This window comes from Paenibacillus sp. strain BS8-2 (assembly GCF_054483835.1).
In genome coordinates this window covers 4,464,202-4,521,315 of the sequence record NZ_CM137010.1, presented here as the reverse complement: position 1 = coordinate 4,521,315, position 57,114 = coordinate 4,464,202, and the positions used below count along the sequence as shown (strand labels likewise).

The 57,114-nt window shown below is 47.5% G+C and carries 59 protein-coding genes and 1 riboswitch (1 of these 60 only partly in view); of the genes, 14 read left to right on the top strand and 45 right to left on the bottom strand.

The annotated features are described in order from the left end of the window. Positions 1-702: 702 nt before the first annotated feature. The gene (locus ACX1C1_RS19525; protein WP_458953841.1) at positions 703-1,443 is read right to left on the bottom strand and encodes a hypothetical protein; all 741 of its coding nucleotides are present in this window, start codon (positions 1,441-1,443) and stop codon (positions 703-705) included. An 831-nt stretch (positions 1,444-2,274) separates the two neighbouring features. Then, a complete protein-coding gene (locus ACX1C1_RS19520; protein WP_458953840.1) occupies positions 2,275-3,384 on the bottom strand; it encodes a tyrosine-type recombinase/integrase in 1,110 nt (369 codons plus the stop codon). A gap of 242 nt (positions 3,385-3,626) precedes the next feature. Between ACX1C1_RS19520 and ACX1C1_RS19515 the strand changes: the two genes are divergently transcribed. After that, entirely contained in the window at positions 3,627-4,049 is a 423-nt protein-coding gene (locus tag ACX1C1_RS19515; RefSeq protein WP_458953839.1) for a VOC family protein, read from the top strand. Positions 4,050-4,134: 85 nt separating this feature from the next. Here ACX1C1_RS19515 and ACX1C1_RS19510 read toward each other — a convergent pair whose 3' ends face one another. The 8 genes from ACX1C1_RS19510 to pyk all read right to left on the bottom strand — a co-directional run bounded on the left by ACX1C1_RS19510 (position 4,135) and on the right by pyk (position 12,943). After that, positions 4,135-5,691 (bottom strand): ABC-F family ATP-binding cassette domain-containing protein, encoded by a 1,557-nt coding sequence (locus tag ACX1C1_RS19510; RefSeq protein ID WP_458953838.1) that lies wholly within the window; start codon positions 5,689-5,691, stop codon positions 4,135-4,137. Positions 5,692-5,831: 140 nt separating this feature from the next. Then, entirely contained in the window at positions 5,832-6,641 is an 810-nt protein-coding gene (locus ACX1C1_RS19505) for an alpha/beta fold hydrolase (RefSeq protein WP_458953837.1), read from the bottom strand. Positions 6,642-6,709: 68 nt separating this feature from the next. Continuing rightward, a complete protein-coding gene (locus ACX1C1_RS19500) occupies positions 6,710-8,305 on the bottom strand; it encodes an MDR family MFS transporter (protein ID WP_458953836.1) in 1,596 nt (531 codons plus the stop codon). Positions 8,306-8,413: 108 nt separating this feature from the next. After that, positions 8,414-8,854, bottom strand: a complete 441-nt coding sequence (locus tag ACX1C1_RS19495) for a MarR family winged helix-turn-helix transcriptional regulator (RefSeq protein ID WP_458953835.1) — start codon at positions 8,852-8,854, stop codon at positions 8,414-8,416. A 651-nt stretch (positions 8,855-9,505) separates the two neighbouring features. Beyond that, positions 9,506-9,772 carry a CD3324 family protein gene (locus ACX1C1_RS19490; RefSeq protein ID WP_458953834.1) on the bottom strand — a complete coding sequence of 89 codons (267 nt, stop codon included), beginning with the start codon at positions 9,770-9,772 and terminating at the stop codon, positions 9,506-9,508. Continuing rightward, the gene (locus ACX1C1_RS19485) at positions 9,735-9,887 is read right to left on the bottom strand and encodes a hypothetical protein (protein WP_458953833.1); all 153 of its coding nucleotides are present in this window, start codon (positions 9,885-9,887) and stop codon (positions 9,735-9,737) included. Before ACX1C1_RS19485 ends, ACX1C1_RS19490 begins: the two co-directional genes overlap by 38 nt. Positions 9,888-10,225: 338 nt before the next feature. Then, complete coding sequence (locus ACX1C1_RS19480) at positions 10,226-11,194, bottom strand: EamA family transporter (RefSeq protein ID WP_458953832.1); 969 nt, start codon at positions 11,192-11,194, stop codon at positions 10,226-10,228. A gap of 330 nt (positions 11,195-11,524) precedes the next feature. After that, entirely contained in the window at positions 11,525-12,943 is a 1,419-nt protein-coding gene (gene pyk, locus ACX1C1_RS19475; protein ID WP_458953831.1) for a pyruvate kinase, read from the bottom strand. 115 nt (positions 12,944-13,058) lie between these two features. On the opposite strand from pyk, the gene ACX1C1_RS19470 reads away from it, so the two are divergent. Further along, positions 13,059-13,844: a helix-turn-helix transcriptional regulator gene (locus ACX1C1_RS19470; RefSeq protein WP_458957732.1), complete on the top strand. Its 786-nt coding sequence runs from the start codon at positions 13,059-13,061 to the stop codon at positions 13,842-13,844. Positions 13,845-13,926: 82 nt separating this feature from the next. Here ACX1C1_RS19470 and ACX1C1_RS19465 read toward each other — a convergent pair whose 3' ends face one another. Next, positions 13,927-14,898, bottom strand: a complete 972-nt coding sequence (locus tag ACX1C1_RS19465; protein WP_458957731.1) for a 2-hydroxyacid dehydrogenase — start codon at positions 14,896-14,898, stop codon at positions 13,927-13,929. Between the two features lie 83 nt (positions 14,899-14,981). On the opposite strand from ACX1C1_RS19465, the gene ACX1C1_RS19460 reads away from it, so the two are divergent. After that, positions 14,982-15,134 (top strand): hypothetical protein, encoded by a 153-nt coding sequence (locus tag ACX1C1_RS19460; RefSeq protein WP_458953830.1) that lies wholly within the window; start codon positions 14,982-14,984, stop codon positions 15,132-15,134. Positions 15,135-15,280: 146 nt separating this feature from the next. Here ACX1C1_RS19460 and ACX1C1_RS19455 read toward each other — a convergent pair whose 3' ends face one another. Next, positions 15,281-15,706 carry a GNAT family N-acetyltransferase gene (locus ACX1C1_RS19455; protein ID WP_458953829.1) on the bottom strand — a complete coding sequence of 142 codons (426 nt, stop codon included), beginning with the start codon at positions 15,704-15,706 and terminating at the stop codon, positions 15,281-15,283. A 179-nt stretch (positions 15,707-15,885) separates the two neighbouring features. Here ACX1C1_RS19455 and ACX1C1_RS19450 point away from each other — a divergent pair, with 179 nt between their 5' ends. The 3 genes from ACX1C1_RS19450 (at position 15,886) to ACX1C1_RS19440 (ending at position 19,034) form a co-directional block, all read left to right on the top strand. Further along, on the top strand, positions 15,886-16,860 hold the full coding sequence (locus ACX1C1_RS19450) for a cation diffusion facilitator family transporter (RefSeq protein WP_458953828.1): 975 nt from the start codon (positions 15,886-15,888) through the stop codon (positions 16,858-16,860). A gap of 84 nt (positions 16,861-16,944) precedes the next feature. Further along, a complete protein-coding gene (locus tag ACX1C1_RS19445; RefSeq protein ID WP_458953827.1) occupies positions 16,945-17,748 on the top strand; it encodes a (2Fe-2S)-binding protein in 804 nt (267 codons plus the stop codon). A 62-nt stretch (positions 17,749-17,810) separates the two neighbouring features. Next, a complete protein-coding gene (locus ACX1C1_RS19440) occupies positions 17,811-19,034 on the top strand; it encodes a chloride channel protein (protein ID WP_458953826.1) in 1,224 nt (407 codons plus the stop codon). Here the strand turns inward: ACX1C1_RS19440 and ACX1C1_RS19435 are convergent. Together ACX1C1_RS19435 and ACX1C1_RS19430 are read right to left on the bottom strand one after the other, a co-directional pair. Continuing rightward, the gene (locus tag ACX1C1_RS19435) at positions 19,016-19,894 is read right to left on the bottom strand and encodes a radical SAM/SPASM domain-containing protein (RefSeq protein ID WP_458953825.1); all 879 of its coding nucleotides are present in this window, start codon (positions 19,892-19,894) and stop codon (positions 19,016-19,018) included. The genes ACX1C1_RS19440 and ACX1C1_RS19435 overlap by 19 nt on opposite strands. Before the next feature lie 43 nt (positions 19,895-19,937). Continuing rightward, on the bottom strand, positions 19,938-20,393 hold the full coding sequence (locus ACX1C1_RS19430; RefSeq protein WP_458953824.1) for a thiol-disulfide oxidoreductase DCC family protein: 456 nt from the start codon (positions 20,391-20,393) through the stop codon (positions 19,938-19,940). A gap of 113 nt (positions 20,394-20,506) precedes the next feature. Continuing rightward, positions 20,507-20,615: riboswitch (guanidine-I (ykkC/yxkD leader) on the top strand. Between the two features lie 120 nt (positions 20,616-20,735). Between ACX1C1_RS19430 and ACX1C1_RS19425 the strand changes: the two genes are divergently transcribed. Beyond that, entirely contained in the window at positions 20,736-21,128 is a 393-nt protein-coding gene (locus ACX1C1_RS19425) for a DMT family transporter (RefSeq protein WP_458953823.1), read from the top strand. After that, positions 21,125-21,439, top strand: coding sequence for a DMT family transporter (locus tag ACX1C1_RS19420; protein WP_458953822.1), 315 nt, complete (start codon positions 21,125-21,127; stop codon positions 21,437-21,439). Before ACX1C1_RS19425 ends, ACX1C1_RS19420 begins: the two co-directional genes overlap by 4 nt. Before the next feature lie 91 nt (positions 21,440-21,530). On the opposite strand, the gene ACX1C1_RS19415 is transcribed toward ACX1C1_RS19420, so the two are convergent. From ACX1C1_RS19415 to ACX1C1_RS19400, 4 genes are all read right to left on the bottom strand, one after another. Then, positions 21,531-21,749: a cold-inducible protein YdjO-related protein gene (locus ACX1C1_RS19415; protein WP_458953821.1), complete on the bottom strand. Its 219-nt coding sequence runs from the start codon at positions 21,747-21,749 to the stop codon at positions 21,531-21,533. Positions 21,750-21,869: 120 nt separating this feature from the next. After that, positions 21,870-22,955 carry a lactonase family protein gene (locus ACX1C1_RS19410; RefSeq protein ID WP_458953820.1) on the bottom strand — a complete coding sequence of 362 codons (1,086 nt, stop codon included), beginning with the start codon at positions 22,953-22,955 and terminating at the stop codon, positions 21,870-21,872. Positions 22,956-23,042: 87 nt separating this feature from the next. Continuing rightward, on the bottom strand, positions 23,043-23,681 hold the full coding sequence (locus ACX1C1_RS19405) for a DsbA family oxidoreductase (RefSeq protein WP_458953819.1): 639 nt from the start codon (positions 23,679-23,681) through the stop codon (positions 23,043-23,045). 148 nt (positions 23,682-23,829) lie between these two features. Next, positions 23,830-24,483, bottom strand: a complete 654-nt coding sequence (locus tag ACX1C1_RS19400) for a cell wall hydrolase (RefSeq protein ID WP_458953818.1) — start codon at positions 24,481-24,483, stop codon at positions 23,830-23,832. 258 nt (positions 24,484-24,741) lie between these two features. Here ACX1C1_RS19400 and xerS point away from each other — a divergent pair, with 258 nt between their 5' ends. Next, complete coding sequence (gene xerS / locus ACX1C1_RS19395; RefSeq protein ID WP_458953817.1) at positions 24,742-25,836, top strand: tyrosine recombinase XerS; 1,095 nt, start codon at positions 24,742-24,744, stop codon at positions 25,834-25,836. 43 nt (positions 25,837-25,879) lie between these two features. Here xerS and ACX1C1_RS19390 read toward each other — a convergent pair whose 3' ends face one another. Beyond that, positions 25,880-26,401 (bottom strand): ADP-heptose synthase, encoded by a 522-nt coding sequence (locus ACX1C1_RS19390; RefSeq protein WP_458953816.1) that lies wholly within the window; start codon positions 26,399-26,401, stop codon positions 25,880-25,882. A 164-nt stretch (positions 26,402-26,565) separates the two neighbouring features. On the opposite strand from ACX1C1_RS19390, the gene ACX1C1_RS19385 reads away from it, so the two are divergent. Next, entirely contained in the window at positions 26,566-27,546 is a 981-nt protein-coding gene (locus ACX1C1_RS19385; RefSeq protein WP_458953815.1) for a YpdA family putative bacillithiol disulfide reductase, read from the top strand. A gap of 86 nt (positions 27,547-27,632) precedes the next feature. Here the strand turns inward: ACX1C1_RS19385 and ACX1C1_RS19380 are convergent, their stop codons facing one another. From ACX1C1_RS19380 to ACX1C1_RS19340, 9 genes are all read right to left on the bottom strand, one after another. After that, positions 27,633-29,006, bottom strand: coding sequence for a DUF4129 domain-containing protein (locus tag ACX1C1_RS19380; protein WP_458953814.1), 1,374 nt, complete (start codon positions 29,004-29,006; stop codon positions 27,633-27,635). Further along, positions 29,003-30,127, bottom strand: coding sequence for a DUF58 domain-containing protein (locus tag ACX1C1_RS19375; RefSeq protein WP_458953813.1), 1,125 nt, complete (start codon positions 30,125-30,127; stop codon positions 29,003-29,005). Before ACX1C1_RS19375 ends, ACX1C1_RS19380 begins: the two co-directional genes overlap by 4 nt. Before the next feature lie 4 nt (positions 30,128-30,131). Next, a complete protein-coding gene (locus tag ACX1C1_RS19370) occupies positions 30,132-31,109 on the bottom strand; it encodes an AAA family ATPase (RefSeq protein WP_458953812.1) in 978 nt (325 codons plus the stop codon). 23 nt (positions 31,110-31,132) lie between these two features. Next, entirely contained in the window at positions 31,133-32,056 is a 924-nt protein-coding gene (locus ACX1C1_RS19365; protein ID WP_458953811.1) for a polysaccharide deacetylase family protein, read from the bottom strand. Positions 32,057-32,068: 12 nt separating this feature from the next. Beyond that, positions 32,069-33,055, bottom strand: coding sequence for a phosphotransferase (locus ACX1C1_RS19360; RefSeq protein ID WP_458953810.1), 987 nt, complete (start codon positions 33,053-33,055; stop codon positions 32,069-32,071). A gap of 34 nt (positions 33,056-33,089) precedes the next feature. After that, positions 33,090-33,755: an MOSC domain-containing protein gene (locus ACX1C1_RS19355; RefSeq protein WP_458953809.1), complete on the bottom strand. Its 666-nt coding sequence runs from the start codon at positions 33,753-33,755 to the stop codon at positions 33,090-33,092. A 432-nt stretch (positions 33,756-34,187) separates the two neighbouring features. Next, the gene (locus ACX1C1_RS19350) at positions 34,188-35,879 is read right to left on the bottom strand and encodes an APC family permease (RefSeq protein WP_458953808.1); all 1,692 of its coding nucleotides are present in this window, start codon (positions 35,877-35,879) and stop codon (positions 34,188-34,190) included. A gap of 120 nt (positions 35,880-35,999) precedes the next feature. Next, positions 36,000-36,608 (bottom strand): DUF3298 and DUF4163 domain-containing protein, encoded by a 609-nt coding sequence (locus ACX1C1_RS19345; RefSeq protein WP_458953807.1) that lies wholly within the window; start codon positions 36,606-36,608, stop codon positions 36,000-36,002. Between the two features lie 82 nt (positions 36,609-36,690). Continuing rightward, positions 36,691-37,416 (bottom strand): phosphonate ABC transporter ATP-binding protein, encoded by a 726-nt coding sequence (locus ACX1C1_RS19340; RefSeq protein ID WP_458953806.1) that lies wholly within the window; start codon positions 37,414-37,416, stop codon positions 36,691-36,693. Between the two features lie 151 nt (positions 37,417-37,567). Here ACX1C1_RS19340 and ACX1C1_RS19335 point away from each other — a divergent pair, with 151 nt between their 5' ends. Continuing rightward, on the top strand, positions 37,568-37,792 hold the full coding sequence (locus ACX1C1_RS19335) for a hypothetical protein (RefSeq protein WP_458953805.1): 225 nt from the start codon (positions 37,568-37,570) through the stop codon (positions 37,790-37,792). Positions 37,793-37,849: 57 nt separating this feature from the next. Here the strand turns inward: ACX1C1_RS19335 and ACX1C1_RS19330 are convergent, their stop codons facing one another. The 3 genes from ACX1C1_RS19330 to ACX1C1_RS19320 all read right to left on the bottom strand — a co-directional run bounded on the left by ACX1C1_RS19330 (position 37,850) and on the right by ACX1C1_RS19320 (position 39,305). Further along, on the bottom strand, positions 37,850-38,620 hold the full coding sequence (locus ACX1C1_RS19330; protein ID WP_458953804.1) for an N-acetylmuramoyl-L-alanine amidase family protein: 771 nt from the start codon (positions 38,618-38,620) through the stop codon (positions 37,850-37,852). Positions 38,621-38,874: 254 nt separating this feature from the next. Continuing rightward, positions 38,875-39,084 (bottom strand): hypothetical protein, encoded by a 210-nt coding sequence (locus tag ACX1C1_RS19325; RefSeq protein ID WP_458953803.1) that lies wholly within the window; start codon positions 39,082-39,084, stop codon positions 38,875-38,877. An 86-nt stretch (positions 39,085-39,170) separates the two neighbouring features. Beyond that, positions 39,171-39,305 carry a hypothetical protein gene (locus ACX1C1_RS19320; protein WP_458953802.1) on the bottom strand — a complete coding sequence of 45 codons (135 nt, stop codon included), beginning with the start codon at positions 39,303-39,305 and terminating at the stop codon, positions 39,171-39,173. Between the two features lie 146 nt (positions 39,306-39,451). On the opposite strand from ACX1C1_RS19320, the gene ACX1C1_RS19315 reads away from it, so the two are divergent. Further along, entirely contained in the window at positions 39,452-40,189 is a 738-nt protein-coding gene (locus ACX1C1_RS19315; protein WP_458953801.1) for an HAD family hydrolase, read from the top strand. On the opposite strand, the gene ACX1C1_RS19310 is transcribed toward ACX1C1_RS19315, so the two are convergent. From ACX1C1_RS19310 to pdhA, 11 genes are all read right to left on the bottom strand, one after another. After that, positions 40,190-42,547: a type IA DNA topoisomerase gene (locus ACX1C1_RS19310; protein WP_458953800.1), complete on the bottom strand. Its 2,358-nt coding sequence runs from the start codon at positions 42,545-42,547 to the stop codon at positions 40,190-40,192. It lies immediately after the preceding gene. A 42-nt stretch (positions 42,548-42,589) separates the two neighbouring features. Beyond that, complete coding sequence (locus tag ACX1C1_RS19305) at positions 42,590-43,633, bottom strand: hypothetical protein (protein WP_458953799.1); 1,044 nt, start codon at positions 43,631-43,633, stop codon at positions 42,590-42,592. A 54-nt stretch (positions 43,634-43,687) separates the two neighbouring features. Then, positions 43,688-44,005: a hypothetical protein gene (locus tag ACX1C1_RS19300; RefSeq protein ID WP_458953798.1), complete on the bottom strand. Its 318-nt coding sequence runs from the start codon at positions 44,003-44,005 to the stop codon at positions 43,688-43,690. 133 nt (positions 44,006-44,138) lie between these two features. Further along, positions 44,139-45,626, bottom strand: coding sequence for a glutamate synthase subunit beta (locus ACX1C1_RS19295; protein WP_458953797.1), 1,488 nt, complete (start codon positions 45,624-45,626; stop codon positions 44,139-44,141). 238 nt (positions 45,627-45,864) lie between these two features. Continuing rightward, entirely contained in the window at positions 45,865-46,362 is a 498-nt protein-coding gene (locus ACX1C1_RS19290; RefSeq protein WP_458953796.1) for a dihydrofolate reductase, read from the bottom strand. Positions 46,363-46,383: 21 nt separating this feature from the next. Further along, a complete protein-coding gene (locus tag ACX1C1_RS19285; RefSeq protein WP_458953795.1) occupies positions 46,384-47,337 on the bottom strand; it encodes a thymidylate synthase in 954 nt (317 codons plus the stop codon). A gap of 38 nt (positions 47,338-47,375) precedes the next feature. Further along, on the bottom strand, positions 47,376-47,894 hold the full coding sequence (locus tag ACX1C1_RS19280; protein WP_458953794.1) for an acyl-CoA thioesterase: 519 nt from the start codon (positions 47,892-47,894) through the stop codon (positions 47,376-47,378). 149 nt (positions 47,895-48,043) lie between these two features. Then, positions 48,044-49,459, bottom strand: coding sequence for a dihydrolipoyl dehydrogenase (lpdA, locus tag ACX1C1_RS19275; protein ID WP_458953793.1), 1,416 nt, complete (start codon positions 49,457-49,459; stop codon positions 48,044-48,046). 3 nt (positions 49,460-49,462) lie between these two features. Then, positions 49,463-50,764, bottom strand: a complete 1,302-nt coding sequence (locus tag ACX1C1_RS19270; protein WP_458953792.1) for a dihydrolipoamide acetyltransferase family protein — start codon at positions 50,762-50,764, stop codon at positions 49,463-49,465. 66 nt (positions 50,765-50,830) lie between these two features. Then, positions 50,831-51,808 (bottom strand): alpha-ketoacid dehydrogenase subunit beta, encoded by a 978-nt coding sequence (locus ACX1C1_RS19265; protein ID WP_458953791.1) that lies wholly within the window; start codon positions 51,806-51,808, stop codon positions 50,831-50,833. A gap of 19 nt (positions 51,809-51,827) precedes the next feature. Beyond that, complete coding sequence (gene pdhA / locus ACX1C1_RS19260) at positions 51,828-52,895, bottom strand: pyruvate dehydrogenase (acetyl-transferring) E1 component subunit alpha (protein ID WP_458953790.1); 1,068 nt, start codon at positions 52,893-52,895, stop codon at positions 51,828-51,830. A gap of 281 nt (positions 52,896-53,176) precedes the next feature. Between pdhA and ACX1C1_RS19255 the strand changes: the two genes are divergently transcribed. Then, positions 53,177-53,917: an alpha/beta hydrolase gene (locus tag ACX1C1_RS19255; RefSeq protein WP_458953789.1), complete on the top strand. Its 741-nt coding sequence runs from the start codon at positions 53,177-53,179 to the stop codon at positions 53,915-53,917. Between the two features lie 120 nt (positions 53,918-54,037). On the opposite strand, the gene ACX1C1_RS19250 is transcribed toward ACX1C1_RS19255, so the two are convergent. Further along, on the bottom strand, positions 54,038-54,541 hold the full coding sequence (locus tag ACX1C1_RS19250) for a low molecular weight protein-tyrosine-phosphatase (RefSeq protein ID WP_458953788.1): 504 nt from the start codon (positions 54,539-54,541) through the stop codon (positions 54,038-54,040). 2 nt (positions 54,542-54,543) lie between these two features. Further along, on the bottom strand, positions 54,544-55,212 hold the full coding sequence (locus tag ACX1C1_RS19245; protein WP_458957730.1) for a trimeric intracellular cation channel family protein: 669 nt from the start codon (positions 55,210-55,212) through the stop codon (positions 54,544-54,546). A 183-nt stretch (positions 55,213-55,395) separates the two neighbouring features. Here ACX1C1_RS19245 and ACX1C1_RS19240 point away from each other — a divergent pair, with 183 nt between their 5' ends. Further along, positions 55,396-56,043 carry a thiamine diphosphokinase gene (locus tag ACX1C1_RS19240; protein ID WP_458953787.1) on the top strand — a complete coding sequence of 216 codons (648 nt, stop codon included), beginning with the start codon at positions 55,396-55,398 and terminating at the stop codon, positions 56,041-56,043. On the opposite strand, the gene ACX1C1_RS19235 is transcribed toward ACX1C1_RS19240, so the two are convergent. Continuing rightward, a protein-coding gene (locus ACX1C1_RS19235) for an endonuclease MutS2 (RefSeq protein WP_458953786.1) crosses the window boundary here: on the bottom strand, positions 56,040-57,114 show its 3' portion. It continues 914 nt past the right edge of the window; 1,075 of the gene's 1,989 nt are visible here — the last part of the coding sequence; the start codon falls outside the window, past its right edge — the gene reads right to left on this strand; its stop codon occupies positions 56,040-56,042. The two genes, ACX1C1_RS19240 and ACX1C1_RS19235, sit on opposite strands and share 4 nt — an antisense overlap.

Here is a 57,114-nt window from a genome sequence, read left to right as displayed (position 1 = left end):
AGCGAAGCGACCAGATTGCCGGGTGGCTCCGCCACTTAGCCTTGCAGGGTTGTCCGGCTGACTATGCTTCCCTGTTAATGAATCCACTTCTTCGAAACCACTTCTTCCTACTTCGGCCGGACCAAGGAGCGACAGCGACGCAGCGTGAATACGGTGTTAAGTGATGTTCCCGCCTCCACTGCGATACTTTCAAATACTCTTGATTATTAATTCGGGTTTGTTCTTCAAATACTCACTTAATATTCAATTCGATTTTGATCTTCCAATATGATCTTAAACAGATGAACTTGATCTTCAATATGCTTTCGATTTTCAATATGCTCGTAAATATATGCTCTAATATCCAATACGCATTTAGTCTTCAATTATGATCTTAAACAAGTGACCTTCATCTTCAATATGCCTTTAAACATCTATACATCTTTTACCATATGCCCTTGAACTTTATCACGCTTTTGATTTTCAATTATACTTTTGAATTTCAAATTCGATAATGATGAGTAAATAGGACGATGATAAAAATAAGCTCTGGAACTTAAATGCACTTGCGGGAATTTCACTTAACGTTTCGTATATTCACGACGCCCGACGAAGTCGGGTGTGTCCACAGCAACTACTTCTTCGAAGCCGCTTCTGGGACCGAGGGCGACAGCCCGATGCGTGAATATGGTGTTATATGAAGTCTGAGCCTGCCCGAGTCACTTACAAAATTATTTTTCTCTTTTTTAAATATATATTTTGTGTTGATATATCTTTTAAATAGTTATCATCACTTATCGGAATTAGTAAAATACATCCCATTTCCTTTAACATGTTTATGTACTCTAGATTTACTCTTGCTAATATATATTTTAAGTAATGAGGTTCTAACCATGGGAAGCAAAATAGTTTCTTTTTATAAGCTACTCCAATTGCCATTGATGCACGCCAAACTTCACCACTCTGGAACTCTAATGGTCTATAAATTCTTCCATTACGTTCATTCCTTTCGTTAAGACCAGATAAATCAAATATTTCAGATATTTCTTCGATTGTCATGGTATTGTTTGTCAACAATATTCCTAGTCTTATTTGCTCTGCAACTGTTTTTAAGTTCAAAATTTTCCTCTTCAATCTTCCTGGATAGTTTTTCAATTTTCTATATGGGCTTTCTATTACCCCTTCGCCAACATAACATGAAATGTTTCTTAATGTTTGATTTCCAATCACTTGCCCATTCAATAATATTGCACTTGATTCCGTAAGATCATTAATCCTTCCAGCTAATAAAAAGGAAACTAACCAGCCTCCAGATCCCAATTCACCAACAAGTCCATTAATGCTACCAGCTGTTAGAGTAGCAGAGAAATCAGTAATTGTATCCAGAATTCTATAATTATGAAACAATGAAACATGATGAACATAATTCAAATTATTGATTTGAAGTTCTTTCATAAGCATCATGCCTCAACTCTCATTTTCATTTAGATTTGCTCAGATTTCATATAACGTTTGTGTATTCACGAACCTTCACTGCCTTAAGTGACCGAAGGGAACGGCCGCGACGCGGTTAGGCAGTGCAAGGTTGTCCGGCTGAATTGGCTTCCCTGCTACTGAATCAACTTCTTCGAAACCACTTCTTCTTGCTTCGGCCGGACCAAGGAGCGATAGCGACGCAGCGTGAATACGGTGTTATGAGATGTCGGCTCTTCTTCGAGTTACTCCCAAATACTCCCTTCATTCAATTTAAATTTGTTCTAATTGTCCTTAAACATCTCTTAATATCTCTTAATATCTCTTAATATCTCTTGCCATCTTTAATTATCTCTTAACATCTCTCAATGTTTTTATAGCTTCTGATACGACTTTGATATTGAATGATCTTACATGTTTGATATATGTACTTAACTGATTTAACGTTTTCTATTCAATTGTAAATTTGTGGAGAGAATCTGTCCATAATTTGTTGAATAGGTCATTCGTGGTCTGCTTATTCATAATCCGTATACATTATCTAGATGCGTTGGAAGTGACTTGAGTTGCAGACTAATCAAAACACGTAAGAGTAACCAATTTTCTTTTCATATGTTTTAAAATGTTTTTTATCAAAAATGGCAATCACAAAGCCAATAATTCTAAAATTCAGTTAATTCTCTTGCTTTAAATGCTCTTAGCCGATTTCTCATAACACCCTATTTACGCCTGTCGTTTAGGTCAAAGGGGTTGGTGGGTTTCGGTTTGGCGTAAAAGTAATAAGTGGTGGTGGGATTGCTGTATTCGATCCTATTCCACTCCCTAGTCGAGTGGGCTTTTGATGCGGCTGATGTCCTTGATGCTCACGTGGGTGTAACGCTCCGTCGTTTTACTGCTCCTATGGCCCAGCAGCTCCTGAATGTAACGGATGTCGATTCCGCTTTCCAGTAGATGTGTCGCGAACGAGTGGCGCAAGCTATGGATACTCGCTTTTTTGTTTATACCCGAAGCGGTCAGTGCCTGCTCGAATATTTTCTGGGCCGTTCTCTCCGTTAGATGTTTCCCAACATATTGCCCTTGGAACAACCATTCCTTCCCGCCATATTCAGTGGATTCGCTCGCATATCGCTGTAACATCAAGTACGCCTGCTCCGAAAGCAGCGTTTGTCTATCCTTTCTTCCTTTACCCTGCCTAACAATCAATGTTCTACGTTCCGCATCCAAATCCTCATAACGCAGCCTAACAACCTCGCTCACCCGAAGGCCTGATGAATAGGTTAACATAAGTAATGTTTTATGTTTGAGGTTGTTAATCGATTCGAGCACTTTCTTAATCTCGTTAAGCGATAATACATGCGGGAGTTTGGATTCTTTTTTCGGCCTGACAAATGAAGATTCATCTCGTATGAGCTGGACCCGCTCGCGGTAAAATTTGATCGCACTGATTGCCTGATTGACATACGCATGTGAGTAGCCACTATCGATCAAATATAAAGAATAATGATGAAGATCTTTTCCTGTTTCGGAGGAGGAACGCTGCTGCAGAACATAAGCGGTATATCGTTCTAGATGACTCAAGTAAACTCGAATCGTCTTCGGGCTATAACCTCGCAGCTTCAGCGCTTCCAGCATTTTCTTCCGGTCAGACTCATCTGCGATTCTTTTTTTCCTTTGTACCGGTTCACCTCCGCTGCCGGACTGCAACAAGTAACACTCCGCTTTTAATTCTTGTCCTGCTTGAATTCGTTCGATCCCAACCCCAGTTACAATCTGTTCGACATGATGTAATGTGTAAGGAACGGTCCAAGCCCGTTCTTCCGGTTTCCAGCGACTTCCTTTAAGCGATTTGAGGAGCTTTACATAAGCTGGATCAAAAGGTTCAAACCTAATCTTGAGGTTATAATCATCAACTTTTTCGATACGCATCGTCATGAAATCATCCTCCATTATATCACTTATTCTAAATACTGGAAACAAAAAAGAGGAACCAAGTCCGTCGACTTGAGCTCCTCTGGTTCTTCCAGACTAGAATTCTCACAACAATATGCTAACATACGTTCGTAGAAATGACAACTTTGACAACAAGTTCTTTCCGCATAAAGATTTCTTTGATATTTTTTTGATATACTACAGGTAGTTATGTATCTCTTTACAAAAGGAGTGTTCATCCACCTATGTCTATTAAGTTTGTGCCATATGTCGTAATGGAAGGCGGTCGTACTCTAGAAGCTGTGGCGTTTTATCGTGAGATATTTCAAGCAGAAATCGTGATGCTGCAGAAGGCGAGTGACATACCTGGCTTTACTTCTGAACAATTAAAGGATTATGTTCTTCATGCTCATCTTCAACTTCCCGATGGTGCAGAGTTATATCTTTGTGATTCATTCCCGCAGACTCCTTATAAGCAGGGCAATAATGTAACGATCTGTATCAACACCGAGGATACAGAAATTACACGGGGATTGTTCAACACTTTACTGGATGGAGGTACAGTCAGACATCCATTGGAAGAGACGTTTTTTAGTCCGGCATTCGGCACGGTTGTGGATAAATTCGGCGTTACCTTTACGATTTCAACAATTTCAACTAAGAATTGATCATCTAGTACGTGTATATGCGCATACATCGAGAAAAACCTGTCTCTTCCATTTCGGAATAGACAGGTTTTTTTGGGGGTACCGTTTAGAATACTTTTGTTGTCCAGGACTCGCAGTTCCACGTTTCTGTTACGACATCGCGGTAGAACTCCGGTTCATGAGAGATCAGCAGGACGCTGCCCTTGTAAGCTTTAAGCGCACGTTTAAGCTCTTCTTTGGCGTCGACATCCAAGTGGTTGGTAGGCTCGTCAAGTACAAGCAGATTGGATTCACGATTGATAAGTTTGCATAGACGAACCTTTGCTTTCTCGCCACCGCTTAATACCGTAATCTTGCTTTCAATATGTTTGGTTGTCAGACCACACTTGGCGAGTGCGGCACGAACCTCGAATTGTGTGAAGGAAGGGAACTCCTTCCAGATCTCTTCGATACAGGTGTTGTAGTTGGCATCCTTCGCCTCTTGTACGAAGTAACCAATTTCCAAATTTTCTCCAAGCTGCACATGACCAGACACTGCAGGAATTTCACCGAGAATGCTGCGGAGCAAGGTCGTTTTGCCGATACCGTTAGCGCCAACAAGCGCGATCTTCTGTCCCCGTTCCATACGCAGGTCAAGCGGTCTGGAAAGCGGCTCGGAGTAGCCGATAACAAGGTCTTTCGTTTCAAAGATAACGCGGCCAGCCGTCCGTCCATCTTTGAAGTTGAACTGCGGCTTCGGTTTCTCTTTGGCCAGCTCAATAACGTCCATCTTATCTAGCTTTTTCTGGCGAGACATCGCCATGTTGCGCGTCGCTACACTTGCTTTGTTACGCGCGACAAAGTCCTTCAAGTCCGCAATTTCCTGCTGCTGACGTTTGTAAGCAGACTCCAGCTGCGACTTCCTCATCTCATGAACTTCTTGGAAGTGATTGTAGTCGCCGACATAACGGTTCAGCTCCTGATTCTCCATATGGTAGATCAGGTTAATGACACTGTTGAGGAAAGGAATATCGTGTGAAATGAGAATAAATGCATTTTCGTATTCCTGGAGGTAACGTTTCAACCACTCGATATGAACCTCGTCCAAGTAGTTCGTAGGCTCATCGAGGAGCAAGATGTCAGGTTTCTCAAGCAGCAACTTTGCTAGTAAAACCTTTGTACGTTGACCACCGCTGAGATCGTTGACGTCTTTATCAAGTCCGATATCCGTTAGCCCCAAGCCGCGCGCTGTCTCCTCGACCTTTGCGTCAATCATGTAGAAATCTTGGTTGGTCAACATGTCCTGAATCGTGCCAACATCCTCAAGCAACTTCTCAAGCTCGTCTGGCGTAACATCGCCCATACGGCCGTACATGTCATTCATTTCGTTTTCCATATCAAACAAATATTGAAACGCGCTCTTAAGCACGTCGCGAATCGTCATTCCCTTAGTTAAAACTGCATGTTGATCTAGGTAACCAACACGCATCCGTTTGGACCATTCGACTTTGCCGTCATCCGGCTGGAGCTTGCCCGTAATGATGTTCATGAAAGTGGACTTGCCTTCGCCATTGGCGCCGATTAAACCAATATGTTCGCCCTTTAGCAATCGGAACGAAACGTCGTTGAAGATCGCACGATCGCCGAAGCCGTGGCTGAGTCGTTCTACGTTTAATATGCTCATCTATGACACCTTTTCTGTAAGAAATTCATACATGCTATATTATAATCGTTATCGCCCCTACAACTCAACCACTTCATGACGTTTCCCGCCAATATATCGACAATTTCCGCTTTTCCCCTTCAGTCATGCTGCTCGGACTCCTATCCCTTCAGAAACTCCAGCAGCTTCATATTCAATTCCTCCGACTGACAGATCGGTGCGCCATGACCGCTGTTGGCCATCGGTATTAAGGTAGAACCAGCAATTCTCTGATGCACAAGCTGTGCGTTCTTAAACGGGACAAGCTCATCATGTATCCCATGGAAAATAGCGGTTGGCACCTTGATCACGCTCAAATCGCGATTAACATTATCTTTTGCTGACTCTGTCAGCAGCTGAATACTCGCGTAAGAAGCGGATTGTAAGCCCATGTTGACGAACCATTGCTGCATGGCTGGACCTAAATTACGGTTAAAGAACATGAGCGATACATCATTAAAGAATTTGGGGCGATTACTTAATAGCGGCTTAAGCAACGCATCAAATGCCGCTTGGGGCAGAGCGTCTGGCGCATCCGGTCCTTGAACAAGCGCAGGGGCAACCGCGTCTATCAGCGCCAGTCGGTTAAACCCGCTTCCTTGGTGGCGTGCCATATATCGGATGGAGACTGCGCCTCCCATCGAAAATCCGACGAGTGTAGCTTCGCGAATTGCCAATGCCTGCACGACTGCGGCAATATCATCGGCTAGTCGGTCGTAAGAATATCCTTGCCAAGGCTTATCCGATTGTCCGAAGCCTCGCATATCCATCCCGATACAACGATATCCGTGCATGGGCAGGATATTGTATTGATATTCGAACATGGCGTGACTGAGCGGCCAGCCATGCATAAAGAAGACTGTGCGGCTTCCTGCTCCGGGATCGATATCCTGGACATATACATGAACGTCCTTCTCGACTTCAACGTACATAAACAATCACCCCATATCCAATGTATCCAATTCGATACATGTATATGGGGTGAACAAACCTCAATATGTTAGACAGCTTCGGCTTTCGTTTCTTGCTCTGTCATATTGTTCGAAGTACGAAGTGGAATCTCCCGCAAGAACAACGAAAGGATCATAGCCAGCACAACTAATGAAGTGCCAGCAAGGAATACGACTGTCAAAGAATGACTGAGAGCGTCCCTTAGCGTGTCGATCATTTGTGTAATGAGCGGCTGAACGTCCGCAGGCAATGTCGACTGCAGCTCCTCAAGCTTAGGCTGATCGAGCAGCATCTCTGGATTCTGGAAAGCTGCCAATTCTTTTGCAAGCGCAGGATCTAGATCTTCGAAGTGGAAACTTGTATTGGAAGAAGCAGCTTCTTTCATATTACGTACAAGCGCAGATTGCATAATCGTTCCCATGATCGCGATGCCAATCGTACCGCCAAGGTTCCGGAACAATTGCGAAGAGGACGTAGCTACACCAAGCTCGGTTGGCTTTACGGCATTCTGAACACTAAGTGAGAATACCGGCATGCCCACGCCTAGTCCGACACCAAATACGATCATAGCGATAACCGCCAGCCATACGCTGTTCATAAAGGCCATAATCAACATCCCTGCGACCATAATCGGCATGCCAGCAACCGCAAAACGTTTGTATTTGCCAGTCTTCGTAATCTGGCGACCGATAATGGTACTCATAATAACCATCGCGATCGACATCGGCATCGTAACATATCCAGAATAGGTTGGCGAGATGCCTTCGACGCCTTGCACGAAGAATGGCAGATAAATGAGTGCGCCCATCATACCGGCGTTCATCAGGAAACCAATTACATTAGAGATTGTAACGATATCATTACGGAACAACGACAACGGCAATACCGGGCTCTTGGCCTTACGTTCCACAAGGATAAAGATGATCAAGGACACAAGAGATGCTCCGAACAGCCCAATAATTTGCCAGGAGCCCCAATCGTATTTGCTGCCTGCCCACGTAAAACCAAGCAACAAAGCAATGATTGTGATGCTGAGGAATAACGACCCCACATAATCGATGCTCTCCGATTGCTTACGATCAACTTTCGGGAACAAGAACAGAATCATGAAGAAAGCAACAACACCAAGCGGTAAGAAAATCCAGAACAACCACTTCCACTCCATGTTGTCGACTAACCAGCCGCCTAATGTTGGTCCGATCACGCTAGAGAAGCCGAACACAGCCATCATTACGCCGGTCCACTTGCCGCGTTCACGAGGCGAGAACAGATCTCCAACTGCTGTAAACACGGTGGCCATGATAATACCTGCGCCCACACCTTGTACACCGCGATAAATAATTAATTGAAAAATATCTTGAGAAAAACCTGTTAATAATGCGCCAATCATAAAGATAACGATACCTGATAAGATAAATGGTTTGCGACCATAAATATCGGACAGCTTACCAACCAATACGGTCGCAAGCGTTGATGTTAACATATAAATTGTGATGACCCAGCTATAATACTCCATGCCGCTTAGGACGGCAATAATGCGCGGCATCGCCGTGCTTACAATGGTCTGATTGATAGCCGAGAAAAACATGGCCGCGATAATGGCGAACATAATCGTCATCTTTCGTTTGTGTGATAAATGTTCCATACTGATTTCTCCCTCATTCTGTTTAAATAATCGACTGTCTTACGGGACAAACTTGTTCGTGCTCAGAACTGCTCAGAAGCAGATATCGTTTTCGTTACTTAATGTCTCCTACTGAAAGCTTTCTGAGTCTGGGCTAGCGGCTGCAACCAGTTTCTCCATTAAAATGGTCACCATTTCTACTTCTTCCGGAGTCAAGCTCTCCATATACTTCGCAACGATCTCCTTCCTGCATGCATGAGAATGAAGGATAACTTCCTCCCCCAAAGCCGTAAGCCGAACCATGATTGCTCTCCGATCCGACTCATCACTTTCACGAGTAACATAACCGGACTTCGCAAGCCGCTCGATCATGGCTGTTACCGCACTGGGCTTTACGTCAAGCTTGTCGGCAAGCTTCGTTAACCTGCAACTTCCACTCTTCTGGATGTAATGAAGCATGAACATTTGGGTGCTGGTTACTTGACCGTCCAATTGCTTCATCATTTCCGACGTAAAGTTACGATTGAGGATAACCAGCGATCGTTGAAATCTATCCACTAGTGTCTCCATCTGTTGCCTCCCGCAAATTGATTAAGAACTATATATTTCAACTATTGAAATATTAACTTCTAAAATACTTTTTGTCAACGCTCCTTTAACTCACAAAAAAGGACAGCTTTTCTAATGAAGACGAATAGCTGATCGGGCCATTGGATGATTCTCTTGCTTTGTCGATATCTATTACACTTGGACAGCCAAGTTACGACAAACATTTCGTGTATCGTCTGTTACGATAAAGCATGTCGCTTATCTATTACAGAGGAGAGTTGCAAATGAAGCTAATATCGAACCAACATTTCAAGAACGAAACGATCACCTTCGACGGATTTACATTCACGAACTGTACATTCTCAAATTGTGTCATTATAATAACCTCTCTTGATTTTCACTTTGAAGGCTGTTCTTTCTATGGCTCTAACCTGCATGTCAATCCAGACTTGCCTATATTTGATGTCTCTCACCGCTTATCTCAATCGGATTACGATTCGGATACCTGCTGCTACAGAGATGATTATAAATATCCCCAAACAAAAGTCGCTCTCCCTTCTGCTACTCATTAATTCGAAAAAAGTGAACAAAAAAACCTCCGCTTCTGTATCGATTTCTCGATTCAGAAACGGGGGTTCTTTTAATCCGGACGATAGGTTGTTGTACATTTCATTAACGGGCTTTCACGATGATCTTGCGAATGCTCTCGCTGGACAAATGATATTTGCGCTCCAGCTCGGCAACGGTCGCTCCGTTGACGTAACATTGTACAATCTCACTGTTGCGCTCCGCAAGCAGCTTTCGGGTTCCGCTAACCTCGCCCCAGCTCGCGCGCTGATTCGCCGGCTTCGGGATATAGATCAGGTCCCCCTGGATATATTTCTGGAGCTCTAATAATAGGCTAGGGGGAAGCACGTCTCTTCCATTTTTGTAGTTCACTTTCAAAGTCCTCCTCGAACTGGTTTAAACGATTATAATGCGTCACTTCAGATACAGATGGCACTACGGCAATATCGGACAAGCTTGCAACATTCCATGCTTTCCATGCATTCATTGTTAACATCCTCCCTTTCGTCAATTTTGGGTCTGGCTGGCTTCACCGAGTGAAACCGCTCTTTTATTATAATGAAAAATGATCATACGTACAACGCGTTTACTTCCATGAAATTGAAGAAGAGGCCCTTGGGCCTCTTCCGATATCGCTGTGCTCTCCGATTACTCGGAGATCACCTCTGCGTTGTGATTCAATTCGATCATCTCCCTTCGCAAGTATTTCGTCGGCCCCGACTCCTTCATTATAATTCCAGCAATGGAGCTTGCGAAAGCGAAAGAACGATTTATAATGAAACTTTACCAAATAAGCTGAGTCGGCTTGCTTTATCCTTCGGCATGTTATGAGGTGGAGCTGGCTGCAGTACGGCTACGCTTCAACAGCTCCGGCATCGCCACACCCATAAGTACAATAGCGACACCTATCCATCGCACTGAACTTACTTCTTCGTGTAGAACGATCGCTGACAATAAGACTGCCACAGGCAGCTCGGCTGCACCTAGAATAGCTGCCAGCCCTTCGCCAATATGAGGAATTCCGTAAGCGAACAATAGAGGTGGAATAAACGCACCAAACAAACCGAGAAGTAAACCAAATATCATCAGATCGCTAAACAATCCGCCGTTCCATAGAAATTCTGGCGGGAACAATACGAATACGAGAGACATCGCGCCAAACATCATCCACTTGCTTCTTTCGACCGGCTCCGCATGTTGGACGACCTTTCCATTAAACAACATAAATAACGTATAGCTAACAGCAGCTAGCAAGCCTAATCCAATTCCCCCTAGATGGAAGATATCTGAGCCTTGTTGTGTAATGCCTGCTGCAAGAAGTGTTCCACCGATCAAGATTACAAGCGTAATATAAGTTCTGCGCTCTGGTCGCTTGCGCTGTCGTACAGCCTGAATCAGAACGCCCATCCATGTAAACTGGAATAATAACAAGATGGCAACCGATGCCGGGATATACCGAAGCGATTCATAGTACAGCAGCCCTGTAATCGCTGTTGGCATCCCTGCTAACAAGAGCAGCAGTTTTTGCTTGTTTGTAATCTTATTGGATATCGTTTTTCGGACGACAACATTACCGTGTACAATTGTCGTTGTTGGAGATTTCGCGCGTGACTTCTGATTTTTGCGATACCGAATAAAGACAGATAAGGCCCATGTGAGCAAAAATCCGATCATCATTTGGCTCCCTACAACCTCGCCCAGCGAGTACCCTTGTCCATATGCCAATACAACAAACGTGGACAAGATGCCATAACTAGCCGCTCCAAGAAAAACGGAAACGATATGTTTTGTCATGATTCAACCACTCTCCTAATGAACAGAGTCGCAATGACATGTCTGTCACTTTCGTATGCGGCGTCAAGAAGCATGTTTCATACATACCAATGAACGCACAAAAAAAAGCTACGGACAACGGGCCGGCGCCAAATATAAACGCCATACCGCTATTCGTAGCAAGGAAGTTAGGCTTCCCGTAGAACCCCCGCCCTGTGTCATGAACCGTTATGCGGAGTTATACGAATGTATGATTGCACTACTGTTAGGTTATTTTGCACAATGATTTGGTGACCAGAGCCATTGTCGCATCAATCACCTTGTCCTGTCAATAGTCAGATACCTTGTACCTTATTCCATCTGATGGATTCGGATCAAGTTAGTTGCTCCAGCTTTCCCGCTAGGAACACCTGCGGTGATCACAACAAAATCCCCTCGCTCGAGAAGCTGTGTACGTGCGGCATTACGCACGGATGATCTGAACATTTCGTCAGTAGATGGCGTCGACTCGCCTTTAATCGGCACGACACCTCGCACTAGAGTCAGCCGCTTAAGTACATGATCATGTGAGCTAATCGCAATAATCGGTGAGGACGGGCGGTACTTCGACACCATCCTTGCAGTAAACCCGCTTTCAGTTGGCGTCAGAATCGCTTTAGCGTTTAATTGTAGCGACGAGCTGACGACTGCCTGACTGATCACCTCAGTAATAGAGCCCGTTGGTGTTGTGATCCGTGATTTGAATTGCTCGGCGTGATTAATCGTCGACTCCGCACGTTCAGCAATCGAGGTCATCATGCGCACCGATTCCAACGGATATTTGCCAGCTGCGGTCTCACCGGACAACATAATTGCGTCTGCGCCTTGCAATACCGCGTTCGCTACGTCGCTGACCTCTGCCCGAGTAGGACGTGGATTCACTTGCATCGAATCAAGCATTTGCGTCGCGACAATGACTGGTTTGCCGGCAACGTTACATTTATCAATCATCGTCTTCTGAATCATCGGCACATCTTCGGCCGGAATTTCGACACCGAGATCGCCGCGAGCAACCATGATTGCATCCGAAACTTCGATAATCGCATCCAGATTATCGACACCTTCTTCATTCTCGATTTTGGAGATGATCTGAATATGCGATGCATTGGCATCCTCTAGCAGCTGACGAACTTGCAACACATCCTCCGCTTTGCGAACGAACGACATCGCAATCATGTCAACGCCTTGCTCAATGCCGAACGCGATGTGGCGCACATCCCGCTCCGTTACGCCAGGCAGTGTCGTGCTAATGCCTGGCAGATTTACGCCTTTACGCGGTTTAAGCGGACCGCCGTTCATGACGGTGCAGACGATCTCGGTTTCGTTCACTTCCTTCGCGATCAACTCGATCAAACCGTCGTCAATGAGAATCCGATTGCCTGGCTGGATCACCTTCGGCATATCCGGGTAGTTCACGGCGACCACATCGCCATTGCCTGTTATCGGACGGCTTGTCAGAGTCAGTGTATCTCCGGCTTTCAGCTCATAACTGCCTTCTTCCAATGTTCCGATACGAATTTCCGGTCCCTTTATATCCATCATAACCGCTACGATGGCGGATGCTTCAGACGCCGCCTCGCGGATCAGTTCAATTCGTTTGCTATGGTCTTCAAGTTCGCCGTGTGCCATGTTCAGTCTGGCAACATTCATGCCTGCTTTCATCATTTCCTTCAAAATGGATATGGAGTTGCTGGATGGACCCATCGTGCATACAATCTTCGTCTGACTCATCTTCTTCATCCCTCCGTAATTATCTTCGTTCATTGTAGTAGAATGAGCGGATATCGTACATGAAATATAGTATGATGGATGAAGTATAGTACGGGAGTTGTTGAATGTGATCGAAATGATCGACTGCAATCAGAACAAAGGTTTAAATTGGTACGACGAATCGACGGGCAATGATGGTTATGCGCGATTGGTAATCGTAACATATGGCAGATGTCTTTATTTCGTGGGAGGCGTCAAACATATCGCAGAGCGTGGTGATTTTATTTATTTGCCTCCTGGCATTTCTTATTATGGCAAAAGCGTGCCAACCGTTTTTCACGAAAAGTTGGTATTCACCTTCTCCATTTTCCCGAAATCAAATATCGAATCTAGGGGTGCAGCCGATCATTTGCCATTGTTTGAAGCGAATCAGATCGTCCAAGCAAAGGCGGGGTGCTACGAGCTGACGTTAGAGCGAATTCGAGTAGCCTGCGCCGAATGGGAGGACCAAGTCCCTTATTCTCGTATCCGAATGAGCGCAGCCGTCATTGAAGCCCTAGCGCTTTGGAGCCGGGAACTCGATCGAGGACAAGAAACCGACGTTTCGTTGCAGCATGCCGACAAGATGAAAAGTTATATTCAAACTCATTATCGTGACAAAATAACAAAAGAAACGCTTGGCGATCATATCGGACGCAGCCCCAACCATGCCGCCGCCCTCTTCCGCCGTGTTACCGGTCAGACGATCAGCGACTACGTCCACGGCGCAAGGATGCGAACAGCTGCCTATATGTTAAGTGAATCTCTGCTTACGATCGCGGAAATATCTGATTATTTGGGATATGCCGATGTTTCCTATTTTCAACGGGTATTCAAACGTACGTGGGGATGCTCACCTTCCCGATATTTATCCAAGCGCTAACAACATAACAACAATAAGGACCATGATTGATGCCGGCCGAGTCGGCTTCACCATCATGGTCCTTTGTCTGCGATAGGCGTAATTATGTACGGAATTCAGGTACCAAGCAAGGCGGCGTCTCACCCTTTAAAGCTGCGATCAGATTTTGTGCGGCAACGTGAGCCATTTCGATACGCGTTTTCGTTGTAGCTGAGCCTATATGCGGGAGTGCCAGCACATTCGGATATTGTAATAGTGGATGCGCGGCATCGATCGGTTCCTGCTTGTACACATCAAGACCTGCTCCTCGTATGAAACCTTGCTCTAATGCTTCCTCAAGAGCATCTTCATCAATAGTTGCTCCTCGCGACACATTAATAAAGATGCCCGAACGTTTCATCCGCGAAAACTGCTCTCGTCCCATCATATTTTTTGTCGCATCAGTTAGCGGAGCCAACATGACAACAAAATCCGATTTCTCCAGCAGCTCATTTAGTTCTGAATAAACCGCTCCGAATTGCTGTTCAGCTTCTGGTTTACGCGTCCGATTATAATAGAGCACATTCATGTCAAATCCGAACCGCGCTCGTTTCGCTACCGCTTCCCCTATTCGTCCCATGCCGATGATGCCGATCGTCGCATGATGTACATCGACGCCAAATAAGTTCTCGCCATCTCCGCGCTTCCAACTCCCGTCACGCACATAACGATCGAGCTCAGCGACTCTTCGTGCTGTTCCCAGCATAAGCGCAAGGGTCAGATCGGCTACAGTATCGTCGAGCACATAAGGGGTATGCGTACCGATGACGCCATGACGTTTCATTGCGTCGATATCGAAATGATTGTATCCGACTGAGATCGTGCTCACGACTTTAAGATGCGGTGCAGCATCCAACAAATCGTCGTCGATTCTGCGGCCTGCAGTCAAGAAGCCATGAGCATTCGATAATCGCTGACGTAATTCGTCACTCGTAATCGTATCTCCTTCACTCCACATATCCAGCTCGCAATGATCTAACAGCCAATTTTCTACTTCCGGCACTAGCCAACGGTCAACGAACACATGTGGTTTCAACATTCAACACTCCTTAGCTGCATCAAGAATAACTTACCTGATCGTGCTCTCTATAGAAAAACGAAGTAACGGAAAAGATAATCATGTTTCGCGATTATCCCTATCTAATGGATGGAGGTTATCAGACATGGCTCGTCATCGACAACATCGACACCCATCAATGGCTGGCAAGAACTTCGCGTATTCAGTCCGCTCTCAACATGCAGAGAACCAAACGGCAGCTTCAACGACCATGAATCGAAATCAAAAGGGACATACGCCAAACAGTCCTTCCACTGGTTAGAACAGGATAGGTCGGCTGCCGGCTAACAATCATGCAACTTTCACAAGATGCTTCTTTGTTGTCGGCAGCTGTTTCTTGTTGGTCATGCAGCATGAAGCGCTATAACGACTTAATCATTCTTACATGAGGTATATTTTCTTCCATAAAGGTATCCGAATCGACTGTATATCCAACTCGTTCATAGAACGGAGCTGCTTGGGTTTGTGCATGCAGCTTGGCGCGTGTCAATCCTTGTTCGCGAGCGATGGACTCAAGACCATTCATAATCGCGACGCCAATCCCGCACTTACGAAACTTTTCTTTTACACAAATTCGTTCAAGTTTAGCCATACCGCCGAGCTCACGAACTCTTCCTGTACCAGCCGGTTCTCCGTCATATTTCACAAGAACATGGCGTGAAACTTGCTCATATTCATCAATCTCAGCCTCTACAGGAACGCCTTGTTCTTCTACGAACACTTCGGTGCGAATGGCATACGCTTCTTGCAATTGTTGGTCATCCAGTACTCTCTCTGTTGTGATCATATCATTGACTCCTTTCCATTACTTATTATTATAGATGGTTTGTCCTCGATTGCCAAAAGAATCATGACTAACTTTTATGAAAGATAGCCTTGTTTTTTACATGAATTTGGATTGATCTATGGAAGGAATAGGCATATAATTACTTGTAAATTTACGGTAGATGGAGGAGAAGACGTTAGATGAGCAATTTTATGAAATTAATCAAGCGAGGGAATACATCCTCCGGTATTGCCGCTCTCGGCAATACGGGGCTCGCGATTGTAAAGGCGATCGCCGCATCGATAAGCGGCAGCGGTACGATGTTTGCTTCAGCTATGCATACGGTGGCAGATGCAGTGAACCAAGGCTTTGTATTCTTTGGCAGTGTTCTCGCTGAGAAAAAACCGACAAAACGATTCCCGACAGGCTTCGGGCGCGTCGTAAACCTCTTCTGTATGGTGGCCGTCATCGTGGTGACCATCATGGCCTACGAAACCTTCCATAAAGGAATTAAGCTTCTCAAGCATCCGGAAGATGCTACCAACTTCTGGCTTAACTTTGTCGTCTTAATAATTGCGATCGTCATCGACGGTTCTATCCTAATCAAGGCGATGAAAGAAATTATTAAGGAAACCAAATCCGATGCCAAAGGCTTCGCCATCTTTGCAACGGCCTTCCGTAATGCGGGACGCGCCGCGCCGCCTACAAGACTTGTCTTCTACGAAGATATCGTTGCCACATTCGGACAAGTTCTTGCTCTTATAGCTGTTATGTTCGCCGAATTTACGGACTTTAAACTGCTTGATGGTATCGCAACTATCCTCATCTCATTCCTTATGATCGGTGTTGCGTTCAAAGTGGGTTACGACAACATGGTCGGTTTAATTGGGGTTGCCGCGCCCAAGGATGTTGAAGATCGAATCAGCGGCATGATTCTTTCTGTACCGGATGTAACGGACATTGGCAAAATGCGCATTGTACAAGAGGGTCGTGCTTACCACGTCGAAGCCTATATTGAGCTTCGCAAAGGACTTTCGCTTGCCGAAGCGACAGAGATCAAGAATCGTGTCATCAATCATCTGTTACGCGATACGGATATTGCCGACGTAACGATAGGTATTATGGATGACGACGGTATTATTAATTGGACGAAACCTGCACGGACGCTTGCATAATGATTGACAGAACATCCAGCCGCACCTATAATGAGGTCGAACTTGAGAATGGATTTCATATAGCTGCAGGCTGGGAGGCTTATTATGACAAGCAAGTTAGATTTCACGATTATAGATAGCTTCTACCATATATCGCCGCATGGGTTCTCTGAACCACATGCAGAATGGCCGGCTAAGGATCTTCTTGATCCAGATGTGGCCAAAGACGTGCTGAATCGCACAGGCATGCTTTGGAAAGCTTGCGGATATGAGCTCCCTGTCTCCTATGTCGGTATTACCATGTTTAATTTTTGCGTAACTTCCTTATTTTTCAGCGCAAAAGATAACGTCTGGGTCAATTTCAAGCTAGAGGATATGACGTTCCAGCTCGAGCAGCACGACGATCATGCACATATCGGATATCGATTGGATAAGCTTGATATCGTGCCATTACCTGCTGACGAGAACGAGCGGCAAACCTTCTTAAATTCCGCTTGGCCGCAATGGATCGCTGAAATGATTAAACCTTTTGTTGAAGGTATTGCACGCGCAGGCGGACTGAAAGCAGAGATGATATGGGGCCAATTCGGCGCTCAGCTGTTGTCCACGTTGGAATATGTGAGCAGCAATCTCGGCGTGCCAGCTCTAGTGGCGCGTATCGAAGCTGATCTGCCGCTCCTTCAAGCTTTGGATCCTGAGTGCTTCGGACGTAGACGCAATCCTTTCATACATAAGCCAAGATATGTAGATAATCCTTGGTCGCCACCTGACGGCACGTATATGCTGCGTTCGGCTTGTTGTATGTTCGATCATCGCGAAGACGGCCAAAAATGTTATAATTGCCCACGGATGTTGCCCGAAGAGCGGGATGAGCGGAGAAAGCTTGTTCTGGCCGAAACTCAGTCATAAGCACAAAGCCGACATTCGTCATATGACAGATGTCGGCTTTTCATTCAACGGCGGGAGGATTAATGATTAATATGCCCTCGAAACAAGTCATACATACTGTCATCCGCTGGATCGCCCTCTCGCTTGCGGCTGGGTTAACCGGCGGCAGCGCATCTGCATTTTTTTTGACATCGCTCGAGACAGCTGCGCATTTGCAAGGACGCTTCCATTTTCTACTTTGGCTGCTGCCAGTCGGAGGAACTTTAATTAGCTTATTGTACATCAAAATTGGAAAAGAGAGCGCCCGAGGCAATAATCTGTTATTTGAACAGGTACATGACGGTACTGGTCAAGTTCCACTTCGGATGGCCCCGCTTGTATGGCTTGGCACAATCATTACCCACTTATTCGGCGGTTCAGCGGGACGTGAAGGGACCGCTGTTCAACTCGGCGGCAGTCTGGCTGGCACAATTGGCAAACATCTCTCTCTCTCATCAGAACAACGCCGTTTGCTCATCATATGCGGGATTAGCGCGGGATTCGGTTCCGTATTCGGAATTCCGCTAGCGGGTGCTGTCTTTGCTATCGAAGTTTCTGCACCAGCCAGGCTGAGGCGTATGGCGTTGTTCCCCTCTTTGCTGGCGGGATACAGCGGACATTATGTTGCACTCGCTTGGGGCGCGCATCACGTTCATTACGCGATAGGCTCCTTACCGCCCATCACTTGGCTCTCAATCGTTTGCGTATTGGCTGCAGCTATCATGTTCGGTGGCGCAGCCAAAATATTTGTTATCCTGTTAGCTTGGATGAAATCCGTCTTCGCTCGTTTGATCCCTTATCCTGCGATGCGCCCGTTCATAGGCGGACTTCTCATTATAGCTATGGTATATGGTATCGGAACAAGAGATTATCTCGGACTTGGCTTGCCGCTTATGGAACACGCCTTCGCAGAAAGCTCTGACCCTTGGCAATTCATCCTCAAGCTAATGTTTACCATCGTAACGCTTGGAGCCGGCTTCTATGGGGGTGAAGTTACCCCATTGTTTGTGATCGGCGCTACTCTTGGAAGCGCGTTGTCCCCGCTATTATCGCTCCCGGCATCATTCCTGGCAGCGTTAGGGTTATCTTCTGTATTCGGCGCGGCGTCTCGTGCTCCTATCGCTTGCTTCATTCTTAGCTTGGAGTTATTCGGAGCTGGTATTTCCGGAGCTTTCTATTTTGCACTGGCTTGCTGTGTGAGCTTTGCAGTTGCCCGAGGACGGGGCATCTACGAGTCTCATGTCCGTTATTATGTGCCGAAGCGCTGACGATAACCACACTTGCGGCACAGCTCTTCGACGGCTTCTCTGCGGGAGAAGCCGTCATAGATCCGGGTAGCTCGCTCTCCCTCCACGATATCCGCGAAGTTCGACTCATGAATGTTTCCTAGGTCAATGACACCCTCACCATCTAGGCAACAAGGTATCACGGTGCCGTCGATTAATACCCCGGCTTGATTACGCAGCGCATAACAGAACCCTTTGCCGTCATCCTCTGGTTCCTTCAGATCCGGCCACTTGAATTCTGGATCCTGATTCAGATAGATCCGTTCCGCGATCTTAACGCCTGTACCTGGTTTGAATTTCTCTTCTATGTGGTAATCCAATCCGTAAGCCTCTTCAATCATCGCAAGAAGCTCCCTGTTCTTGTCCTTCTGCCGATTGATATCATTATCCATATCCAAATTCCACAGCCGGTAAGATACAATCAAGTCGCTTTGCTTCGACGCAAGGCTCACGAAATCCAGGATTGCCGCTAAATATCCGGCCTTATCCTTGGAACCTGCGTGTCCATCAAAACTATGCAGCGAGAAATTGATTTGACGAAGTGCAGGCTTGCCAAGCAGCTTCTCCCTATTTTTAGTAATGAGAGTCCCGTTTGTCGTAATATTTACTTTGAAGCCCTTCTCATGGCTAATATCCAGTAATTCATCTATCTTGGGATGCAGCAGCGGCTCGCCTTTAACATGAAAGTATATATAATCCGTAAATGGTTTCACCTGATCCAGTGTCTTCGAGAAGTCCTCAACCGAAATAAAGCCTTTGGCTCGTTGCGTTGGCGGACAGAAATGACAGGATAGGTTACAGATGCTTGTTGTTTCAATATAAAATTTCTTAAATCGTTTCATTAGGCTGCGCTCCATCTATATAAAAATAATAAAGGATTGTCGATTAGAATCCATCTGGCAAATAACGTTCGCGTACGGCTGCTGTCGGTATCAGACATTGATCAGATTTCCCGAACCACTTGTACCGATTGCGCGCTATATAACGATAAACTGCATTCCGGATTGGCGATGGGATAATCATTAATGCAAATACAAGTGATCGCCAGCCACCAAGCCCTCTGACCACGCGTAAAGCTGCGCCTGACTCCGTGTAGTAATGCCCGTTCTCTACAAGAACAAACGAATCGAATCGGTTAAGATCTCCCCTATAACCCGCTTCCAATAAAGTACGATGCCCTGCCGACGATTGCAACGCCGCGAATCGGTATCGAAGTTTATGATCATGCCGCACCAAGTACCGCGTAATAGACTGACACAAGTGGCAGTATCCATCGATCAACACAATCGGTGCCTGATCTCGGGCCACAGGAGCAACCCCGCTATGTCTAACAAGTCTCATGACGGACGTCGACATCCTTTCATAACCTTCATTCCCTCATCCTATCATAGATTAGCCAAAGTTGCACTTGACCCCCATACCCCCATGGACTATAATCTAGTGAACCGAATATGGAAAAGGCGTTCTAGGGTTCCGTGGCGTTTCTCGCCAGCCTGGTCCGAGGGAATGCGCGCAGCTGTGTGGCAGATGCGAGGAACACGGAGGGACAAAAGCCCGGGAGATATCGATTACGATATTTCTCGGGCTTCTTATTTTTGTCTCCTGTACCGAATTCCCCGAATAACATTTGTCATGTGATCCCATGCTAGGTTACAGAATGATCGAGAGAGGAGTCTGGATATCATGTTGAAAAATAATAACAAATATTGGATGCTAATTGTGTTAGCCGCTTGTTTCGAAGTTGTATGGGTTATCGGCTTAAAGCACGCCAACAGTTCGATGGAGTGGCTCGTGACCATTATTGCGATCGCTGTAAGCTTCGGCGTATTAATATTTACTTCTAAGAAACTGCCTACGAGCACCGTTTATGCCGTCTTTGTTGGTCTAGGTACAGCTGGCAGTGTTATCGCAGAAATGACCATGTTTGATGTTCCGTTCCGCTGGAGCAAAATCGGTTTTATTACACTATTATTGATCGGCGTCATCGGACTCAAGCTCGTGACTCACGAGAAAGGTAACGATGCGGAGTCAACGCCTGATCGAGGGGCATCACGTTCAGGAGGGAAAATAACATGAGCTGGATTTATGTCATCATTGCTGGATTGCTTGAAGTAGTTGGCGTTATCGGGATTTCCGAGGTTAACAAACGTATGTCGCTTCGCAATATACTTCTGCTGTCTGGCGGATTCATTGCTAGTTTTCTTTTTATGTCGCTTGCTATGAAGGAGCTTCCCATGGGAACTGTTTATGCCATCTGGACAGGAATCGGGACGGTCGGCAGCGCGCTTGTCGGAATGCTGTTCTATAAGGAACCTCGTACTACCCTTCGGCTGCTGTTTATGGGACTGGTCTTGAGCAGTGTCATCGGACTTAAAATGATCGGTTAATGACAATGACAAAAACACCCCTCCAAGAGCAAGTTGCTCATGTGAGGGGTGTAACCTTTTGTTGTTCTTTATCAAGCAATGGTTTAGGTGTTTAGAACTCGTTTTTCGGCTTGCGCGGCGTAGGTTTTGCTTTGTTCTGTACAGGTGGCAGATGTCTCATGCTTCGATGCATTGGACCCTTGCAGATGGGACATTGCTGCTCCGTTGCTGCAAATTCATCGCGTACCCAAGCTTTGCATTCCGTATTTTTGCATTTCCAAATCTTCGTAGGTTTTAAGTTCGGTTTGGTGCCATCGCTAGTTGTTGTCACGTATGTCTGTAATTCCTTTCTTCTAGCCAAACAATGTTATGCTATTTGTTTCACTTACTTTATTTGCTTCATTTGCTTAGTCCATGTAAGTATCTTCGCTCTATAGGCAAACGGATTGCGTTACGCCAGGTAGACGGGTACAACGCATACCGGCTTGCTAGTGTCCGAAGTTTGACCGGTAAAGTGCAGCATTCCGGTGTCTTGATTGATCTTGTAGCTAACCAGATTGTTGCCATCTCTATTTGCAACGATCATATACTTCCCGTTAGGTGTCAATGCAAAGTGTCGCGGATGACCGCCTTCCGTCGAAATATGTTGAATCGCGCGAAGCGATCCGTCATGAGGGTTCACCTCGTACACGACAATGCTGTCATGACCACGATTGGAGCCATACACGAATTTTCCGTCGCTTGAGATCGTAATTTCGGCGCAGCCGTTTTCGTCTGTGAAGCCTTCTGGCAACGTGCTGACCGTCTCGATCTCGGACAATACACCGCTTTGAGAATCGTAAGCAAATGCCGTTACCGTCGAATCAAGCTCATTAATGACATACGCGTAACGACCGTCTGGATGGAACACGAAGTGACGCGGACCTGCCCCCGCATGAATGATCGTTTCGTTATGTTTCACAAGCTTGCCTGCTTCTGCATCGACTTGATAAGATATAATCCGGTCCAAACCTAGATCCTGAACGAACAAGAAACGCCCATCCGGACTGTAAAAGCTGGAATGCGGATGAGGTTTATCTTGTGGGTCCGTGTCAGAGCTGCTCCCGCTATGTTGAGCTACGTCCAATACGTGCCCGATGGAGCCGTCCTCTTGAATCTCTGACAGACCGATCATGCCTCCATGATAACTAGTGAAGGTCAAGAAACGACTGTTGGCGTCACGTTGTACGTGACATGTTGTGTTGTCCACCGTTGCGACGCGATTAAGCTCGGACAACGCTCCTGTTTCCTTATCGATTGTATAGGAAACCGCCTCCCCTGCCTTCTTGCCCTGATCATTTACATAGTCCGCTATCGCGTACAGACGACCGCGAGCCGCATCTACATTCAAGAATGTAGGATTGCTTAACCCGTCATACTGATGACGCTTCGTCAATTGACCCGTTTCCTCGTCGAACGTAAACACTGTTACTCCTTGGTCGCTTTTCCCCGCGTAAGAACCAACAAATACATATAGTTGTCCCTCATGATTAGCCAATCAGGTAACCTCCCCACTAACGTGATCTATTGTGCGCATACCGATGGAGTTCCATCCCCCACGTATACCGATATTGTTCAGATCGGTTTAAGAACGTTCTGCCCAAGCTCTTCTGAGCGTCTCCAGGAATACCTCAGGCTGCTGTGCGCCAGAAATGGCGAATTTGCGGTCGATTACAAAAAACGGAACGCCTCGAATGCCAAGTTTATTACCTTCATCTTCTTGAGCTCTTACGGTATCCGAATACTGATCCGATAGCAGCACGTCCAATGTCTCGGAGCGTTCCAAACCAACCTCTGCAGCCAGATCAGCAAGCTGTTCCGAATCATCGATATTTAGATTGTCTGAGAAATACGCTTTGAGCAGACGTGTAGACATGGCTGCACCTTTTCCTTGTGCTTCTGCATAATGCGCTAGCCTGTGAGCCTGAAAGGTGTTAAGAGACAACGTACCTTCCATGCGGAATGTCAATCCGACTGCCGCTGCTTGCTGAGCTACCCATTCACTTGAGGCCTTTGCTTGCTCTAGGCTCATCCCGTATTTTTTCGAAAGCATCTCGATCGTCTTGACGCCTTTGGAGGAATCCGTGTTTGGGTCGAGCTCAAAGCTGCGCAATTCCGTTACAACACTGTCCTTATGTTCAAACTCGGCCAGCGCTTTTTCATATTTGGTTTTGCCGATATAGCAGAACGGACACACATAATCCGACCAAATTTCAACTTTCATTATTGCACCTCCTCATATGTACCGATCTATTATAGCATGTTCCTATCCCGTCGACGAATTCAGAATTTTTGTAGCTATCCATCAAAATAAAAATGGCTTTCGCGCATATTGAGCGCAAAAGCCACCATTTATTTACTGCAGAAAATGATTAAACCGCAAATATATGTCGACCGATCTTTCCAATTTGCTTTCTGGACCAGATCCAGGATGATGTTGCCGTGTCGGGGTTAAAATAATAAAGCGCGCCTCCAGACGGATCATAACCACGCACAGCCTCAAGCGCCGCACGGTAAGCTGTAGCATCCGGCATCAAATTATATTGCCCATCGTCAACCGCCGTGAACGCTCGCGGCTGTTCGATTACCCCTTTCACTGTATCGGGGAAGCCTTGGTGTGCAAGTCGGTTCATGACAACAGCACCAACGGCCACTTGACCTTTATAGGGCTCGCCTCTTGCCTCTCCATAGATAATGCGTGTTAGCAAATCAAGCTCGTTTCGGTTCACTGATACTTTCTTGAGCATTGCCCAAGTATCAGGTCCGGCAATCCCATCTGCCTGAAGTCCATAGTCACGCTGGAACAAGAAAACGGAGTGACGCGTTACGGCTCCATAATACGATGTAATACCTTCGTTGAAGTAACCAAGCGTCTTAAGCCGATATTGAAGATCCGGCACATCCCCGCTAGTGACTCCGTATTTAAGCGTTGTAGGTGCTGCTGCTGATACTGGCTGAATTACGGCTCCGAGCGTCATTGCTATCAAGACGGCGACCATGGCGCCGATTTGAAATTTCTTTTTCATCCGGGCATCATGCCTCCTATTGTTTTTTTGTCGAATGTCACGCGGCTTCATCATGCGACTCGATAGAGTGTAACATAGCATCTCGATATATGTAACCGAAAAACAAAAATTACAACTATTTGCTATTTTCAAATACGTTTCGCTTTTTCCCTAAGCTCATGCGTTATAATCCCTGTTGTTACCATACCCTGCCGTTGATACAATAGAGCAATAAGGATCGTCAGAGCTTGACGACGATAATGGGATTGGGGGACAAGCATGAACCTGCTGAAACAAAAGGACCGTGATGAGCTGGATGCCAAGCTGCCGTCCATGCCTTGGTACATCGAACAATTCATTCAATACAAACTGCCGGACTTATCGCCGTCCTCACTACTCGAATACGTAAGAGATTACGAAACATTTATGAAGTGGTTAATGGCCGAAGGACTGACGCAAGGGTCAACTTTTAGGGAGGTTACGCTTGCTGAGCTGGAAGTGCTGCGGATGGAGAGCATCGATAATTATCGCATGTTTTTGTCCACCTATAAGCCGGAACGTAATAATCGAACAACGATATCCCGCAAACTGTCATCGCTTCGTTCCTTGTTCCATTATTTGAGTCAGATTGCCGAGGACGATGATTTCTATCCGCTTCTGAAGCGCAACGTGATGGCCAAGGTTACGATTAAACGTACGCACAAACCAAAGGATACTGCTGCTAAGCTGGAGGGCAAGCTCCTTCAAGAAGAAGAAATCGCGGAGTTCATGCATTACGTCGAGGTTCAGTACGGCGCAGATGTGGCCAATAACAAACAAGCGCATTATGCCTTTGAGCTTAACCATGTCCGCGACGCTTGTATGATCGGCTTTATTCTCCATTCCGGGCTTCGTGTTTCGGAGCTGGTCAATTTGAATGTGGATGATATCGATCTGAAGAAGAAGCTTTGTTATGTGTATCGCAAAGGTAAAAACGATGATACATTCAAGACTCCGGTCTACTTCCGTCAGAATGCGATTGAATTACTGAATGCGTACTTGTCTCTAAGAGAAGTACGATACAAAGCGCCGCGCAAAGAAAAAGCGTTGTTTCTCGCAATCGCCAATGGACGAAATGAAGGCTCTCGCATGACGAAACGAGCCATTCAAGCGATGGTCATCAAATATGCCAAACGATTCGGAAAGCCTTATCTATCTGTACATAAGCTTCGCCATTCCTTCGCAACGGATTATTATTTGCAGAACGATATTTATAAGACGCAGGAGCAGCTTGGACATGCATCCCCCGAGACAACACAAATCTATGCGCATCTAACGGACAAAACGATGTCTGAGGCCATTGATCGCAGGCAAAAAGAGGGCAAGCAGGACTGACGCATTCGTCGCGTCAATCCGCTTGCCCTCTCATCTTCTTCCTCTATAGCTCCATATCTACAGGTGCAATACCTTCCTCCACCGCAAACTCAAAATCTTCGATGTCGTACACTTGTACAGGAACTTCTGCTTCGATCAGTTTATCTTGGAATTCATATTGGTCGGACAATAGCGGCACACTGAGCTTCAGGCTCGATAATAGAAGCTCAGTTTCGACCGGATCAAAAATCTCTCCATATTGTGCATTGTCGACCGCATTGACGATCGTGAATTGAATATTCTCGCTGAGCAGCAGCGGCGCACTCTCACGCCATGGCACCTGCAGCGCTTTCTCGATCTTCTTGCGGTTCAAGGAATCCTCAAAGAATTGGATCAGCTCGTTAATTTTCGTCTTGACATGTGCATCATCATCCGGATCGTCCATCACTGGAACTTCGCTGTCGCGCATATCATACAGCTCCGCAATCGACGTATATGGAATGACGTAATCTACGGGACGACTCGGGACGAGCAGATGACCATACGTGGCAACCATTACTGCTTCTATAACAAACCGTCTACGCATGGCTTCTCCCCCTACTTGCGCAAGGTCGATCCTTTGAATCGATCTGCGTTTCCTCCTATTATACAATATTCTTTAGGCTGTACAAGATAGACATTCGCCAAATTTGCCATGCAAAGTGAGCAGCGTTACAATATAGAGATGTTGTTTTTGGGAGGTCATCCATCATGTCTAAGGAATCAGCCATTATTATCGGTGCAGGTCCTTGCGGGCTTGCTGCGGCAATTGAGTTGCAACGAGCAGGCTTGAATCCGCTCATCATCGAGAAACGTAATATCGCTTTCTCCATTTCGCAATACCCTACGTACATGAGCTTCTTTAGCACAGCTGACCGTCTTGAGATTGGCGATGTCCCTTTCACATCCGCTAACGAGAAGCCATCGCGTATCGAAGCCTTACATTATTACCGTACGGCGGCTCAGCGGCACGAACTTCGGATTCGCCCTTACGAGACCATAACCTCGATTGACAAAACGGAGGATGGTTCATTCTATCTAAGCGGTCAGGATAGATTCGGAGCGCCTTTATCCTATACGTGCCAGAAGGTCATTATCGCAACCGGATACTTTGATCATCCAAATCTGCTAGGCATTCCTGGTGAAACAACGGAGAAGGTCAGCCACTTCTTCCGCGAAGCCCATCCATATATCGGCATGGAGGTCGCCATCATCGGTGGCCGTAATTCTGCAATCGATGCGGCGCTAGAACTGGAGCGGGTTGGGGCACATGTGACGATCGTCTATCGAGGAGATGACTATTCACGAAGCATCAAACCATGGGTACGTCCAACAATCGAAAATAAAGTGGAAAAAGGAGCAATCGCGATACGATTTGGCTCGCGAGTTGTCGATATCCAGCCTCGATCTATTACGATCGAATCTTTGAATGGACGTACGGAACTGCCGAACGATTTTGTTCTCGCGTTGACCGGCTTCCATCCCGATCGCCGATTCCTGGAATCTGCCGGTGTTACAATGGAGGAAGCGGGCTATCCAACTTTTAATGAAGAAACGATGGAAACCAATATCCCAGGTATTTATCTTGCAGGCGTTGTTGCATCCCGGCATGAAGCCAATGAGATCTTTATCGAATCAGGACGCTTCCACGGTAACCGAATCGTTAAGCATATCAAAAGTACGATCTCATAAACATTTGCAATTGCAATCATCATAAACCATGCAAACGCCCCGCTCCGATTGAGCTAATCGGTAGCGGGGCATTATGATTAGATAGATTACTTCCGTTTAGAGGGCTTGGATTTACTCGCTGCAGACTGTTGTTCGACATAACGCCTGTATTGCTCAAGCTCATCTTCGCTTGGGCTCTCTCCACCGTATCTCACAGCATCGTATCCGCTCGCGAAATGTAAAGCTTTTTTATGCTCCCCTTCGCTCCTCCTTAATTCGTTCATGGTTTGTGCCGTTTCCAGAGGTGTTAGATACGCCTGAGGACTGTAGCCTTGTTGGATCCCTACACGCAGCCACTTTCTATACAACCATCTCATTCGCTCGCTTCGAGATTGCAGGGCTTCCCAAGCAGGCTCATTGTCGCCGGCGCGGCTTTGTTGATTGCGGAATCGGTTTTTCAATTGATCCCGCCATTTGGTTAACGACATTAACTTTTCGACTTCATCCGTATATGCGTTATCATCTGCTTTTATTACGGATTGACGTTGGAGCAGCTTGTCCAGCCACTTGCGCATTAACACTGCCAAGCGTCGACCTAACCAATACAATAGAATCAAAACCGCGATGACAATTACAATCGTAACAATAATCTTCAGAAGTTGCTCCAGCAATACGAGAAACTTCGAAGGTTCCCCCGTATCCGTTGGCAACGGCATCTCTTGAGGCGGCGGTGACGGTTGCTCTGACGGCGCCTGCGGCTCTTCTCCACTACCAATCATACCAAACAAACGTTTGATCGCAGCGAGCAAGGTATTCTCAAGCCATTGTTGAATCTGACGGAACGCTGCAAAGATTGCCATTAGCAACGTCAAACCCGCTAATAACAAACGATTACGTTTTGTTGCTTCCGATAACGTCTTCGACTGGGAACCATCAACAGACTCGCCTATCAGATGGCGGTTGTTAACGACGTTAATGAATAATATAATAGAGGCGATTCCGCATGCTGCTATCCATAATCTCCATTCTGCCAAATCATGCAATACCCAATAGGATAGCGGAATACATATGATGTATGACATGATGCCGACACTCATATGGACCGAATGGAACGTTGCGGTCCATCCTCTCCGTATCATCGCGGCACCGCGTTCGGCAGACAAAATGCCTAACAAGATACAGGCAATCCATCCCAAATAATCGGTAATGGCTTGTGACAATACGACTGTAATTGCGCCAAACAACGATGCCAACAATAACGATATAGACCACCGAGTAACCGTTCTCATCTCTGATCTAGCTTGGGTAACTGCGGCCCCTATAACATAAATAATTAGCAGAGACATGCCCCAAGCTAGAGAGTGATAATCAGGAAGCGCATATTGACTGACGGTCAGCCAAATTGGCAAATAGAATAGCAGCTCCGTTGCTCCCCTGCCAATCGCGCGGCCCCACTTCTCTACTGCTGAGCTCGAACTCATGACCCGAACCTCCTGTCCGGTAAAGTTGCGGCGGCTGCAAGCTCCTTGACGGATGGCAGCTGCCATACCGTAACCGCATGGCCGACACCTCTTAATCGCACAGCTTCCCGCTCGAGTTCATCGTTCCAGTACGCAGAAATGACGAGGATATCCAATCCGCTTGTCTTACTCCCCGCTTCGCGAGCCAACAACGAATGGAACGGTTCTGTTCGCTCAAGCTTGAGCCTAGCCATCATACTGTATAATCGATAGAGCTGCTCATGGCCGCTGCTCGGCGTTTCACGAACCGATTCCCCTTCACCTTGCACGGCCATGTTAGCAGCGAAACCAACCTCCATCCCTTCGCTGATAACGGCTAGCACAGCTCCAGCAGCCCATTCGATACCTAACTCGATTACCTCTTCGTTCGTCACGCTGCGCCACATGGATTCGACATCCTCTACATTAAGGCAAATCATGAGCGTTCGGTCCGCTGTAAAATCGTATTGGTGTACCTGTAAGGAGCCTGCTCTCGCTGTAGCCTTCCAGTTTACTTGACGATAAGAATCACCCGGTTGATACGCTCGCGCACCTGCCACCACAAAGGGATCGGGCACAATAAACCGCCTTACTTGCGTCTCTCCCTGCCAGCTGTGATGCGGCAATTCATGGACTGGCACGTCCGCAGGTTTCGGATATACTAACAAATCACCTTGCAGCGGAACCTGCTGGGATGTCCCCGTCGTCCCGAGCAAGTCACCGGCTGTCATCGTAATGGAGCTTAAAGAATAGCTGCCTCTGCGTGTCGGCGTCAATCGATGTGTGCGAGTAAGCTTCGTATATGGCGCGAGACTAAAGAAGCTTCGGTGATTCTGATAATGCTGACCGCTGCTGACCGCGAAATTGTCCGCTCCACGAAACTTCAGGAATGCTGAAAGCTGTGATTCTGCACGCAGCCAAGGTACCGGCAGCCACTTTTCGTTCGACAGCTCCTCAATCAGCTCAATCTCTTCTCCACGAACGCAGGTGCTCTTCTGGAACCTGCGCGTATACTTTAATCGTCTGAGCGAATAGCGGCGGAATATTGTCCCTTGAACAAATAAAATAAGTCCCGCCGTCAACAGAAACCAGAAAAAAATCATGTCGTTATCCCGCTGGAACGGTTAGTCCCGCTTCTGTCGGCACTTCCGTTCCTTTAATGATATTATCAATTATCCGCTCCGCTTCGCCTTGCGAGCCACGAGCCATACCACGAAGAGAAAGACGGTGAGCCATGATTGGTTTGGCCATCGCTTTGACATCATCAGGCGACACATAATCTCGTCCTTGAAGAATGGCATACACTTGAGAAGCTCTTAGCAATGCTTGACTGCCACGCGGGCTGACGCCGATTGCCACATCCTCGCGGTCTCTCGAACGTTCTACAAGCTGCAGCAGATACTGCAGCACATCATCATGGACAGTTACCGAAACATACCGTTTTTGCGCGGCCTCGATCTCCGTTGCTCCTGCTACAGCTTCCAGGCTCGCAAGTGGATCCTCCGACTTGAAGCGCTTAAGCAGCGCGAGCCCCTCTTCATTTGTCGGATATCCCATCTTCACCTTAAACAAGAAGCGATCGAGCTGAGCTTCCGGCAATGGGAAGGTACCTTGATGCTCCACGGGATTCTGAGTCGCGATGACCATAAACGGACGGTCTAGCACCTTTGTCTCGCCGTCAATGCTGACCTGACGCTCCTCCATACATTCTAACAAGCTGGATTGCGTACGTGGTGTGGCGCGGTTGATTTCGTCTGCGAGCAGCAGATTCGTGAATAGAGGCCCCGCTCGGAATACGAAATCATTACGCTTCTGATCATAGAAGTGGATACCGCTTAGATCGGATGGCAACAAATCCGGCGTGAATTGAATCCGCTTGAAGTCCAGCGACAACGATCTCGCGAAAGATTTGGCAAGCATCGTCTTGCCGGTGCCTGGTACATCCTCTAGCAGCACATGTCCCGTCGTAATCAATCCGATGAGCAATAGATCAATGACTTCTTCCTTGCCTACGATTACTTTCCCGATATTCGCTTTAACCTGTTGAGCAAGCTCTCTGATGGGCTCGAATGATGATACCGGCATTGAAACTGCACTCCCTTCTAGTTTTATTGACCTTTACCATTCCGTTCGCGCTGCAACTTTTGAAGCTCGCTCCAACGAATTAACTGGATTCCCTCGTTTTTCAAGTGCGCCTTCATCTCTTCATCCTGGAATATATTAAATTCCATGACCCGCTTCTCGGGCTCAAGGTGGAAGATCGTTAGTTCTTCGTTTTCAATGGACGGATGGATAATAAGCTCAGTCACGCCAGGCTTCAAGCTGGAGAGCATACCCTTCATCGACGACTTGAAGGAGTCATAGGTTTCTCCCTCTTGCTTTCGGAATGGCAGCCCCACCAAATAATCCAAAATGACAACGCCTTTGGAATCGGCCAGCGCCGCGACTTGCCGCGCCTGCTCTTCGACATGTGGCGGAGCGACTTGACCAGGCTCCGGCGTAACATATCGCGGCAGACGGAATGGCAGTCCATACTCCGCACATACATCCAATACTTCTGCCATAAAGTGTTTGCCTGTCTGCAAGCCGTACAAGCTTCCCATATGGTTATCCGCATGAGAAGGGTTCATCCCTAATGATAGCGCTCTTTCAATTTGACTAATAAGCTCGATCTTCACCTGTTCCGCAGCCGCCTGCTCTTCAAACGACTTGGAATCGTCCGGGAAATAACCTTCCTTCGTGACGAGCGAAGACACATCCGCATGTTTTGTTACGGGCCCCCACTTATACGGTCCCCATTCGCTTGTGAACGTAAAGTGAATGCCAACATCGAACTGCGGTCGCTCTGCGCTCCACAGTGCCCCTTCTCTCGCCCATGCGCAAGGCGTCATAATGGTTGCAGAGCTAATATCACCCGACTCCAGCAGCTGCTGAGTAGCTTTATTAACCGAAAGACTCAGACCATAATCATCGGCATTAACCAGCAACAGCCGAGCTCCTTCGTTGTATCCTAATGATTGTGCAAGACTCATTCTCGTCTCCTCCTAATAAATGGGTTTATGTTTGGATATCCATTCGCAACCAAATGCGCATCTGTCTACGATGCCGGCGAGAACATCCGGACCGTCCAGACCTTCGGAGTATCGTACCGCGAAATGAAGGGTGATATCGAGCAGACGAAGCTTCATGAGTGTCGGCAGCAAATTCCGTTCTTCAGCGTTCAACGGAACGACTTCTTGGAATGCATCATGGACAGCTCTCAACCGTTCGGAGATACCGTCGCCTAGCTCTCGTCTCAGCAGATCCACCATCACGACTGCCAGCTCCATTGCGCGTGAATCTAACGTAACAAATTCAAAGTCCAGCACACCGGATATTCGTTCACCAAGATGAAGTGTATTGCCGCAGCAAATATCGCCGTGAATCCATTGTCTCGGCAAGTCGGCTACTTGATTGCAAAGTGAGAGCAGTTGCTCTCGCTCACGCTGAAGCAGCTCAAATGACTTACTCAAGTGCCGGAAAGCAACATTTTGGTCCGCAATGGCAAGAAAGCGGTGTTTGTCCATCGCGGCATACGTAATACCTAGCTCATAATAGGGACTGTATTGCGGGTTGTCTATATTATTAATGTCATTAAGCACAAGGCTGATCTTGCCCGTTGCGGTTCCGAGCTCCTTAATCAGGATAATGTTATCCGGATCCGGCCGCTCACCCTCTATATAGCGGAACAAACACGCAAGCTTGCCCTCTGGTAATACCGATATGGTGTCGCCGATTCGATTAACTACAGGATCAGGCACCTGGAATCCGAGCTCACTCCCAGTAATCGCCTTAAGTACCTGATGCTCAAGCCGTACCGTAGCCATATCTTCATGATTATTGTACAGTCGGAGCACAAATTTGTGAGCACCGCAATTTACAATCCTAGTCGTGTTATTCATCCCGCTGGCTGCAGCAGCTTCTATGGTGTATGGGGCATGCCAATCATAGAACTGAGTCGCCGCTTGAATCTGTTCTTCTAAGCTTGCCAAGTAAGGCGTCCTCCTCTGGTATCATCAGGCTTGGTCACGTCTGCAGCTTCGACAGTCGTCCTTGCAGCTGCTCTTGCCAGCTTTGTGCAAGCTCAGTTACGCTTAGCAATCTTTGAATAGCCTGCATATTGTCCTTTTCATGGTACATAATCCGGTTGGCTTCCATAATAGACAGTGCTGCTGGATGCCTCTCAGCGATTACGAGCTTCATCCCTTGTTGCAGATTACCTTGTTGCAATACCCGGAAGTAGAAACCCGAATATCCCGTCTCTCGTACGAGCATCGGAAGCTCGGGCCAATCATTGCGGAGTCCGAGCTTGAAGCATGGCTGCCGCGGTTGGCTGACTTGTAATACGGTATTGCCGGATTCGACAATGTCTCCAATACACAACGTTTCTTCTGTCCATTCGGAAATCGTCAAATTTTCGCCAAATGCGCCGTGTTTGAACGTTCTGCCAGTCGTAGTTTCCCAATAGGCGTAACGATGAGCGAAGTAGGCGCAAATCGCTTTATCCGGCCCGCCATGATTAACTGGATCACCTTGCCCATCACCCTCAATGCCGGTTAAGCCTGCGTAACAAGCATCATCCGTTGGATGTTTAAAGATGCCGCTTAGTACCTCTTTAGAGCCGTGAGCAATAAGTGAGGGCATGCCGACTTGAAGGGAAACAATGACAGGTACAATCGCCGTAAGTGACATCTGCTTGTCCTCCTTTACGAATATCCGTCCTTTCTATTATAAGCCCAGTAGGGAGATCATGGCAAAAAGAAGCTGCCTTATTTCCTTTATGCGGGAAATAACCTTTTTGAGATCAGATTAGAGACCATTACATCCATTTCCACGCTCGCTCATCTCCTTGTATTAAGCGCTTTCATTTACGAGAACAGCCAGAACTTCGCCTAATTCGACAGAATATCTCGTCGCGTTTTAAAAGTTGTCTGTCGAAAACCTCTCATTCCTGTAAAACCTTGCGCTTCCCCGGGAAATATACGTGTATTCGCATTGTCTATTTCCCGGTATTGAACTTATATTTCCTCAAACGGAGCTAATCATTTAATTGTCTGAACATTCTTAAGATTCCTGAATTTTGTTCGTAATGACCTTCGTTTCGTACAGTCGCAACCCCATTAATCAAGGATTGATATGTGTTTGTTCCTCACCTTTCACTTGCCTCTTCCGACTAGCGGATGATAATGGCATCATTCTGTTTTCTGCGCTTCGCACATGTCTGACGCTGGCCATGGCTGTTACCGCTAGCATAGTTGCCGCAGCCATAATGCCGCCGAAAGCATGAACCATACCTGCGGTTAACACAGCGCTTAGAAGCAGCCAGCATATCGCTACACTACGAATAGAAAAGCTCCAGCTTCCAGTATGCCAAGGAGCCAATTGGTCGCGCGTATACCCCATAGCCGCTCCCCCTACCCTGCCAGCCTTTTTGCGGGAAACTCGTTCCGTCAGCCAACTCAAGCCAATTGGGATTGCGCTAGCCAAGTGCATGGATACTATGGATGCCGAGACAAGCGGCAGGAAGGCTCCTCCAGGCTGCAACAGACCTACAGCCAGAAGTAAAATCCAAGCGGCGGCGGCGACAAACCAGATCGCCTGGAGCGGGAGATGATGACGGAAGGAGACGCTAGCTAATCTTGTCCCGAATGGCAGCGCCTCATCCCTAGCCATACTGAATACGACTCTCGAGCATGCCGTCATCGTCTGACAACCGCTTTGCCACAAGGAGAATAGAATCAGGATCGGCAGGATAGCTGATCCCCCCCATGCAGCCGCAGCGTATTGAATATAAGTATCCAATCCCTCAGCCCCGAACAGACCCGTTGTAATTAGCGGAATTCCATTCATAGGCAGGATGACGAGTATCATAAAAAACAGTAGAACATATAAGCCGATGTATGTATATGAAGTGGACAGAAAGATCGCCCAAGGCACGCGAACACGCGGCTCAATGATTTCCTCCGCTCCATGCGCCGCCCCGTCCATGCCAGTAAACATCCCAGCCAGTAATAAGATACCAACAATAATCATCAAAGGCTGGACAGAAGTCTCCATCGCGCTGTTAAGCCACTGATATACGGCCACAGGCGAATAATCACCAGGCCAGAACAACAAGACGAGACCAACCAGCATCGCACAACTAATAAGAAGCTGTAACCAAACCCCGCCTGCTTGAAGCTTGCCAGCCATTCGCGAGCCATATGTGCTTACGCAAGCTTGGGTCAGCACCCCCACTGCCGCTGCTGCTCCGAAAGTCAGCGCATTAGAGTCATAACCCAAGCGAGAAGCAAGCATGGCATCAGCTAGCCAAGCAAATCCGCCTACAAATAAAGCAAGCTTGGCCAGATAGCCCATGATTTGAAGCCATCCGGCACGGATCCCCCATTTCCTTCCGCCCAGCTGATATGCGGCATGATAGACGCCTCCTGCGGTGGGTACAGCCGAAGACAACTCCGCTATAGACACGCTGACGCATAGGGAAAACAACGCAATGAGCGGCAAGCCGATTCCGATAGCTGACGGCCCTGCAGAGGCCAGCACAGGTCCCAATAATAACGCCGTCCCTCCTACAACACCTATGGTGTTGATGGACATGCCAGCAGCCGCGAATCCGCCATTGGTTCGCCGAAGAAGCTGAGGTAATCCGAAGCGATGAAGATCGTTTTTATCCTGCGCAGCCTGTGTATCTTGACCAAATGAGGAGAAGCTTTGATAACGAGAAGAACGCAAACCTTGCTGTGCCTTCTTAGCAACCAGCATGCTGAATAAACATACAACAGCTGCGAGCAGCAAGCCCGCAAATGCAACAAACATGACGACACCCCCTACGGTAATTGTATGTTCGTTACATGCGCGGCATAACCTGTACCACCAGTATGTAGCATAAGGGACATAAGAAACGCCCTACCATTTGGCAGGGCGTTAACATTCAAATTATCCTTCAAGCATAGTTGCAAGCGGTCCATCATCGGCGATGATATCAGCCAACGCATAGACGGAAATCGGAAAGTACAGGAAGCCGTACACATATGCTGCCAGCTCATATAATTGAAAATAAATGACAAGGGATCGATCCGCCACATAAAAGGATTGATCCGGCGATATCGTCTTAAACGGCTCCAGCGGTTCAATATCTCTCGCTTTAATACCAGCAGCCACTATTTCACTTATCCGCCCGACGTAATCACTTCCAGGCTTAAACAGCTGCTCAAGCTCGTAAGTATGACCCGTCGATGCCCGGAAAGTTAACGAACGCTGAAGTGTCATGCCATGAGCCCCGCCGGTAAATGCATAATTAAACAAAGAGACGCTGAACACGTCCTTCTCATTTGTTTTGACTTCGAAGTAACCCAGCATCTGCGCATTAGGATCCTCTAGACTACCCTGATCACGAACGAGCTGGCGAACATGAGCTACGATCGTTTCGTTAATTAACACATCCGCTGCCGGATTGGATCCGCCAGAAACATGAGGGTACGTGATCTCCGCCTTGGGAAAGGTCGATTTGACCGATTGCACGACAAGCGGATTCTGACTAGGCATAGATGAACACACCTTTCATCCTCGATAGATGGTTTATTCTATGCGATCCGTTGCCTATCCCAGTACACTGTCATCCTTCCAGCTACAGTAGCTGCTTCTCCCGTTCAGTCAACCGGCGTCCATACACATCAAATACCAATTCGCCTTGATTAAGTCCCAGAATCCGATCGGCATAACGCTCTGCCCAGTCTCCTTGGTGCAATACGGCGATGACGATAATCCCTTCCTCTTTGCAGAGCGTTTTGAGCTCGCCAAGCACAGCATCCGCGGCATGTGGATCGAGACCAGATACAGGCTCATCCGCCACGATAACCTTGGCACCATGAACTAGCGCCCTCGCAATCGCCATCCGCTGACGCTCGCCGCCGCTTAAATGTTTGGCTTTCATATGCGCTTTGTCGATGAGACCGCGCTTCTCAATCATATCCATGGCGCCCATATAATCATCGTTACGCATCATTCCTGTCCATCTGCGCCATGCCGGCGTTTGACTAACGGAACCAATGATCACGTTTTTGAGTCCGGTTTTGTCCGGATTGAGATAAGGCTTCTCTTCCAGATAAGCAACTTGACGCTTGACCTTCAGCTTGGCGGACAATCCTGCTGTTAATACATCTTTCCCATCGAATTGGTAGCTGCCGCTCGTCCAGTTCTCCTGCAAAGCAAGACACTTCAACAACATCGACTTGCCGCTGCCGCTCGCTCCCTTTACCGCGATAAAGTCTCCTTCGTAAGCATCGAAGCTAATACCGCCAAGTACTTTGGGTCCTCCGGGAATACGTTTTGTCAATCCTTTTATTCTTAGCATCTTCTGCTCCCCTTCTGCAGCTGCACGCGCTTCTATAAATCTAGTTTACGTGAAATAAAAAACACTTTCCACACGAACAAATGTTTGGTATAATCAAAATAAGAACAAATGTTCTGAACTTTCACATTCCTTATAAGGAGGCTAGATCACCATGAACATCAACTGTGAGAATTTCCGCTACGTCGAGAGGGTGCGTCCGAACCGCGATTTGACTTTCAAGTTTTACAATGACGGAAGACTTGTTATCATCGATAACAACACGGAGGAGGTGATCAGTCCCAAGGACTTGAGAGGGGACAGTCGTGACTTCTACGTTCGCAAGCGTATCGCCTTTATTAAGAATCAACTGGCTGCCTCGCAGCTCAAATATGCTTGACCCGATATACACCAAGAAGGAGGGAACAATCGTACCCTCCTTCTTCCGAGCTATTCATCATTCACCTGACTGCGTTATCGTCTCCATATAGATCTTAATCCCGTCCACGATCGCCTGCGCCATCCGCGTTTGTCCTTCTTCGGTCAGAAGAACGGCTTCTTCGGCTGCATTGGTTAGATATCCGCTTTCAATCAGCACCGAAGGAACCTGACTCAAGGTCAACACCTTCAGCTCATTGAGCCGGATTCCGCGGTCCTTGAAGCCCATCGCGTCAACCAGCTTGCCGTGAACCGACTCGGCTAGCAGTAGTCCGTTATCATAACGGTAGAAGGTTTCCGAGCCGGATACGCTCCCGTCTTCGTAAGAATTACCGTGAATGGACACAAAGGCGTCGGCCGGCCACTCGTTCGCCATGGCGGAACGATCCTCCAGCTTATAGAACGAGTCGTCCATCCGAGTCATACGAACCTCGAATCTCGAATCCTCCTTCAGCAATTCGTATACATGCATCGCGATGGCCAGATTGCTCACTTTCTCGAAGGTCCCGCTTACACCGGTGGTGCCGGGGTCCTTACCTCCGTGGCCCGCGTCAATTAGTACTTTGAATCGCTCGTCCTCTGCTGCCTCTTCTTCAAGAGAGTTGGAGCTATCCGAGCTGATGTGCACGGTGTCTTCCTCTTTCCCACCGAGTGCCACAGGCATCTCATTGCCGTTCTTCGTGAATTGGTTCGAAAATAACAAGATTAGACCCGCGGCCATAATCGTCATAATCATCAATAACTTAAGTCTAGCGAATCCCGAGCTAGCATTCTTCTTCTGCCTGTCCATTAGGCTGACGCCCTCCCGAAAACGAATGTGAATAGATCATGTCTCTACTACGTTATATCATCCGAAGATCATGGGATCGTCAACAACTTGTAACGAAATTGTCTCTATTAGAATTCTAACACGAAAATTGCGAGATTGTCTGGTTTTCAGAAGTTTAAAATATTTTTACGCGCACCTAGCCCGCGTTCTGTTCTCTTGGCAGCCCCGTCTGGCTTGTGTGACGGCACAACCAGCTTTATACACTGGGCTTGCCTTTAACCAGGATTCGATGAGCCAGTCATTGTAGCGCTAACAAATACAGTGGCATAATCCGGGTTCGGATTGATGGAGATGCCAAGAATGCCCGATCCCTTCAATATCGTAATCAATGCCGTATTTCTCGAAGTAATGCCTGAGCATAAACTTGGGATCGCTGCCTGGCATTCCTCCTTCGTCGGTCCTCTTATCAGAAAAAAAATCACCACAAAAAAGAAACCCAACGTTTTTAATAAACGTGAGTTTCTTTCTTCTCCTATCGAATAGAACTTATCATCATTTACCTATTTTCCATTTACGGCTGCTTATTAATTCCGTTCAAGCTAGGCGGTCTTTTAGCTGTTTTTTCTGATTTTACCGATTGTTCCGTTTCAGTCATGCTGGCTTCATTGTGGCGATTGTTCATTTTATTGCTTTTGTTATGCGGCATGTCATCACCTCCACTACCATTATGCGGAGCTTCCGTTCAATTTATGTAGCTTACGTACAAGTATCGACCTCCGGATTGACTACGTTAGGCCTTTAAGGTAGATTGATCATACACAGCAATCGCCTTTCCAAAGGAGACCAACTCGTATGAAACAACAGATCCTGTTCGATTTAGATGATACCCTTATTTACTGTAACAAATACTTTTTCTTCGTCGTAGACCAATTCGTGGATTCCATGACGACATGGTTCCATGGCTATGAGCTCGTAAGCGCCAGCGCCGTTCGTGACATGCAGATGGAACGCGATATCCTGTTAATCGGGAACAGTGGATTCAAGAGTGAACATTTTCCCCAATCGTTTATCGATACGTACCATCACTTTAGTGACTTAAGCGGACGCAAACGTTCCATCGTCGAACAAGATTTCCTATGGAAGCTTGGCATGAGCGTTTATGATCACGAAACGGAGCCATATCCGCATATGGAGGAGACACTCGACACGCTGGCAAGCGCTGGTCATGAGCTCCATCTCTACACGGGAGGAGAGCTTCTTATCCAGCAACGAAAGATCGAAAAAATGAATTTGGCTCGTTATTTTGATATGAACCGCATATACATTCGCCAGCTCAAGAACAATGATGCGTTAGAACAAATTCTAGCCAATAATGCCTTTAACCGCGATGCTACCTGGATGATCGGCAATTCGATTCGCACCGATGTCGTCCCGGCATTGACAGCCGGCATTCATGCGATTCATATGCGCTCGCTCGAAGAGTGGCATTACAATGTCGTCCAGATCGATGTTCAGCCTAAGGGTGCTTTCTTGACGCTGGATCATCTGCGTGAAGTACCTGGGGCCATTCATGATTTCATCCAGAAGTGATCAATATTCTGTGGACAGCTCCCCGGTTGACGAATTACGAACGACGATTCGTCCTTCGACGGAGCTGCCATCTGCCAGGACCAGCTTCAGCTTCGCTGTTTTCCCTTTCTCGGCTAACGCCTTAACCTGCGTATCGGTTAAGCTGCGACCATAGCTCTCCTTCCAGATGACGAACGAGCATCCACTCCGATAATTAGAACAACCGTAACCTTTCCTGCCCATAAAGAGACGGCCTCCGCAGCCTGGTCTCGGACAAGCTGCAACAGTTCCGGGCTCAGTCGAGGCTGCTGCTGCATTCGAACGCGTTTGAACAGCCGTATTGGACGAGGACGCTTTGCCAGTGCTTCTGCTTGCGCTCGATCCTGCATTTCCGCCCGAAGCCTTAGTCGAAGCTACTGTGCTTTTACTGCTTTTCGCACTGCTTTGTCCGCTTGACGCCGCCGTTCTTCTACTTCGCGATGAGCTGGCACCCGCTCCTCTTGATTTGCCCCGCTCCGCTCCTTGCTCGGTCCCGAACAAAGCCACATCAGCACGCGACTGCACCTTCACCTTATCTACAATCATGGTCGCGAATTTTTTGACATTATCCATGAACTGTATGTTTGATGCCGCACCACGCGCAATCTCAGTTAGTCGTTTTTCCCACATTCCCGTCATTTCGGGCGAAGTTAACAATTCCACACCTGCTGCGCGAATAAGCTCGATGGCTGTGCTTCCTTTTTGCGTAACCATGATCCGTTTGCCTTGCATCTCGACGTATCCAACATTCTTGAGACGCTCGATCGTTGCTGCACGAGTCGCCGGGGTTCCAAGTCCGGAATCCTTCATCGCATCCCGTACTTCTTCATCCTCAATCTGCTTGCCAGCACTCTCCATTGCTTTGAGTAAGGTACCCTCCGTATAAGCTTTGGGCGGCTGCGTATCCTTTTCCTTCATGGCTGCTTTCTGACATAAAGCAGGAAGCTCCTTGTTCAAATGGAAAGGCTCATTGACTTCCTCCTCTTCCTCTGGCTCCTCGTCCTTACCCTTTTTGGAGGTTTTGTCCTTCCCTTTCCCCTGGTCGGCATAGATTACCTTCCAGCCTAAGCTGAGCAGCTCCTTCACATTGGTCTTAAAAGACTCTCGCTCAACTTCCGTTATAACAGTATGCGCTTTATATTCGGCCGCAGGATAGAACTGAGACAAAAACCGGCGTACGATCATGTCATATAGCTTCTGCTCGTCAGCTGACAAACCAGACGCTCTTCGATTGGTCGGAAGAATAGCGTGATGATCCTCGACTTTGCTAGGATTGCAGATTGCTTTGTTTCCTTTATGCACAAGCGAACGATTCGCGCCTTCCACCCATTCGTCATATGCAGTCCCCTTAAGTGCTTGCAACGTTTTGTGCATATCGGGGATATTTTGTTCCGTTACATAGTTAGAGTTTGTTCTGGGATAAGAGATGATTTTATGCTTCTCATAGAGTGCTTGAGCCGTATCCAGCGTCTTTTTGGCGGAGAAGCCGTACCTTCCATTAGCCTCACGCTGTAGAAGCGTCAGATCGTATAGCTTAAAGGGATATTCCTTTACATCCTTGATCTCGTAGGAAGCCACTTTACCTGACTTCCCATTAACCTTGTTAGCAATCGCTTCGGCTTTTTCCTTGTCCGTAATCCGCTCGCCTTGCCACATTCCGCGATAGATTGTTTCTTCTTGCTTGAAGGTCGCCTCCACCTCAAAATACTTCAGAGAAGTAAACGACTCAATCAGCTTTTGTCGATCATAAATAAGCGCAAGCACGGGCGTCTGAACCCGTCCTACGGATAACAACACATTATGTCTAGTCGTGAACGCGCGGGAGCCGTTCATGCCGATCAGCCAATCCGCTTCGCTTCGCGCGGTAGCCGCTTTGGTTAAGTTGTCATATTCGCTGCCTTCCTTAAGCTCCGCGAAACCCTTCCTAATCGTCTCCGGCGTAAGATCTGAGATCCACAGTCGCTTTACAGGCTGCTTGAGCCTAAGATGTCTCTGGATAAGCGAGAAAATGTATTGACCCTCTCGCCCGGCGTCACAGCCGTTTACAAGCGCATTACAGCGTTTGGCAAGCTCACCGATCACTTTGAGCTGATCGATCGTTTTTCGATTAGGCACTAGCCTGAATTGCTCCGGAATAATAGGCAGATGCTCGATGCTCCACTTCTTGTATTTGGCATCATACGCATCCGGCTCCGCAAGACCAATGAGATGACCGATCGCCCATGTAATAATATAATGTTCGCCTTCGATATACGTTCGGTGATTTTTGGCTTTGGGGTCGATGGCGGAAGCGATATTGCGCCCCATATCCGGTTTCTCTGCTATGACTAACGTCTTCACGATGAACCTCGCTCCCTCTTTCTTTACTTATCCGTCTCTTCTTTATGAGCTTGCATGGCTTAACTCCGCACGGATATCTCGCAGAATCGAAGACACGCCTTTGAACCAGTTCGGGTCTTCCGCGTATTCTCTATTAATCCATTCGATTGGATCGAAACCTGCCGGCCTGTCTTTGCTTAGACGATTAATTGTACGTGCCGCAATTGCGGACGATTGTTCGATGGATGTATTAAATTCCTTCCAACTATGAAACACATTGAACGGATTATTGGCTATTTCTTGCGCTCGTTTATTCGTCTTGGGTACAAAAGCTTGCTCTTGTCCCGTTATAGCGAACAGCAAAGCGGGATGAATATCAAATTCTTTGGCTGTATGCATAATAGCATCCAAATAAGGAGATTCAGCGAGCAATGAGTCTCGCTCACGCAGATATATGGCAAGTCTCTCTACATCAACATTCGTATATTTCAGATCTTGTGGCAACTCGTTAAGTGAAACAGCTTGCTCGATCGGCATCTCCTTCTGAAGGGCAGGCATAAGCATTGAAGGTCTGTCACCTTGCAGGACTGAAGTCGAACTTGTCCATGCGTAGATCACAGTTGATGCCACGATGAGAAGGCATAACAGCCCGTAAAGAAAGAAACGGTGTTTGATGCGCCGAACATGTTCGTATGGCATCGCGGATGATACTGACGTAACGGGGCTTGTATGTCTTGCTGAGCTGTTTGGGCGGAAGCTTAACTGTTGCGTTCCGTCCAACCTTTGAACCTGCTCATCCAACCAACGCCGCAGCGGAATCGCAACAGCTTCGTCTTGTTGATCGAGCTCCATACATACCTGATAAATATCATCAGCACGGACGGGGCGTTGTTCTTCAAGTACGATCGTGCGAATAAGTTTGTTTGTTAGCTTATATTGGGTCGAGGCTTCAAAATCAGGGAGCTGCCGGTGGATAACACGTGATACGGCATCGGCCACGATCTCCGCTCGTTTGTCGAGCGTCATCGAAGCATACTTTTTCCCTACGTAATTCCGTATATTCCGCACATCTCTTGGCGTCAGCACATAGGCATGATCGACAGTCATCCGCGTCTCCCCTTCACGCAAAGTCTCATATCGATTCTACCATAACTTCCCTGCTTACAGAGCAGATAGATTTGCAATCATTGCCTGTACAGGTTCGCTGTTGATATAGACGGTAATTTGCTCTTTCTCAAACGGTGTAAAGTTATATTCGCAATCACAATCTTCATCCTGTGGGAGAATCTGAACGATCGTGCCAGCATGCGTGCAAATCACCCAGATCGAGAAATCGATTATATCATCCGGCACAGGCGTCGTGTCAGCAAGCTCAGGCTGAAGCATAATATCCATCCACTGCTCATCGCGCTTCTCGATTTTGTGTGTGAAGGACAGAAACCGCAGCTCCGTTACCGTATCCATTCCATATTTGAACATTCATGACCCCTCCGCTCTTGTATTGTTTTCATCCCAATTTCATCTTAAAGCAAGAAAAAGCGCCCGAAGGCGCTTTATACAATGACAAAATAACAATCCTGCCATTCTCTGAGGCAATTTATTTCCGTTCACCTTATGGCAGCATGGAAGATCCCATCAAATATTTGTCTACTTCACGCGCTACCTCGCGTCCCTCGTTGATTGCCCATACAACCAAGCTTTGGCCACGACGCATGTCGCCTGCTGCGAATACTTTCTTCACATTCGTGTTGTATTCGCCGTAGGTTGCTTTCACGTTAGAACGACGATCTTGCTCCAGACCGAGCTGTTCGATCAAAGTCGTCTCAGGACCTTCGAAGCCGACGGCGATAAACACCAGATCAGCTGGCCATACTTTTTCTGTACCAGGAATATCTTTATAGATACGGCGACCCGTCTCGTCGACTGTACGCTCGATTTGAACCGTGTGCAATTCTTTCAGATTGCCATTCTCGTCACCGACGAACTTCTTCGTCAGAACGGAGAATGCGCGAGGATCTTCGCCGTAGAGAGCTTTCGCTTCCTCTTGTGCGTAATCTAGTGTATACACATTCGGGAATTGCGGCCATGGATTCGTGATCGGATCGCGTGTAAGCGGCGCTTTGCCAACCGTACCGAATTGTGTAACCGATTTGCAGCCATGACGAAGTGCAGTTGCCACGCAGTCTGTACCTGTGTCGCCGCCGCCGATAACAATTACGTTTTTGTCCTTCGCGGACAAGTAGTTGCCATCCTCAAGGTTCGAATCCAGGTAGCTCTTGATCGTACCGTTCAGATAATCCATCGCCATATGAACGCCATTTAGTTCGCGACCTTCGATTTCGACGTCGCGTGCTTTCGTTGCGCCACCGCAAAGGACAACTGCATCAAACTTCTCAACAAGCTCGCTTGCGGAAATATCTTTGCCGATCTCTGTATTGGTAACAAACTCGATACCTTCTTCGGTCATCAAGTCTACACGACGCTGCACAACATGTTTCTCCAGCTTCATTGTCGGGATGCCGTAAGTCAACAAACCGCCAATACGATCAGCACGCTCATAAACAGTTACCGTGTGGCCTGCTTTATTAAGCTGAGCCGCTGTCGCCATACCGGCAGGGCCGGAGCCAACTACCGCAACACGTTTGCCTGTGCGCACTTTCGGAGGCTGAGGCACAACCCAACCTTCTTCGAAACCACGATCGATTATAGCTTGTTCAATCGTTTTGATCGTAACAGCGTCGCCGATCAAACCAACCGTACAAGAGCCTTCGCACGGTGCAGGACAAACACGACCTGTAAATTCAGGGAAGTTATTGGTTTTATGCAGGCGATCCAGCGCTTCGCGCCATAATCCGCGGTAGATCAAGTTGTTCCATTCTGGGATCAGGTTGTTCACCGGACAACCCGAGACGGATCCTGCCAGTTCTATGCCTGTATGACAATACGGAGTGCCGCAATCCATGCAGCGCGCTCCTTGCGTACGAAGCTGCTCGTCACTAAGATGCTTGTGGAATTCGTTCCAATCCTTAATGCGCTCAATCGGGTCGCGATCGGCCGGCAATTCGCGCTGATATTCCATAAAACCCGTTGGTGTAGACATGATCGCTATTCCTCCATCCGTATTCCCGTATGCTGCTCGATCTTCTATCTCTCAAACTATATCGGGAATCCATTCATTATTCAACCGTTTCAACACAATGTAATTTCCGGTAACGATATTATATCATGCTAGCATTCCTTTGTTGAGATGGTTAATGGATTTTCCGCACAATCATTTGCATTTTATGACGAATTGTTCGCATAACCGTCATTCCTTTACCGTTTAGAAGGACTAAAGCTTATAAACGTGTATGTGATACGAATGTAAATGAGAATGGATTTCGTTCATCCTTCTCCTTGCGCTCCCCTACGGTACGTTTCCATTCGCTAGGAGAAAACACTGGAAACATGGCATCTCCGTCTTGTATTTCGGTCTCGACTTCCGTCAAAAGAATCGTATCTGCATATGGAAGAAACGCCGTATAGACTTCTGTGCCGCCGATAATCATCAACGGCTCTTCGCGATCTGAAGCGTACAATCGAATGGCTTCTTCCACCGAATGAACAATCTCGCAGCCTTCGAGCTGAAGCCCTACCTGTCTTGTCAACACGACATTACGCCGATTCGGAAGCGCCTTGCTCCCAATCGATTCAAAAGTTTTACGCCCCATCAACACCGTCTTCTCCAGCGTATTCGCCTTAAAATACGCCATCTCAGCCGGAAGCCTCCACGGCATTGCATTGCCTTTGCCAATCATTCGGTTGCGGTCCATGGCTGCAATTAATGTAATAGTCAATTTATCACCTCGATCATGACTTCAGACCGCGACAGGCGCCTTGATCGCAGGATGAGGCTCGTACCCTTGCAAGGTCAAATCCGACAGCTCAAATTCAAACGCAGAACGTTTATCTGCATTTAGAAGTAGCTTCGGCAATGGCTTCATGTCTCTGCTGAGCTGCGCTTCAATCTGATCCATATGATTATTGTAGATGTGCGCGTCACCGAGTGTATGGACGAAATCACCAACACCAAGCCCACATTCGTGCGCGATAAGATGAGTAAGCAGTGCGTAACTGGCAATATTGAAAGGAATGCCCAGAAAAATGTCTCCGCTCCTCTGATATAACTGGCAAGAGAGCTTGCCATCAGCCACATAGAACTGGAACATCGTATGACATGGAGGCAGCGCCATCGAAGGCACATCCTCCGGATTCCAAGCCGACACAATAAGCCTGCGCGAGTCCGGATTTCGTTTGATCGTATCGATGACGTCCTTTAACTGATCAATCGTTTCGCCTTGCGTCGTCTTCCACGCTCGCCATTGCTTGCCGTATACGTCGCCCAGCTCTCCATATACGCCGGCAAATGAATCATCGCTAAGGATCCGAGCCTTAAAAGCATCCATTTGTTCTTGGTAGGCAGTTGCAAACAACGGATCCCGTTGTGAACGCAGACCAAAATCAGTCATATCAGGTCCTGTATAATCATCGCTTTCTACAAAACGTTTGAAAGCCCACTCATTCCAGATATTGTTATTATGCTGCAACAAATACCGAATGTTTGTATCGCCCCGCATGAACCAGAGCAGCTCGCTCGCTACAAGTTTAAATGATACCCGCTTCGTGGTGAGAAGAGGAAAACCTTCTTCAAGCGGAAATCTCATCTGATACCCGAAGGTAGAGCGCGTACCTGTGCCTGTCCGATCTTCTTTGCGTACGCCGTCCTTCAATACGTCTCGCAGCAACTGCAAATATTGGTTTTCGCTGCTCATTTCGCAATCGCTCCTTGATTTTGTATCCAAATAGTATATCACGACTTTGTCGATCTGTCGCCTTTTCTGCGCTTACGCAGCTCATGCCGATCTGGTGCTGTATCGTATAAATTTTGCTCAAATTCGTTTTCAGGAATGACCTTAGGAACGCTTGTAGGACGACCAGATTCGTCTAGCGCGACGAAGGTAAAGAAGGCTGTAACCGTTGTCTGCCTTTTACCTGTATACAGATTCTCGGATACAACGGAAACGTAGATTTCCATGGAGCTGCGGCGCGTCCAGGTGACGAACGACTCCACTTCAATGACTTCCCCTACATATATCGGTGCAAGGAAGTCCAGACTGTCCGTTGATGCTGTGACTACCCTCTTACGCGCATGTCTCATGGCGGATATCGCTGCAACCTTATCCATGTATTCCATCAATTTGCCGCCGAACATCGTATCGTGTTGGTTGGTGTCCAGCGGGAAAATTAACTGCGTCATCAACGTTCTCGATTGTTTTGCAGATTTGGCCTCGGGGGAACTCTTCTCGGCATCAAAGTCGTTGGTTGTCATAACGTTCGCTCCTTTCCAATCCTATCTACTCATTACCATATACCTATCCACTTGCATATATGTACAAAGGAGAAAGGAGGCCGCACCGCAGTAAATATGCAGTGTGGCCTCCAAGGCAATACATCATAGATGTATTCGAATGTAACCTATTATTTGACGAATGTGTGGATTGGATGTCCAAGCGCAACTTCGGCTGCGTCAAGAACGATCTCTCCGAGTGTTGGGTGAGCATGAATCGTAAGCGCGATATCTTCAAGCGTTGCGCCCATCTCGATTGCAAGAGCCAGCTCAGCAATCATGTTGGAAGCTTCCAAGCCGATGATTTGCGCGCCGAGCAGCAATCCGGAATCCGCATCGGATACCAGCTTCACGAAACCTTCGTTAGCGTTAAGCGACATTGCGCGACCATTGATCGCGAACGGGAATTTGCCCACTTTTACATTGTGGCCGCTGTCTTTCGCTTCTTTTTCGCTGAGACCCACGCTTGCGCATTCTGGATCGGAGAAGCACACTGCTGGTACACACTTGTAATCAACAACGCTTGGTTGACCGGAAATCGCTTCTGCAGCTACGCGGCCTTCGTACATAGCCTTGTGCGCCAGTGCAGGACCAGCAATAATATCGCCGATCGCGAAGATATGCGGAATGCTCGTACGGCATTGTCCATCAACCTCGACAAGACCACGATCCGTCATTTTCACGCCGATCAAATCAAGACCAAGCTCGCCATCCGTGTTTGGACGACGGCCAACCGTAACAAGCAGGTAATCCGCTGTTACTTTCTCTTCTTTGTCGCCGACTGTGTAAGTAACCGTTACGTCTTTATCCGTTTGCTCAGCGCTCTTCGCTTGTGCGCCAGTTACGATATCAACATTAGTTCCTTTGAGCTTCTTAGCCACGATGGACGACATATCCTTGTCGAAGCCAGGAAGGATCGAATCGGAGCCTTCGATAACCGTTACTTTTGTGCCGAACTTAGAATACATTTGACCAAGCTCGATACCGATGTAGCCGCCGCCGATTACAACGAGGCTCTTCGGAATTTCCGGCAGACTAAGCGCGCCAGTCGAAGAAACAATACGTCCGCCGTAAGGGAATACTTTGAGCTCGATCGGACGGGAACCCGTCGCGATGATACAGTTCTTGAAACGGTAACGCGGAGCTTCTTGGTCGTTGAATACGCGTGCTTCATTTTCGTTGATGAACATCACTTCGCCATGGAAGTATTGGATCTTGTTCGCTTTCAACAGGGAAGCAACGCCGCCAGTCAGCTTCTTAACAATGCCGTTCTTGAACTCTTGCACTTTATTGAAATCAACCTTCGCTTCGCCAACTTCGATGCCGAAGGCGGAAGCATGGCTAATGGACTCATATTGGTGAGCTGCGGAGATCAACGCTTTGGAAGGGATACAGCCTACGTTTAGACAAACGCCGCCAACATGCTCCTTCTCCACGACCAGTACGTTCTGGCCGAGTTGTGCGGCACGGATTGCCGCGACGTATCCGCCGGGACCTGCGCCAATGACTAGAGTATCGATATCTAAGGAAGCATCTCCAACTACCATGTGTTAAACCTCCATAATGAACAGTTCAGGCTGCGCCAGAAGCTGCTTAATGTAATTCATAAAGTTTTGTGCTGTAGCGCCGTCAATGAGACGGTGGTCGAAGCTAAGCGACAATGCCATAACCGGAGCGGCAACGATCTCTCCGTTACGAACAACCGGCTTCTCCGAGATACGACCTGTACCAAGAATCGCAACTTCAGGGAAGTTGATAACCGGAGTAAAGAACATACCGCCAGCAGAACCGATGTTCGAAATCGAGATCGTGCTGCCTTTGAGCTCTGCAGCAGTCAGCTTGCCGTCACGACCGCGAGCCGCAAGGTCACGAATCGAATCGGCAACCATAAACAGGTTTTTGCGATCGGCATCTTCGATAACCGGAACGATCAAGCCATTATCCGTATCTGTTGCGATACCGATATTATAATATTTGCGGTAAACAACTTCTTGATTTGCTTCGTCCAGCGTCGAGTTCATAATAGGGAACTGACGGCAAGCAGCAACAAGCGCCTTGACGATAAACGGCAAGTAAGTCAGCTTGGAGCCTTTTTTCTCCGCATATGGCTTGTACTTCGCGCGTAGTGCTACGAGCTCCGTAACGTCCACTTCATCCATGATTGTAACGTGAGGCGCCGTGTATACCGACTTGACCATTGCATTAGCAATGGCTTTGCGGATACCTTTGAACGGTACGCGTTCTTCCGGACGGTAAGCCGTGCCGGATGCAGCTGGTGCTGCCGGCTTGTTGTCGCCAGCCGCTGGTGCTTCCGCTGCTGCCGGAGCCGCAACTGCTGCTTCAGTAGCTGTCGTCGCTGCAGGAGCACCGCCAAAGCCATTAACGTCTTCGCGAGTAATGCGGCCATTCTTGCCTGTGCCGGAAACTTGCGTTAGATCTACACCCTTCTCACGTGCGAATTTGCGAACGCTAGGCGTTGCAAGCACTTGAGCGTTAGAAGGTTTAGCTTCGCCTTGCGCAGGAGCAGATGGTGCAGCAGCGGCTGGAGCTGAAGCTGCTTCTTCCTTCTTCTCTTCTGCAGGAGCAGGTGTCGCAGTTTCTGGCAAATCGCCTTCCGCGTCGATAACGGCAACCAGCTCGCCAACATGGCATACCTGACCGTCCTTCACCAACACTTCTAGCACTGTGCCGTTTACTGGACAAGGGACTTCAACGATCGCCTTGTCGTTCTGAACTTCCATAATTATGTCGTCGTCCGTTACTTTCGCGCCCGGCTTGATCAATACTTTGACGATTTCGCCTTCATGAAGACCTTCGCCCAGCTCGGGGAATCGATATTCGAATTTAGCCACCGATGGCAACCTCCTTTATATCCTCTATATAACCGCCATTCCGAGAATTCCAATCCGCAGAATGTATTAGAAATTGATTACTTTCTGAGCAGCTGCCACGATACGGGCAGGAGTCGGCAACCACGCATCCTCGATCTGCGCGAATGGATACACTGTATCCGGACCGGAGACACGAAGTACAGGAGCTTCCAGATGAAGAATTGCTTTCTCGTTAATCTGAGCAATGACTTCCGCCGCTACGCCAGATGTTTTTTGAGCTTCTTGAACGACGATTGCACGGTTCGTCTTCTGGATCGAAGCTACGATTGTGTCAATATCAAGAGGTACAAGGGAACGAAGATCGATGATTTCAGCTTTGATGCCTTGTTTCTCAAGCTCATCTGCCGCTTTAACCGCTGTATGCACCATCATTCCATAAGCAATAATCGTTACGTCGCTGCCTTCGCGAACAACGTTTGCTTTGCCGATCTCAATCGTGTACTCGCCCTCAGGCACATCGGACTTGAACGCACGGTACAAGTTCAGATGCTCCATAAAGAAGACCGGATCGTTATCGCGGATCGCAGAGATCATCAGACCTTTGGCATCGTAAGGGTTCGAAGGAATAACGACCTTGATACCAGGGGTTTGAACAGCCAGACCCTCTAAGGAATCTGTATGCAGCTCAGCAGCTTTTACACCGCCGCCAAACGGCGTACGGAAAACGATTGGCGAGTTGTAACGTCCGCCGGAACGGTAACGCATACGAGCTGCTTGGATAAACATTTGATCAAGCGCTTCATAGATGAAACCTACGAATTGAATTTCTGCGATCGGACGGAAACCTTGAATACCCATGCCTACCGCCATACCCGCAATCGCGGATTCCGCAAGCGGCGTATCGAACACGCGTTCTTCCCCGAACTCTTCTTGCAAACCTTCTGTTACGCGGAACACACCGCCGACCTTACCAGCGTCCTCGCCGAAGATCAGCACGTTCGAATCACGTTTCAATTCTACGCGCATTGCATCGCGAATCGCTTCAAGCATATTCATTTGTGCCATTGTGGTTACTCCTCCCCTATTATTGGAAATCTTCTTTTTGTTCTTCCAGGTACTTAGGTGTTGTTTCGAACATTGTATCGATCAGGCCTGCAACCGTCATTTTTTCGACAGCTTCAGCTTTTTTGATGTTTTCGTTTACCGTTGCTTTTGCTTCTTCTTTTACGCGGTTTGTATCTTCGTCGGACCAAAGACCTTTTTTCTCGAGGAATTTGCCGAAGCGGATAAGCGGATCTTTAAGTGCCCATTCAGCTTCTTCGTCCTTCGTACGATATTTCGTCGTGTCGTCAGCCATGGAGTGCGGACGGAAACGGTATGTCAGCAATTCGATAAGCGTAGCGCCTTCGCCATTGCGGCCGCGTTCTGCAGCATCACGGACAGCCTTGATAACAGCCAGAACATCCATACCGTCAACTTGCACGCCTTTGATACCCGCTGCAACCGCTTTGTGAGCGACGGACAGTGCACCTGTTTGTTTCGCGTATGGCGTTGTAATGGCGTAGCCATTGTTTTGAACAACATAAATAGCTGGAAGCTTGTAAACACCCGCAAAGTTCAGACCTTCGTAGAAGTCGCCTTCGGAGGATCCGCCATCACCCGTATAAGTGATTGCAACACGTTTCTCGCCTTTTTTCTTGAATGCCATGGCAACGCCAGTCGCATGCAAGATTTGAGCACCGATAATGATTTGTGGCATCAGGACATGTACGTCCTCCGGAATTTGACCGCCGGCTTGATGTCCGCGCGAATATAAGAAAGCCTGGTACATAGGAAGACCATGCCATACCAACTGCGGCATATCGCGGTAGCCCGGGCAGATGAAATCGTCTTTGTTAAGGGCGTATTCGCTTCCGATCATAGAAGCTTCTTGACCGGATACCGGTGCGTAGAAGCCTAGACGGCCTTGACGTCCAAGGTTAACGGCACGTTCGTCCCACGTGCGGGTAAATACCATGCGGTACATAACTTCTTTCAGTTGCTCGTCAGTCAGATCCGGCAATAGATCCGGATTTACGACATCTCCATCGAGCGACAATACGGACATTGGTGTAACCGGTTCCGTCTGAACTTCGTATGGCAGTTTGCTCATTTTGAACGCTCACCTCAATCAAAATATTTGAAAATCGGGTACCTCTGTTATAGAATTATTATAAACCTGTTTAATGATTATGGTCAAAGCAAAAAACAAAAAAACCGTTGTTTTTTCGCTAATCCGGGCTATTCTGTTGAGAAATTGTATATGCTACAGAATCAAATTTACACTGTAACAGCATAATACAACTGCTTATCTAAGGAAGCCAGACCAGCATTACCTTATAATGGTTTGCCCACAATGACCCTATTCCATTCCATACCGAGGAGATTTCAATCATGACGGATGATCGATATTTGAAGAGAACGATTCTGAAAGAAACGGTTAAAAGCAGTTATTTGCCCGAAGGAGAGCGCAACCTTCGCATCTTCCTCCCACCGGGTTATAATGAACTGCTTAGTTATCCTGTCGTATATTGTCAGGACGGAGAAGATTTCTTTAACTTCGGGCGAGTCGCAACATCGGCTACCAAACTTATTTTGGATGACGGACTTGAGCCGTTTATTATTGTTGGCGTTGATGTCGACAAAAAATTCAGGACGGATGAATACGCACCGGACGGCAGCCGCCACATGGCTTATTTGCGATTTTTCGCAGAAGAGCTTCTCCCCTACATTGAAGAAAGGTACCCTGTGCGCAGAGAACCTGAAGATCGATTATTGGCCGGCGATTCGCTTGGCGGCAGCGTCTCGCTTCATATCGCGCTTGAATATCCGCAGCTTTTCACACGCGTGATGTCTCTTTCCGGCGCTTTCTTCGCAAGCTCTCAAGCCGTTATTGATCGGCATTACGATCTGGAATGGCTGGATATCTTCATGATTGTCGGATTACAGGAGACCGAATACGAGACGACGGATCGCGGCATCCATGACTTTGTCGCTCTGAACCGTAATGCCAAGGCGCTGCTTGAGCATAAAGGAGCCCGGATCTTCTATGAAGAAAAAGAAGGCAAACATCAGTGGGGCTTCTGGCAAAAGGAAATTCCTGCAGCATTAAGCTACTTTATTGAGGTTGAGTAATGATCCATGATGTTGTATCGAAAGTAGCATGGCAATGCCTTAGAAAGGAAGGACCGTTCCAAAGCTATGAAACAGGCTTTGGAACGGTCCTTTTGATCTTTAAATACGGAGAACTTGAATTTAAGCGTTATCCAATATGATTTTATCCAGCAATGCCTTGCAGCCTGCTTCAACCAGCTCGTAAACCTCGTCGAAGTTGCCGCTGTAATAGGGATCAGGTACATCCGCTATCCCGCGATCGGGCAGCAGCTCCATAAAAGTAAAGATTTCTGGACCATCTTCGCCATTAGCGCGATTAGCAGATTGGGCAAACACAGCTTCGGCATCACGGAGATTTTTGGAATCCATGGGGACAATATAGTCGAATTGCTTGTAATCGTCGCTGATCACGAGACGTGCTCTCATTCCTTCATAGGAAATACCCTGGCGATCTAATAGACCTCGTGTGCCCTCATGCGGCGGGTGACCCAAATGCCAATCTCCCGTTCCTGCAGAATCCACCTCAATGCTATCACTTTTACCCTCCTGTGCCACTAGATGGCGCATGACCGCTTCGGCCATGGGAGAACGGCAAATGTTGCCGAGACACACAAATAATACCTTGCAGGTTGCGTTATGAATCATGGCTATTCCAACTCTTTCTTCATTAATTTTTTCGAGCGTTCCGCCGCAGTTGCGGATGCGGCAAACGCCCCTCTAAGCGAACGACGCGGCAGACGCCATTTATAATAGACAGACATCATACGGAACGCGATAATAAGGGCAAATAGCACAAGGAGCTCGACGATTGACTTCGCCCATCCAAGACCGACGCACATCCCGGCCAGCATTGCCCATACCGCATAAATTTCATCTTTGAGCACAAGTGGCTTGCGTCCGGCAAGCACATCGCGGATAATGCCGCCGCCAATCCCCGTTAGCATCGCTGCCACCAATACGGCACTAAGCGGATGCCCCATTTGGGTTGCATACAATGCGCCTTGAATCGCGAACGCCGACAATCCAATCGCGTCAAAAAAAGCTTCGCTGCGTCTCCAACGCAGAATCCAACGGACCGGCAAAATGAAGGCGATCGTCATAGAGATAATCGCGACCTTGAACAAATAACCTTGACTCCATAACATGGTGACCGGCATCCCGATTAGCAGATTCCGTACGACCCCTCCGCCAAACGCGGTTACCAGACCCAGCACATAAACGCCTAAAATGTCGTATTCTTCTTCCATTGCGACTACAGCTCCGCTGACCGCAAAAGCAATCGTGCCAATCAAGCTGAAGACGCTAAAAATATCCATGCTCACCGCCGTAATCCCCGCTTCCCGTTCATTGTGGGCGAAGTAAACACCCTTTATCCTTACCCATTTTATCTCCGCACCGTCACTTCCGCAATGACAAATTTCGAGCGGGATTCGCATTGCTCGCGAGACAAGCAGAAGCTATACTGAATTACAGACAATGCCGAAAGGAAGAACATCGACATGAACGCCATGCTTCAAAAAATCATAATTACCACTGGTGGATCATTAGGCTCTTGGGCTGTTCCTTATATCGAGAAAGGCAGTTTGCTTATTGGCGCAGACAGCGGCGCTTTGTTTCTGATTGAGCAAGGTTTTAAACCCGATATTGCCATCGGGGATTTTGACTCCGTGTCGACTGATGAGCTCATGCGGGTCAGAAGTCACAGCGTCAGGATGATCGAATGTGATCCCATCGACAAAAACTTCACCGATACCGAGATGGCATTCCGCTTGGCGCTCGATCTGAAACCAGAAAAAATTTTGATGCTAGGCGCATTAGGCACACGATTCGACCATTCGCTTGCCAATGTCCACCTTCTCGCCCTGGCGGATGAGAACGGTATTGCTGCCGAAATCATTGATGAAACAAACCGCATTATGATCATCTCTCAGACGACATTCGTGACACGCCACCATCATCCTCAGCTTTCCCTGTTACCGCTATCTAGTTATGTAACAGGAATTACGCTCGAAGGATTTCAATACCCGCTTCATGAAGCTACTTTAACGATTGGCCAGTCGCTTGGCATCAGTAATGTGATGATCGGAGAACAAGGCGTTATCCGCCTAAATGAAGGACGTTTGCTCGTGATCCAAAGCCGGGATTAATATTGATCCTCCGGCTTAATCACGATTTCTATTCCTTCTGCATGTTTGCGATTCATCAGGTTACGGGCTTTTCGGTTCTCTTTTGATTCGAATACAATATCAAGATCATACGATTCGCCCGGGTATAATTTCTCTTTGGCGATATAGGGTTTTAAACGTTTGTGATTAAATCTCATCTTTTGACCCTGTACCTGGACAACTAGCTCGCCTTTCTCATCTGCTTCTCGGAACACAACGCCAGAACGCTTGAGTGGATAGATCCATACGGCATCTCCTTGGGCAAAGCGCCGGGCAACCTGACTCCCAATCGACGTGTTATTGTCATCCTTACTAACATCGGAATTCACGTCGCTGCCTTTGGCAGCTTTTGACGATTTCGGCGTTCTCCCCGATTGACTATCATCTTGGAGCTCGGTTCGCGGCACACTAATAACGTCCACATATGACGATGCTCCGCCGCCCTTTCGTACAAGCAGCTCTTCCGCACGCCTCATGACTCCCTCTGGCAACCCAAACCTGCGCGCGATTGCAAAGGCATGGCTGTCGCCTGCTTCTCCAATCTCAAGTCGATATAGAGGCTGCAAGGTTTCCGGATCAAATGTCATTCTTCCATTCTGACAGCCTTCTGTCGACGAAGCAAACAGCTTGATTTCGTTGAAATGAGTGGTAGCCGCGACCTTGGCGCCTTGCCGCTTAAGCTGCTCAAGGACAGCGATTGATAAAGCAATTCCTTCCGACGGATCGGTGCCCGCAGCCAATTCGTCCATCAGCAATAAGGATTTATCGTCCGCATACCGAAGCATTTCACTTAGCACGGAGATGTGTGAAGAGAAGGTGCTAAGCGATTGCTCCATACTTTGCCCATCTCCAACGTCGACAAACAAATGGCTAAACAAACCGAGCTCGCTCTCAGGTGACGCAGGCACGAGAAGTCCGCATTGATTCATGATGACGAATAGTCCAATCGTCTTTAGCGTAACTGTTTTTCCCCCTGTGTTCGGACCCGTGATCATTAGCTGGTTCCATTTCAAACCTAGCTCCACTTGGAGCGGCACTGCACCTTTACCTAAT

Bases quoted from the DNA above. Each gene is read 5' to 3' on its own strand.
- ACX1C1_RS19330 (WP_458953804.1), bottom strand. From the start codon at position 38,620: ATGGACAGGCAGAAGAAGAATGCTAGCTCGGGATTCGCTAGACTTAAG.
- ACX1C1_RS19285 (WP_458953795.1), bottom strand. From the start codon at position 47,337: ATGAGCAGCGAAAACCAATATTTGCAGTTGCTGCGAGACGTATTGAAG.
- ACX1C1_RS19420 (WP_458953822.1), top strand. From the start codon at position 21,125: ATGAGCTGGATTTATGTCATCATTGCTGGATTGCTTGAAGTAGTTGGC.
- ACX1C1_RS19520 (WP_458953840.1), bottom strand. From the start codon at position 3,384: ATGACGATGCGTATCGAAAAAGTTGATGATTATAACCTCAAGATTAGG.
- pdhA (WP_458953790.1), bottom strand. From the start codon at position 52,895: ATGAGCAAACTGCCATACGAAGTTCAGACGGAACCGGTTACACCAATG.
- ACX1C1_RS19450 (WP_458953828.1), top strand. From the start codon at position 15,886: ATGAGCAATTTTATGAAATTAATCAAGCGAGGGAATACATCCTCCGGT.
- ACX1C1_RS19300 (WP_458953798.1), bottom strand. From the start codon at position 44,005: ATGTTCAAATATGGAATGGATACGGTAACGGAGCTGCGGTTTCTGTCC.
- xerS (WP_458953817.1), top strand. From the start codon at position 24,742: ATGAACCTGCTGAAACAAAAGGACCGTGATGAGCTGGATGCCAAGCTG.
- ACX1C1_RS19265 (WP_458953791.1), bottom strand. From the start codon at position 51,808: ATGGCACAAATGAATATGCTTGAAGCGATTCGCGATGCAATGCGCGTA.
- ACX1C1_RS19430 (WP_458953824.1), bottom strand. From the start codon at position 20,393: ATGAGACTTGTTAGACATAGCGGGGTTGCTCCTGTGGCCCGAGATCAG.
- ACX1C1_RS19255 (WP_458953789.1), top strand. From the start codon at position 53,177: ATGACGGATGATCGATATTTGAAGAGAACGATTCTGAAAGAAACGGTT.
- ACX1C1_RS19445 (WP_458953827.1), top strand. From the start codon at position 16,945: ATGACAAGCAAGTTAGATTTCACGATTATAGATAGCTTCTACCATATA.
- ACX1C1_RS19380 (WP_458953814.1), bottom strand. From the start codon at position 29,006: ATGAGTTCGAGCTCAGCAGTAGAGAAGTGGGGCCGCGCGATTGGCAGG.
- ACX1C1_RS19245 (WP_458957730.1), bottom strand. From the start codon at position 55,212: ATGGATATTTTTAGCGTCTTCAGCTTGATTGGCACGATTGCTTTTGCG.
- ACX1C1_RS19505 (WP_458953837.1), bottom strand. From the start codon at position 6,641: ATGTACGTTGAAGTCGAGAAGGACGTTCATGTATATGTCCAGGATATC.
- ACX1C1_RS19355 (WP_458953809.1), bottom strand. From the start codon at position 33,755: ATGTCACTTACGGCGATTGTACCTGTCATTGTTTCCCTTCAAGTCGGC.
- ACX1C1_RS19365 (WP_458953811.1), bottom strand. From the start codon at position 32,056: ATGAGTCTTGCACAATCATTAGGATACAACGAAGGAGCTCGGCTGTTG.
- ACX1C1_RS19470 (WP_458957732.1), top strand. From the start codon at position 13,059: ATGATCGACTGCAATCAGAACAAAGGTTTAAATTGGTACGACGAATCG.
- ACX1C1_RS19315 (WP_458953801.1), top strand. From the start codon at position 39,452: ATGAAACAACAGATCCTGTTCGATTTAGATGATACCCTTATTTACTGT.
- ACX1C1_RS19440 (WP_458953826.1), top strand. From the start codon at position 17,811: ATGATTAATATGCCCTCGAAACAAGTCATACATACTGTCATCCGCTGG.
- ACX1C1_RS19460 (WP_458953830.1), top strand. From the start codon at position 14,982: ATGTTTCGCGATTATCCCTATCTAATGGATGGAGGTTATCAGACATGG.
- ACX1C1_RS19280 (WP_458953794.1), bottom strand. From the start codon at position 47,894: ATGACAACCAACGACTTTGATGCCGAGAAGAGTTCCCCCGAGGCCAAA.
- ACX1C1_RS19295 (WP_458953797.1), bottom strand. From the start codon at position 45,626: ATGTCTACACCAACGGGTTTTATGGAATATCAGCGCGAATTGCCGGCC.
- ACX1C1_RS19340 (WP_458953806.1), bottom strand. From the start codon at position 37,416: ATGCTAAGAATAAAAGGATTGACAAAACGTATTCCCGGAGGACCCAAA.
- lpdA (WP_458953793.1), bottom strand. From the start codon at position 49,459: ATGGTAGTTGGAGATGCTTCCTTAGATATCGATACTCTAGTCATTGGC.
- ACX1C1_RS19405 (WP_458953819.1), bottom strand. From the start codon at position 23,681: ATGAAAGTTGAAATTTGGTCGGATTATGTGTGTCCGTTCTGCTATATC.
- ACX1C1_RS19480 (WP_458953832.1), bottom strand. From the start codon at position 11,194: ATGACAAAACATATCGTTTCCGTTTTTCTTGGAGCGGCTAGTTATGGC.
- ACX1C1_RS19390 (WP_458953816.1), bottom strand. From the start codon at position 26,401: ATGCGTAGACGGTTTGTTATAGAAGCAGTAATGGTTGCCACGTATGGT.
- ACX1C1_RS19500 (WP_458953836.1), bottom strand. From the start codon at position 8,305: ATGGAACATTTATCACACAAACGAAAGATGACGATTATGTTCGCCATT.
- ACX1C1_RS19385 (WP_458953815.1), top strand. From the start codon at position 26,566: ATGTCTAAGGAATCAGCCATTATTATCGGTGCAGGTCCTTGCGGGCTT.
- ACX1C1_RS19495 (WP_458953835.1), bottom strand. From the start codon at position 8,854: ATGGAGACACTAGTGGATAGATTTCAACGATCGCTGGTTATCCTCAAT.
- pyk (WP_458953831.1), bottom strand. From the start codon at position 12,943: ATGAGTCAGACGAAGATTGTATGCACGATGGGTCCATCCAGCAACTCC.
- ACX1C1_RS19455 (WP_458953829.1), bottom strand. From the start codon at position 15,706: ATGATCACAACAGAGAGAGTACTGGATGACCAACAATTGCAAGAAGCG.
- ACX1C1_RS19305 (WP_458953799.1), bottom strand. From the start codon at position 43,633: ATGACTGTCGATCATGCCTATGTGCTGACGCCAAGAGATGTGCGGAAT.
- ACX1C1_RS19240 (WP_458953787.1), top strand. From the start codon at position 55,396: ATGAACGCCATGCTTCAAAAAATCATAATTACCACTGGTGGATCATTA.
- ACX1C1_RS19525 (WP_458953841.1), bottom strand. From the start codon at position 1,443: ATGATGCTTATGAAAGAACTTCAAATCAATAATTTGAATTATGTTCAT.
- ACX1C1_RS19335 (WP_458953805.1), top strand. From the start codon at position 37,568: ATGAACATCAACTGTGAGAATTTCCGCTACGTCGAGAGGGTGCGTCCG.
- ACX1C1_RS19400 (WP_458953818.1), bottom strand. From the start codon at position 24,483: ATGAAAAAGAAATTTCAAATCGGCGCCATGGTCGCCGTCTTGATAGCA.
- ACX1C1_RS19510 (WP_458953838.1), bottom strand. From the start codon at position 5,691: ATGAGCATATTAAACGTAGAACGACTCAGCCACGGCTTCGGCGATCGT.
- ACX1C1_RS19370 (WP_458953812.1), bottom strand. From the start codon at position 31,109: ATGCCGGTATCATCATTCGAGCCCATCAGAGAGCTTGCTCAACAGGTT.
- ACX1C1_RS19350 (WP_458953808.1), bottom strand. From the start codon at position 35,879: ATGTTTGTTGCATTTGCGGGCTTGCTGCTCGCAGCTGTTGTATGTTTA.
- ACX1C1_RS19485 (WP_458953833.1), bottom strand. From the start codon at position 9,887: ATGAATGCATGGAAAGCATGGAATGTTGCAAGCTTGTCCGATATTGCC.
- ACX1C1_RS19435 (WP_458953825.1), bottom strand. From the start codon at position 19,894: ATGAAACGATTTAAGAAATTTTATATTGAAACAACAAGCATCTGTAAC.
- ACX1C1_RS19250 (WP_458953788.1), bottom strand. From the start codon at position 54,541: ATGATTCATAACGCAACCTGCAAGGTATTATTTGTGTGTCTCGGCAAC.
- ACX1C1_RS19320 (WP_458953802.1), bottom strand. From the start codon at position 39,305: ATGCCGCATAACAAAAGCAATAAAATGAACAATCGCCACAATGAAGCC.
- ACX1C1_RS19345 (WP_458953807.1), bottom strand. From the start codon at position 36,608: ATGCCTAGTCAGAATCCGCTTGTCGTGCAATCGGTCAAATCGACCTTT.
- ACX1C1_RS19375 (WP_458953813.1), bottom strand. From the start codon at position 30,127: ATGATTTTTTTCTGGTTTCTGTTGACGGCGGGACTTATTTTATTTGTT.
- ACX1C1_RS19515 (WP_458953839.1), top strand. From the start codon at position 3,627: ATGTCTATTAAGTTTGTGCCATATGTCGTAATGGAAGGCGGTCGTACT.
- ACX1C1_RS19425 (WP_458953823.1), top strand. From the start codon at position 20,736: ATGTTGAAAAATAATAACAAATATTGGATGCTAATTGTGTTAGCCGCT.